General features: G+C 53.7%; 53 protein-coding genes and 1 pseudogene (1 of these 54 only partly in view). 26 read left to right on the plus strand and 28 right to left on the minus strand.

The genetic code is table 11. The features are described 5' to 3' along the window. Window positions 1-33: 33 nt before the first annotated feature. Window positions 34-585, minus strand: coding sequence for a ribosome biogenesis factor YjgA (yjgA, locus tag JTI98_RS07665; protein ID WP_044264681.1), 552 nt, complete (start codon window positions 583-585; stop codon window positions 34-36). A gap of 95 nt (window positions 586-680) precedes the next feature. Here yjgA and pmbA point away from each other — a divergent pair, with 95 nt between their 5' ends. Both pmbA and cybC read left to right on the plus strand, forming a co-directional pair. Then, window positions 681-2033 (plus strand): metalloprotease PmbA, encoded by a 1353-nt coding sequence (gene pmbA, locus JTI98_RS07670; protein ID WP_044264679.1) that lies wholly within the window; start codon window positions 681-683, stop codon window positions 2031-2033. 53 nt (window positions 2034-2086) lie between these two features. Then, a complete protein-coding gene (gene cybC / locus JTI98_RS07675) occupies window positions 2087-2473 on the plus strand; it encodes a cytochrome b562 (protein WP_044327508.1) in 387 nt (128 codons plus the stop codon). A 44-nt stretch (window positions 2474-2517) separates the two neighbouring features. Here cybC and JTI98_RS07680 read toward each other — a convergent pair whose 3' ends face one another. Both JTI98_RS07680 and JTI98_RS07685 read right to left on the minus strand, forming a co-directional pair. Continuing rightward, window positions 2518-2808, minus strand: a complete 291-nt coding sequence (locus tag JTI98_RS07680; protein ID WP_172961308.1) for a helix-turn-helix transcriptional regulator — start codon at window positions 2806-2808, stop codon at window positions 2518-2520. Beyond that, on the minus strand, window positions 2792-3118 hold the full coding sequence (locus tag JTI98_RS07685; RefSeq protein WP_044327507.1) for a type II toxin-antitoxin system RelE/ParE family toxin: 327 nt from the start codon (window positions 3116-3118) through the stop codon (window positions 2792-2794). The genes JTI98_RS07680 and JTI98_RS07685 overlap by 17 nt, the downstream gene beginning before the upstream one ends. 435 nt (window positions 3119-3553) lie before the next feature. Here JTI98_RS07685 and JTI98_RS07690 point away from each other — a divergent pair, with 435 nt between their 5' ends. From JTI98_RS07690 to JTI98_RS07730, 9 genes are all read left to right on the plus strand, one after another. Then, the gene (locus JTI98_RS07690) at window positions 3554-3892 is read left to right on the plus strand and encodes a glycine dehydrogenase (protein ID WP_061075410.1); all 339 of its coding nucleotides are present in this window, start codon (window positions 3554-3556) and stop codon (window positions 3890-3892) included. An 11-nt stretch (window positions 3893-3903) separates the two neighbouring features. Further along, window positions 3904-4266: an SFCGS family glycine-rich protein gene (locus tag JTI98_RS07695; protein ID WP_012134368.1), complete on the plus strand. Its 363-nt coding sequence runs from the start codon at window positions 3904-3906 to the stop codon at window positions 4264-4266. Between the two features lie 2 nt (window positions 4267-4268). Beyond that, window positions 4269-4568: a DUF4312 family protein gene (locus JTI98_RS07700; RefSeq protein ID WP_042321633.1), complete on the plus strand. Its 300-nt coding sequence runs from the start codon at window positions 4269-4271 to the stop codon at window positions 4566-4568. Window positions 4569-4590: 22 nt separating this feature from the next. Then, window positions 4591-5367 carry a DUF4311 domain-containing protein gene (locus tag JTI98_RS07705; protein WP_042999221.1) on the plus strand — a complete coding sequence of 259 codons (777 nt, stop codon included), beginning with the start codon at window positions 4591-4593 and terminating at the stop codon, window positions 5365-5367. An 11-nt stretch (window positions 5368-5378) separates the two neighbouring features. Further along, the gene (locus JTI98_RS07710) at window positions 5379-6023 is read left to right on the plus strand and encodes a DUF4310 family protein (RefSeq protein WP_042999222.1); all 645 of its coding nucleotides are present in this window, start codon (window positions 5379-5381) and stop codon (window positions 6021-6023) included. A 97-nt stretch (window positions 6024-6120) separates the two neighbouring features. Further along, window positions 6121-7254, plus strand: coding sequence for an amidohydrolase/deacetylase family metallohydrolase (locus tag JTI98_RS07715; protein WP_216082098.1), 1134 nt, complete (start codon window positions 6121-6123; stop codon window positions 7252-7254). After that, entirely contained in the window at window positions 7238-8356 is a 1119-nt protein-coding gene (locus JTI98_RS07720; RefSeq protein ID WP_216082099.1) for a DgaE family pyridoxal phosphate-dependent ammonia lyase, read from the plus strand. The genes JTI98_RS07715 and JTI98_RS07720 overlap by 17 nt, the downstream gene beginning before the upstream one ends. Continuing rightward, entirely contained in the window at window positions 8353-9093 is a 741-nt protein-coding gene (locus JTI98_RS07725) for a KDGP aldolase family protein (RefSeq protein WP_216082100.1), read from the plus strand. Before JTI98_RS07720 ends, JTI98_RS07725 begins: the two co-directional genes overlap by 4 nt. A gap of 16 nt (window positions 9094-9109) precedes the next feature. Continuing rightward, window positions 9110-11020 (plus strand): transcription antiterminator, encoded by a 1911-nt coding sequence (locus JTI98_RS07730; protein ID WP_216082101.1) that lies wholly within the window; start codon window positions 9110-9112, stop codon window positions 11018-11020. 47 nt (window positions 11021-11067) lie between these two features. Here the strand turns inward: JTI98_RS07730 and nrdG are convergent, their stop codons facing one another. The 5 genes from nrdG to treR form a co-directional block, all read right to left on the minus strand. Further along, complete coding sequence (nrdG, locus tag JTI98_RS07735) at window positions 11068-11532, minus strand: anaerobic ribonucleoside-triphosphate reductase-activating protein (RefSeq protein ID WP_042999227.1); 465 nt, start codon at window positions 11530-11532, stop codon at window positions 11068-11070. Window positions 11533-11791: 259 nt separating this feature from the next. Then, the gene (gene nrdD, locus JTI98_RS07740) at window positions 11792-13930 is read right to left on the minus strand and encodes an anaerobic ribonucleoside-triphosphate reductase (RefSeq protein WP_216082102.1); all 2139 of its coding nucleotides are present in this window, start codon (window positions 13928-13930) and stop codon (window positions 11792-11794) included. 404 nt (window positions 13931-14334) lie between these two features. After that, window positions 14335-15993 carry an alpha,alpha-phosphotrehalase gene (gene treC, locus JTI98_RS07745; protein ID WP_044253228.1) on the minus strand — a complete coding sequence of 553 codons (1659 nt, stop codon included), beginning with the start codon at window positions 15991-15993 and terminating at the stop codon, window positions 14335-14337. Between the two features lie 47 nt (window positions 15994-16040). Further along, a complete protein-coding gene (gene treB, locus JTI98_RS07750) occupies window positions 16041-17459 on the minus strand; it encodes a PTS trehalose transporter subunit IIBC (RefSeq protein WP_044264669.1) in 1419 nt (472 codons plus the stop codon). A gap of 144 nt (window positions 17460-17603) precedes the next feature. Then, window positions 17604-18551, minus strand: coding sequence for a trehalose operon repressor TreR (gene treR, locus JTI98_RS07755; RefSeq protein WP_044326639.1), 948 nt, complete (start codon window positions 18549-18551; stop codon window positions 17604-17606). Between the two features lie 466 nt (window positions 18552-19017). Here treR and mgtA point away from each other — a divergent pair, with 466 nt between their 5' ends. The 5 genes from mgtA to JTI98_RS07780 all read left to right on the plus strand — a co-directional run bounded on the left by mgtA (window position 19018) and on the right by JTI98_RS07780 (window position 25791). After that, window positions 19018-21726, plus strand: coding sequence for a magnesium-translocating P-type ATPase (mgtA, locus tag JTI98_RS07760; protein ID WP_044326640.1), 2709 nt, complete (start codon window positions 19018-19020; stop codon window positions 21724-21726). A gap of 356 nt (window positions 21727-22082) precedes the next feature. Beyond that, window positions 22083-23060, plus strand: a complete 978-nt coding sequence (locus tag JTI98_RS07765) for a TRAP transporter substrate-binding protein (RefSeq protein ID WP_042999234.1) — start codon at window positions 22083-22085, stop codon at window positions 23058-23060. A 61-nt stretch (window positions 23061-23121) separates the two neighbouring features. Next, on the plus strand, window positions 23122-23631 hold the full coding sequence (locus tag JTI98_RS07770; protein WP_042999235.1) for a TRAP transporter small permease: 510 nt from the start codon (window positions 23122-23124) through the stop codon (window positions 23629-23631). Between the two features lie 30 nt (window positions 23632-23661). Continuing rightward, window positions 23662-24948 carry a TRAP transporter large permease gene (locus tag JTI98_RS07775; protein ID WP_042999236.1) on the plus strand — a complete coding sequence of 429 codons (1287 nt, stop codon included), beginning with the start codon at window positions 23662-23664 and terminating at the stop codon, window positions 24946-24948. Window positions 24949-25077: 129 nt separating this feature from the next. Further along, window positions 25078-25791: a hypothetical protein gene (locus tag JTI98_RS07780; RefSeq protein ID WP_216082103.1), complete on the plus strand. Its 714-nt coding sequence runs from the start codon at window positions 25078-25080 to the stop codon at window positions 25789-25791. 826 nt (window positions 25792-26617) lie between these two features. Here the strand turns inward: JTI98_RS07780 and ridA are convergent. The 10 genes and pseudogenes from ridA to arcA all read right to left on the minus strand — a co-directional run bounded on the left by ridA (window position 26618) and on the right by arcA (window position 35405). Continuing rightward, the gene (ridA, locus tag JTI98_RS07785) at window positions 26618-27004 is read right to left on the minus strand and encodes a 2-iminobutanoate/2-iminopropanoate deaminase (RefSeq protein ID WP_042999238.1); all 387 of its coding nucleotides are present in this window, start codon (window positions 27002-27004) and stop codon (window positions 26618-26620) included. A gap of 76 nt (window positions 27005-27080) precedes the next feature. Then, complete coding sequence (gene pyrI, locus JTI98_RS07790; protein WP_042999239.1) at window positions 27081-27542, minus strand: aspartate carbamoyltransferase regulatory subunit; 462 nt, start codon at window positions 27540-27542, stop codon at window positions 27081-27083. 14 nt (window positions 27543-27556) lie between these two features. Further along, entirely contained in the window at window positions 27557-28492 is a 936-nt protein-coding gene (pyrB, locus tag JTI98_RS07795) for an aspartate carbamoyltransferase (protein ID WP_042999240.1), read from the minus strand. A 2-nt stretch (window positions 28493-28494) separates the two neighbouring features. Then, window positions 28495-28630, minus strand: a pseudogene (gene pyrL, locus JTI98_RS21395) (pyr operon leader peptide). Between the two features lie 98 nt (window positions 28631-28728). After that, complete coding sequence (locus JTI98_RS07810) at window positions 28729-29208, minus strand: arginine repressor (protein WP_043001817.1); 480 nt, start codon at window positions 29206-29208, stop codon at window positions 28729-28731. Window positions 29209-29459: 251 nt separating this feature from the next. After that, window positions 29460-30935, minus strand: coding sequence for an arginine-ornithine antiporter (gene arcD, locus JTI98_RS07815; protein ID WP_042999241.1), 1476 nt, complete (start codon window positions 30933-30935; stop codon window positions 29460-29462). A 34-nt stretch (window positions 30936-30969) separates the two neighbouring features. Then, window positions 30970-32049: an alanine/ornithine racemase family PLP-dependent enzyme gene (locus JTI98_RS07820; protein WP_042999242.1), complete on the minus strand. Its 1080-nt coding sequence runs from the start codon at window positions 32047-32049 to the stop codon at window positions 30970-30972. Between the two features lie 65 nt (window positions 32050-32114). Continuing rightward, on the minus strand, window positions 32115-33131 hold the full coding sequence (gene argF / locus JTI98_RS07825) for an ornithine carbamoyltransferase (protein ID WP_192502139.1): 1017 nt from the start codon (window positions 33129-33131) through the stop codon (window positions 32115-32117). A gap of 110 nt (window positions 33132-33241) precedes the next feature. Further along, window positions 33242-34174 (minus strand): carbamate kinase, encoded by a 933-nt coding sequence (gene arcC / locus JTI98_RS07830; RefSeq protein WP_216082104.1) that lies wholly within the window; start codon window positions 34172-34174, stop codon window positions 33242-33244. 10 nt (window positions 34175-34184) lie between these two features. Continuing rightward, on the minus strand, window positions 34185-35405 hold the full coding sequence (arcA, locus tag JTI98_RS07835) for an arginine deiminase (protein WP_044328867.1): 1221 nt from the start codon (window positions 35403-35405) through the stop codon (window positions 34185-34187). Between the two features lie 677 nt (window positions 35406-36082). Between arcA and JTI98_RS07840 the strand changes: the two genes are divergently transcribed. From JTI98_RS07840 to JTI98_RS07850, 3 genes are all read left to right on the plus strand, one after another. Next, window positions 36083-36535 (plus strand): YhcH/YjgK/YiaL family protein, encoded by a 453-nt coding sequence (locus JTI98_RS07840; RefSeq protein WP_042999246.1) that lies wholly within the window; start codon window positions 36083-36085, stop codon window positions 36533-36535. A 470-nt stretch (window positions 36536-37005) separates the two neighbouring features. Next, window positions 37006-38106, plus strand: a complete 1101-nt coding sequence (locus JTI98_RS07845) for a NapC/NirT family cytochrome c (protein ID WP_042999247.1) — start codon at window positions 37006-37008, stop codon at window positions 38104-38106. A gap of 27 nt (window positions 38107-38133) precedes the next feature. Next, window positions 38134-40581, plus strand: a complete 2448-nt coding sequence (locus tag JTI98_RS07850; protein ID WP_216082105.1) for a molybdopterin guanine dinucleotide-containing S/N-oxide reductase — start codon at window positions 38134-38136, stop codon at window positions 40579-40581. Window positions 40582-40676: 95 nt separating this feature from the next. Here JTI98_RS07850 and argF (JTI98_RS07855) read toward each other — a convergent pair whose 3' ends face one another. Together argF (JTI98_RS07855) and JTI98_RS21400 are read right to left on the minus strand one after the other, a co-directional pair. Further along, window positions 40677-41681: an ornithine carbamoyltransferase gene (argF, locus tag JTI98_RS07855; RefSeq protein WP_044253254.1), complete on the minus strand. Its 1005-nt coding sequence runs from the start codon at window positions 41679-41681 to the stop codon at window positions 40677-40679. Then, window positions 41651-41746: a hypothetical protein gene (locus JTI98_RS21400; RefSeq protein ID WP_371192323.1), complete on the minus strand. Its 96-nt coding sequence runs from the start codon at window positions 41744-41746 to the stop codon at window positions 41651-41653. Before JTI98_RS21400 ends, argF (JTI98_RS07855) begins: the two co-directional genes overlap by 31 nt. Window positions 41747-41844: 98 nt before the next feature. Between JTI98_RS21400 and rraB the strand changes: the two genes are divergently transcribed. From rraB to JTI98_RS07870, 3 genes are all read left to right on the plus strand, one after another. Then, window positions 41845-42270 (plus strand): ribonuclease E inhibitor RraB, encoded by a 426-nt coding sequence (gene rraB, locus JTI98_RS07860; protein ID WP_042999249.1) that lies wholly within the window; start codon window positions 41845-41847, stop codon window positions 42268-42270. Window positions 42271-42331: 61 nt separating this feature from the next. Further along, window positions 42332-43096, plus strand: coding sequence for a tRNA isopentenyl-2-thiomethyl-A-37 hydroxylase MiaE (gene miaE / locus JTI98_RS07865; protein WP_042999250.1), 765 nt, complete (start codon window positions 42332-42334; stop codon window positions 43094-43096). A gap of 87 nt (window positions 43097-43183) precedes the next feature. Then, window positions 43184-44014, plus strand: a complete 831-nt coding sequence (locus tag JTI98_RS07870) for a hypothetical protein (RefSeq protein WP_044253257.1) — start codon at window positions 43184-43186, stop codon at window positions 44012-44014. A gap of 6 nt (window positions 44015-44020) precedes the next feature. Here JTI98_RS07870 and JTI98_RS07875 read toward each other — a convergent pair whose 3' ends face one another. Continuing rightward, window positions 44021-44518: a GNAT family N-acetyltransferase gene (locus JTI98_RS07875; protein ID WP_044253259.1), complete on the minus strand. Its 498-nt coding sequence runs from the start codon at window positions 44516-44518 to the stop codon at window positions 44021-44023. A gap of 190 nt (window positions 44519-44708) precedes the next feature. Here JTI98_RS07875 and JTI98_RS07880 point away from each other — a divergent pair, with 190 nt between their 5' ends. Next, the gene (locus JTI98_RS07880) at window positions 44709-45908 is read left to right on the plus strand and encodes a YjgN family protein (RefSeq protein ID WP_044264655.1); all 1200 of its coding nucleotides are present in this window, start codon (window positions 44709-44711) and stop codon (window positions 45906-45908) included. A gap of 54 nt (window positions 45909-45962) precedes the next feature. On the opposite strand, the gene JTI98_RS07885 is transcribed toward JTI98_RS07880, so the two are convergent. The 3 genes from JTI98_RS07885 to pepA form a co-directional block, all read right to left on the minus strand. Continuing rightward, a complete protein-coding gene (locus JTI98_RS07885) occupies window positions 45963-48818 on the minus strand; it encodes a valine--tRNA ligase (protein WP_216082106.1) in 2856 nt (951 codons plus the stop codon). After that, complete coding sequence (holC, locus tag JTI98_RS07890; protein ID WP_042999255.1) at window positions 48818-49261, minus strand: DNA polymerase III subunit chi; 444 nt, start codon at window positions 49259-49261, stop codon at window positions 48818-48820. Before holC ends, JTI98_RS07885 begins: the two co-directional genes overlap by 1 nt. Window positions 49262-49361: 100 nt before the next feature. Further along, window positions 49362-50873 (minus strand): leucyl aminopeptidase, encoded by a 1512-nt coding sequence (gene pepA, locus JTI98_RS07895; protein ID WP_044253264.1) that lies wholly within the window; start codon window positions 50871-50873, stop codon window positions 49362-49364. Between the two features lie 153 nt (window positions 50874-51026). Between pepA and ytgA the strand changes: the two genes are divergently transcribed. From ytgA to lptG, 3 genes are all read left to right on the plus strand, one after another. Further along, window positions 51027-51077, plus strand: a complete 51-nt coding sequence (ytgA, locus tag JTI98_RS07900) for a protein YtgA (protein ID WP_211180521.1) — start codon at window positions 51027-51029, stop codon at window positions 51075-51077. Between the two features lie 62 nt (window positions 51078-51139). Next, entirely contained in the window at window positions 51140-52240 is a 1101-nt protein-coding gene (lptF, locus tag JTI98_RS07905; RefSeq protein ID WP_042999257.1) for an LPS export ABC transporter permease LptF, read from the plus strand. Next, window positions 52240-53322: an LPS export ABC transporter permease LptG gene (gene lptG / locus JTI98_RS07910; protein WP_044327132.1), complete on the plus strand. Its 1083-nt coding sequence runs from the start codon at window positions 52240-52242 to the stop codon at window positions 53320-53322. The genes lptF and lptG overlap by 1 nt, the downstream gene beginning before the upstream one ends. A 63-nt stretch (window positions 53323-53385) precedes the next feature. On the opposite strand, the gene JTI98_RS07915 is transcribed toward lptG, so the two are convergent. The 4 genes from JTI98_RS07915 to idnO form a co-directional block, all read right to left on the minus strand. Beyond that, on the minus strand, window positions 53386-54888 hold the full coding sequence (locus JTI98_RS07915) for a helicase HerA-like C-terminal domain-containing protein (protein WP_044327131.1): 1503 nt from the start codon (window positions 54886-54888) through the stop codon (window positions 53386-53388). A gap of 78 nt (window positions 54889-54966) precedes the next feature. Beyond that, a complete protein-coding gene (locus JTI98_RS07920; protein WP_216082107.1) occupies window positions 54967-55965 on the minus strand; it encodes a LacI family DNA-binding transcriptional regulator in 999 nt (332 codons plus the stop codon). 57 nt (window positions 55966-56022) lie between these two features. Then, window positions 56023-57342 carry a gnt-II system L-idonate transporter gene (idnT, locus tag JTI98_RS07925; protein WP_042999261.1) on the minus strand — a complete coding sequence of 440 codons (1320 nt, stop codon included), beginning with the start codon at window positions 57340-57342 and terminating at the stop codon, window positions 56023-56025. Between the two features lie 63 nt (window positions 57343-57405). Beyond that, window positions 57406-57476, minus strand: partial view of a gluconate 5-dehydrogenase gene (gene idnO / locus JTI98_RS07930; RefSeq protein ID WP_044327256.1) — the final stretch only. 694 nt of this gene lie beyond the right edge of the window; 71 of the gene's 765 nt are visible here — the last part of the coding sequence; its start codon lies beyond the right edge, outside the window — the gene reads right to left on this strand; its stop codon occupies window positions 57406-57408.

Genomic DNA, 57476 nt, shown 5'->3' on the forward strand with positions numbered 1-57476 from the left:
ATGACGCTTACCGGGCCTATTTAGCGTACGGGATTACTCTTCGTTTTCCGCCAGTTCGCGCAGATACTGGAAGATCTGACGTGCGGACTTCGGCGGTTTATTCCCTTCTTTCTCTTTCTTCGCATTGCGGATCAGCGAGCGTAACTGCTGACGATCGGCGTGCGGCCACAGATTCAGCACCTCTTCTACCGCGTCATCGCCTTCATCGATCAGACGATCGCGCAGATGCTCAAGCTTGTGAAACAACACCACCTGCTGGTTGTGGCGGTTTTTCAACTTATCCAGCGCCTGACGGATAGGATCCACCTCGCGTTGGCGCAGCATTTTACCAATCAACTGCAACTGGCGGCGGCGACCTTCCATCTTGATACGCTGGGCCAGCTCAATGGCGGCACGCAGGTCCGCATCAAGCGGGATTTTGTCCAGCGCGTTTTTCCCCAGATCCACCAGTTCCGCGCCCAGGCGTTTTAGCTCCTCGGCGTCGCGTTTAATTTCACTTTTGCTGACCCAGATAATTTCATCGTCTTCGTCTTCGATGTCATCACCGGGAACGTCGTCGAGCCAGTCTTCGGGCTGCTTTGTCATGTCAGGCTCCTTAAAAAAAGAGGCTAATGTTACCAGTTAAGATGCGCACTGAAAAACGGTTCTCTGTTAGACTTCAAAGAAACTCTCTCTACATTATGGCATTTGCGATGAAAGTAATCTCACAAGTTGAAGCGCAGCGTAAGATTCTGGAAGAAGCAGTTTCGACAGCGCTGGAGTTAGCCTCAGGCAAATCGGACGGGGCGGAAGTCGCCGTAAGCAAAACGACCGGCATCAGTGTCAGCACCCGTTATGGTGAAGTGGAGAATGTCGAATTCAATAGCGATGGTGCGCTGGGGATTACCGTCTACCATCAGAACCGTAAAGGCAGCGCCTCATCGACCGATTTAAGCCCACAGGCGATTGCCCGTACCGTCCAGGCGGCGCTGGATATCGCGCGCTACACCTCACCGGATCCGTGCGCCGGTGTAGCCGACAAAGAACTGCTGGCTTTTGACGCGCCGGATCTGGACTTGTTCCACCCGGCTGACATTTCTCCGGACGAAGCCATCGAACTGGCAGCGCGTGCCGAACAGGCCTCTTTGCAGGCCGACAAACGCATCACCAATACGGAAGGCGGCAGCTTTAACAGCCACTATGGCATTAAAGTGTTCGGCAACAGCCACGGTATGTTGCAGGGCTATTGCTCCACCCGCCATTCGCTGTCCAGTTGCGTAATTGCCGAAGAAAACGGCGATATGGAGCGCGATTACGCCTACACCATTGGTCGCGCGATGGGCGATCTGCAAACGCCGGAATGGGTAGGCGCAGACTGTGCTCGCCGCACGTTATCCCGCCTGTCTCCGCGCAAACTCTCGACCATGAAAGCGCCGGTGATTTTTGCTAACGAAGTGGCGACCGGGTTGATTGGACATCTGGTTGGCGCAATTGCGGGCGGTTCGGTGTACCGCAAATCCACGTTCTTGCTGGATTCGCTGGGCAAACAAATTCTGCCTGAATGGCTGACCATTGAGGAGCATCCGCACCTGCTGAAAGGACTGGCCTCCTCACCGTTTGACAGCGAAGGCGTGCGCACGGAACGTCGTGACATTGTGAAAGACGGCGTTCTGACCCAATGGCTGCTGACCAACTATTCCGCACGTAAGCTGGGGCTGAAAAGCACCGGTCATGCGGGCGGCATTCATAACTGGCGTATTGCCGGACAAGGGCTGAACTTTGAGCAGATGCTTAAAGAGATGGGCACCGGTCTGGTGGTCACTGAACTGATGGGCCAGGGCGTGAGCGGCATTACCGGGGATTACTCCCGCGGCGCAGCCGGTTTCTGGGTTGAAAACGGGGAAATTCAATACCCTGTGAGCGAAATTACCATCGCCGGAAATTTAAAAGAGATGTGGCGCAATATTGTGACGATTGGTAACGATATTGAAACACGTAGCAATATACAGTGTGGTTCAGTACTGTTGCCGGAGATGAAAATCGCCGGGCAGTAAACATCCATGGCGCGACCTGCCGCGCCATAACAATAAAAAAAAGGAAGTGAGCAATGCGTAAACATCTGTTAGCAATCATCGCAGCTTCAACGTTAGTTTTGGGCTCTTCCGTGTTCGCCGCTGATCTGGAAGATAATATGGAAACGCTTAACGATAACCTGAAGGTAATCGAAAAAGCGGATAACGCGACGCAAGTGACCGATGCGTTAACCAAAATGCGCGCCGCTGCGCTGGACGCGCAAAAAGCGACGCCGCCAAAACTGGAAAGCAAGGCCTCAGATAGCCCGGAAATGAAAGATTTCCGTCATGGTTTCGACGTTCTGGTCGGCCAGATCGACGGTGCGCTGAAGCTGGCAAACGAAGGGAAGGTCAAAGAAGCGCAGGCCGCGGCGGAAGAATTCAAAACCACCCGCAACGCGTATCACAAGAAGTATCGTTAATTGTCTTGCTCACCTGATGTCTCCAGAGGGACATCAGGTGACCGTCACAGGATGATTTGCGGATGTTTAATTCCGCAGGCTCTGGCGTAACGGACAATCGTTTCCAGACTGGCCTTGATAATATTCGCTTCCATCCTGGAGACTGTCGGCGGCGTAACCCCCATTCTTTCAGCAACTTGCGCGCGAGTTAATCCCGCGTGTTTACGCCATTGTGCGAGCATAGCTTGTAGACGTGCCTTCCGCTCTTCCACTTCCATTGCGGCTTGTACATCAGGATCGGACATCAGGTCTGCTCTGACGTCGTCCCAGGCGACGCTTTTAGTTTTTTTGCTCATTGAGCATCTCCTCCAGCCTTTCGAAGGCTAGCATCATTTCTTGTTTGGGCGTTTTCTGCGTTTTCTTAATGAACACGCGTAACAGATAGATGGTTTTGCCTTTCTGATAGACATACAGACCACGGCCTGGCTCGGTTCCCATTGTGCGAATCTCAAAAAGACCAGCACCGAGAGGTTTGCTGTCGGGTTCCCGTAATGCAGTCGCATTAATTTTTAACTTATCAATCAAGCGAATCATTTTTGCCCTGACGGTGGGCGGTAAACTTGCCAGCTCGCTGGCAACATCGACATGCAGCATGACGGTAAACACGGCATCTCTCCCTGATAAAATATTAGCATAAAAGCTAAATTAGCTTATAGGCTAATTTAGGTGTTTCCTCTTTATGATGGGGACGCATAGCCATCACCGTATTTTCTTGTAAACACAAATTCCGCGCCAGCGTGGGGTTTAGCCTATGCGTAGCGCCTCGCAGAGATTCGTCATAAGTCTTTTGGATACTATGGTTGAAAATCGCTCTTTGCTCACAGTTTCAGACTTTCTTCTCTGCTGGCGTCGCAACGAAACGCCGTTGATATCTGTGAATAAAATCACACTTTTCCAGCGATAAATCATCAAACCCCCCTTTTCTGTGGAACAGATCACTATTGCCACTCGCCTTTCCACTTCGAAGTGGAAAACAACTCGCTACAAACTTTTTACCCCCACCGCTAGTTTTAACTCAGAGCCATTAACGGGGTAAGACGAGTGAATAACGGAGCAGTAATGAACGACATGGGGGAACAGGTGGCGCAGATTGGTGAACTGGCCGATCGCATGCTGGCGCAAGTGTATGCCTTGCTGCGTGAACATCACATCATTCCCAACGCCGTACAGGAACAAATGCTGACGTCTCACGTGCGCGCCATGGCGCACCGGTCGGTGACCGGCGAGCCTTTGCCGGAAGTGGAAGCCAGTTTGTTTGATGAAATTTCAGCCGACTCAATGGCGCTTGCCCGCGACGTGGTCGCAGCGTTTGGCAACCTTCCCGAGGAAGAAGCCTGGCTGCTGTCCGTCCACTTTGAAGTCGCGAAAGACAACCTTTAAGGAGCAACAACATGGAACAGATTACAGTCGTGATTGGCGATCGTCTGGGTAAAGGCCAGAAAGTGGCGGCAGGCGTCGAGAAAGCCGGTGGTCGTGCGGTGGTAGTACCGGGCGTTGCCGCGGATATGAAACTGGGGGACGTGATGAAAGCGGAAAACGCCACGTTCGGCATCTCTTTTTGCGGCAGCGGCGGCGCGGGCGCCATCACTGCACAGAACAAATACGGTTACAAAGCCAAATACGGGATGCGCTCTGTGGATGAAGGCGTAACGGCGATTAACGAAGGCTGCAACGTGCTGGGGTTCGGCTTTATGGATAAAGAAGAGCTTGGCGAGCGCCTGGTCCAGGCGTGGCAGAAAAAATACGGCGCGTAAGTATGAAAGAACAATTCACCACAACGGTGAGAGTCACCGGTAAAGGCGAAGCCAAAGCGCGCGCCTTTGCCGATGCCCTGAACCACGTTCAGGCCGCGGTCATGAAGGCATCGCCGCACATTTTACTGCGTATTGAGCCACAGGATGTGCAGGTTGTTCAAGCGCGTGAAGCGGTGCGCAAAGAAGCGTTTTTGTTCTTCTTTCTGCGCCGGGAACGACGCACTTACAGCGTGGAGCTGGATGTGACCGTCAACGTGACAGCCATCAATCTGGACAAGGTGGATTTTGTCTCGCAACGCTGATTCTTGTTAAGAAGGCATAATTATGTTCCTGATAATTTTAATAAAATCGCTCATCATCGGTGCCCTCGTCGGCGTGGGTGTGGGGGCCGGGGCTGCACGCATGTTTCATGCGCCTACCACACAGGGAATGGGTGCGTTTCGAACTCTGGGGGAACTGAATTCCTGCGAAGGGGATCCGGCTTCTCACTTCTCGTTTGGTCTGGGCTTTTTCTTCAACGCTTGGGCCTCATCCGTTGCGGCGGGCTCGTTCACACAGGACGTGGATCACCGCATCATTCCTAACTGGGGCGCGGCAGCGCTGATGATCAAAAACCGTAACGTCGGTGAAACGCTGCATGACCCGAAAAAAATGGCGATTGCCTGCGGCGTCATTGGCATGATCGTCGTGACCTTCCTGAACCTCACGGCTTCTTCCGTACCGGAAGCGTTGCAGGTGACCGCCGTTAAGGTGCTGGTCCCTGCGGCAAACCTGCTGGTCAACACCGTGATGCCGGTGATCTTCTGGCTGGCGGCGATCGATGCCGGTAAGAAATCAGGCTTCTGGGCAACCGTTTTCGGCGGCGCGGCACAGTTGATCATGGGTAACGCCGTACCGGGTCTGGTCCTCGGCATCCTGATTGGTAAAGGCGTTGAAGAGAGCGGCTGGAACCATGTGACCAAAGTGATGATGGCGGCCATCGTCCTGCTGTTCGTCCTGAGCGGCTTCTTCCGTGGCTTCGACATGAAGATGATCGAATCCTTCCACATGACCGTGCCGAACTGGCTCGAACTGATCCACAACTCGCTTAGCGGCAAATAACGGAGGCCACAATGGAACAGAATAAAGGTTTTTGGTTTGCCGACTGGTCGTTCCCGATCTTCGTTGGCCTGCTCTCCTCCGGCGTGTTTGCCGGGACGCACATGTACTACCTGTACGGGATTGGCGCGTTTAACGAAGTGGCGTTCGTGGCGATGCTGAAAGCGGGGATTGATACCGGATCGTACGGCGCAGTGGCCGCGTTTGGTGCCAGCTTCCTGTTCGCCCGCATTATCGAAGGCTCCCTGGTGGGGATTCTGGATATCGGCGGTGCGATTCAGACCGGCGTTGGTCTGGGGGTTCCGGCGTTGTTGTTGGGCGCAGGCATTGTGTTCCCGGTTGAGAACTTTATCGCTTCTCTCGCTACGGGGCTGGCGATCGGCCTGGCGATTGGTTACGTCATTATCCTGGCGCGTAAGTTCACCATCAATCAGAGTGACTCGACCTACGGGGCGGACGTGATGATGGGTGCCGGTAACGCCTCGGGGCGTTTCCTCGGACCCTTGATCATCCTCAGCGCGATGACGGCGTCGATCCCTATCGGCGTGGGTTCTTTGGTCGGCGCACTGCTGTTTTACATCTGGCAGAAACCGATCACCGGGGGCGCTATCCTTGGCGCCATGATTTTAGGTTCAATCTTCCCGATTGCGATTAGCTAATTGCCTGATGGCAAAGCGCTTATCAGGCCTACGGATAAGCGCGTCTTTGTAGGCCGGATAGGGTGGTTACGCCGCTATCCGGCAAAAGGAGAGAGACATGTTTGATTTACTCCTGCGCCGTGCGCGTCTGGTTGACGATACGGTCTGTGATATCGCCCTGAAGGACGGCAAAATCGCCGCGTTAGGCGAGATAAATGACCCGGCGGTGAAAACCGTTGAGCTCAACGGCGAATACTACGTCAGCGCCGGATGGATTGATTCCCACGTTCACTGTTATCCAAATTCTCCGATTTATCACGACGAGCCGGACAGCGTAGGCATTGCCACCGGCGTGACGACCGTGGTGGATGCGGGCAGTACCGGTGCCGATGATATTGATGATTTCTATACCCTCACGCGCGACGCCGCGACGGAAGTCTATGCACTTCTGAATATCTCCCGCGTCGGGCTGATTGCACAAAACGAACTGGCGAATATGGCCAACATCGATGCCGACGCGGTGCAGCAGGCGGTGAAACGCTACCCTGATTTCATCGTCGGCCTGAAAGCGCGTATGAGCAGCAGCGTGGTGGGTGAAAATGGCATCACGCCGCTGGAACGCGCCAAAGCGATGCAGCAAGCGAACGGTGATTTGCCCCTGATGGTCCACATTGGCAATAACCCGCCGGATCTGGATGAGATCGCAGAGCGCCTGACGGCGGGCGATATCATCACCCACTGCTACAACGGAAAACCCAATCGCATTCTGACGCCGGAGGGCGAACTGCGCGCCTCGGTCACCCGGGCGATTCAGCGAGGCGTGCGTCTGGACGTCGGGCACGGCACGGCCAGCCTGAGTTTTGCGGTGGCGAAACGTGCCATCAGCTTAGGCATTCTGCCGCACACCATCAGTTCTGATATCTATTGCCGCAACCGTATCAGCGGCCCGGTGCATTCGCTGGCGAATGTGATGTCGAAATTCCTCGCCATCGGGATGTCGCTGCCGCAGGTCATCAACTGTGTGACGGCGAATGCCGCCGACGGCTTGCGTCTGAAATCCAAAGGTCGCCTCCAGCCAGGTCTGGACGCTGACTTAACCCTCTTTACTCTGAAGCGTCAGCCAACCGTGCTGATCGATGCCGAAAATGACAGCTTACAGGCTGAAAAACTGCTGGTGCCGCTTGCCGCAATACGTGCGGGCAAGGGCTATATGACCGAACAAGGGAGCGCGGAACATGCCTTCGATTTTTGAGAAATACCATTTAAAGCAGGTAATTAATACCTCCGGACGAATGACGGCGCTGGGCGTGTCCACGCCGCGCCCGGAAGTGGTGGACGCGGCGATGGCCGGTATGAACCAGTACTTTGAGATGAAAGATCTGGTGAATAAAACCGGGGAATACATTGCGAAGCTGCTGGATGTGGAAGGGGCGACGGTGGTTTCCTGTGCGTCTGCGGGCATTGCTCAGTCGGTGGCCGCCGTGCTGGTCCAGGACAGCGACTGGTTGCTGGAGAACCTGCACGTCACACCGATTGAGAATAACGAAATCGTGTTGCCGAAAGGGCACAACGTTAACTTTGGTGCGCCGGTTGGCACGATGGTGGCGCTGGGCGGTGGCAAGCTGGTGGAAGCCGGATATGCCAATGAATGCTCTGCCGTACAGCTGGCGGCGGCAATCACCCCACGCACGGCGGCGATTCTTTACATCAAATCCCACCACTGCGTACAAAAAAGCATGCTCAGCGTTGAGCAGGCCGTCGTCGTGGCGCGTAAACACAATCTGCCGCTGATTGTTGATGCGGCGGCGGAAGAAGATCTGCAGTGCTACTACCGTTCGGGGGCCGATCTGGTGATCTACAGCGGCGCGAAGGCGATCGAAGGCCCTACCAGCGGACTGGTCATCGGCAAAACCCAGTACGTCGAGTGGGTGAAACGCCAGACGGCGGGTATTGGCCGGGCGATGAAGGTCGGCAAAGAGGGGATTCTCGGCCTGACCTGTGCCATTGAACTCTATTTGAATGCGCAGAAAGAGAGCGGCGCGGAGATGTTGGAAAAAATGACACCGTTTATTGATGCGCTGAATGCGCTCAACGGTGTGACCGCTCGCGTGGTATGGGACAGCGCGGGACGGGATATCGCCCGCGCAGAAATTAAGTTTGATGAAGCTGTTACCGGCATCGCGACAGGCGAACTGGTGGAAGCGCTCAAGCAGGGTGAATACGCGATTTACTTCCGTGGTTACAAAGCCAACGAAGGAATTATTGAAGCAGATGTTCGCAGTGTTGATCGTGCACAGTTGGACATTGTGGCGCGCCGGATTGGCGACGTGATTAATCAGGAGAAACAAGCATGAAATTGACCCCGAACTTTTATCGCGATCGCGTCTGCCTGAATGTACTGGCCGGCTCGAAAGAGAACGCGCGTGACATTTACGACGCGGCGGAAGGTCATGTGCTGGTCGGTGTACTCTCCAAAAATTACCCGGATGTCGAAAGCGCGGTGGCGGATATGCGTGACTACGCGGCGCTTATCCACAATGCGCTCTCCGTAGGGCTGGGGGCGGGCGATCCGAACCAGTCGGCGATGGTCAGTGAAATCTCCCGCCATGTGCAGCCGCAGCACGTCAACCAGGTGTTCACCGGCGTGGCAACCAGCCGCGCCCTGCTCGGGCAGAGTGAGACGGTGGTTAATGGTCTGGTATCGCCGACTGGTACGCCAGGTCTGGTCAAAATTTCCACCGGGCCGCTGAGTAGCAAAGCGGCGGACGGCATTGTCCCGGTCGAAACGGCTATCGCGCTGCTGAAAGATATGGGCGGTAGCTCGATCAAATACTTCCCGATGGGCGGTCTGAAATGCCGTGACGAGTTTAACGCGGTGGCTGAAGCCTGTGCGCGTCATGATTTCTGGCTGGAGCCAACCGGCGGGATCGATCTGGAAAACTACGCTGAGATTCTGCAAATTGCCCTCGACGCGGGCGTCAGTAAAATCATTCCTCACATTTATAGTTCTATTATTGATAAGGTAAGCGGAAACACCCGTCCGGACGATGTGCGCCAGTTGCTGGCGCTGACCAGGGCGTGTGTAGGTTAAAAACGAGGAGAGTGATGTGCGATTCCCCAACCAACGTTTGGCGCAACTGTTTACGATGTTGCAAAACGAGACGCTGCCGCAGGATGAGCTGGCGCAGCGGTTGTCGGTTTCCACACGAACTGTTCGTGCTGATATTACAGCGCTCAACGCCCTGCTGACTCAGCACGGCGCGCAGTTTATCCTCAGCCGGGGCAACGGTTATCAGCTCAGGATCGATGACCCGGCAAGCTATCAGTCCCTGCAATCGCAGCAGCCCAGCGCGCTGCGAATTCCGCGCACCAGTCAGGAACGCGTACATTACCTGATGGTACGTTTTCTGACATCCGCCTTTTCTCTCAAACTCGAAGATTTAGCTGATGAATGGTTTGTCAGTCGGGCGACGCTACAAAACGACATGGCAGAAGTGCGTGAATGGCTGCAACGCTATCATTTGACGCTGGAAACGCGTCCGCGCCATGGCATGAAACTGTTCGGCAGCGAGATGGCGATCCGCGCCTGTCTGACTGACCTTCTCTGGACGCTGGCGCAGCAGGATCCCGCTAATCCGCTGGTGACCGAAGAGGCGCTGTATGCCGGGGTGCCATCGCAGCTTCAACCGCTGCTTGAGGAGATTTTCAATCGCTTCCATATTCGCCTTACTGACGAAGGCGAGCTGTTTTTACGTCTGTACTGCGCGGTCGCGGTACGCCGTATCAGCGAAGGGTATCCGTTGTCGGAATTCACCAACGAAGAGGTGGAAGAGAACGTGTGCCTGGCGGCGCGTGAGATTGCCGCTGTCGTGCAGCATCTGGCAAATCATCCGCTCTCGGTGTCGGAAGAGAACTGGCTGAAGGTACATATCGCGGCGCGGCAGGTGCAGGAGATTGCGCCCAGTGCGATCAATGCCGACGACGAGGAAGCGCTGGTCCATTACATCCTGCGGTTTATCAACAGCCAGTACAACTATAACCTGTTGAATGATAACCAGCTTCATGCGGATTTACTCACTCACATCAAAACGATGATCACCCGGGTGCGCTATCAGATCATGATCCCGAACCCGCTGCTGGAGAACATCAAGCAACACTATCCCATGGCATGGGATATGACCCTGGCGGCAGTCTCCAGTTGGGGTAAATACACCCCTTACGCCATCAGCGAAAACGAGATCGGCTTTCTGGTGTTACACATCGGCGTTGGGCTTGAACGTAGTTACAACATCGGTTACCAGCGGCAGCCAAAAGTTCTGCTGGTCTGCGACACGGGAAATGCGATGGTGCGGATGATTGAAGCGGTACTGGCGCGCAAATATCCGCAGATCGAGATTGTAAACACGCTGACGCTGCGTGATTACGAACAGCGCGAGAGTATCGCGGAGGACTTTGTGATCGCCACGGCGCGGATCGGTGAGAAAGACAAGCCGGTCGTGCAGATCGCCCCGTTTCCTACCGACTATCAACTGGAGCAGATCGGTAAGTTAGTGCTGGTGGACAGAACCCGTCCGTGGATGTTGAACAAATACTTCGATGCCGCGCATTTTCGTATTATCGAAGGCGAGATGGACCAGCAGACGCTGTTTAAAACCTTGTGCGATCAGTTGCAGCGTGAAGGGTTTGTCGACGCGGAATTCCTCGATTCGGTGGTGGAACGTGAGGCGATTGTCAGCACGATGCTCGGTGACAGCATTGCGCTGCCGCACGCCCTCGGACTGCTGGCGAAAAAAACGGTGGTCTACACGGTGCTCGCCCCGCAGGGTATCGCCTGGGGGGACGAAACCGCACATGTGATCTTTTTACTCGCTATCAGTAAAAGCGAGTACGAAGAGGCAATGGCCATCTACGATATCTTTGTCACTTTCCTGCGTGAACGCGCTATGACGCGACTGTGCGGCAGCCAAAACTTCGCCGAGTTTAAAGCGGTGGCAATGGAGTGTGTGAGTCGTTTTTGATGGGAGGGGCAGGAAAGACGGAAAGCAGATGCTGTCCGCCATAGTGTTTACCGTAAATGATGGACAACCTGGTTGCTGCTGCCGCGCCAGATCAGCGCCGGGTCTTTCAGATCCTGCACAAATTTGCCGTCCACCAGCACGTTAATGAGGTCCACAACCTGCATTTGCGCGGCGTTGAGTTCATCCAGCTTATAGCCGGTCCACACCCAGATATCTTTACCTGCACATTCAGCACGAATGCGCTGCACCAGCTTCAGGATATCCGGTACGTTCTGCGGATGAAGCGGATCGCCGCCGGAAAGGGAGATCCCCTGGCGGTGGATCCGCGTATCGTTTAGATCGCTAATGATCTGGTCTTCCATTGCTTTTGTGAATGGCTGACCGGAATTCAGCCGCCAGGTGCTTTTGTTGTAGCAGCCAGGGCATTCGTGCACGCACCCTGAAACAAACAGGGTGCAGCGAGTGCCGGGGCCGTTAACGATATCGACGGGATAATACTGGTGATAATTCATTTTTCCTCGTTGCATTTGGCGCTGTAGCTGTGTTGGCCGCTCTCACTCACCCGGGTCACTTACTGATGTAAGCTCCCCGGGATTCGTTCGTTTGCCGCCTTGCTACAACACCAACTGCTTAGAGGAAAACCACGACATTGGAACTGTAGTTAGCGGTAGTAGGCCGGATAAGGTGCTTGCACCGCCATCCGGCAACATTGTGATGCCTGATGGCGACGCGATGGCGTCTTATCAGGCCTACGGCCTTTGCAAACGGAAATTAACCGATCTGCCCATTCCCTAAATGTTTAACGCGACGCTTCACTTCTTCTTGTTTACCGGCGTTAAACGGACGTGCGTCCGGGCTGCCTAAATAACCGCAGACGCGGCGGGTTACCGACACGCGTGCAGCGTCGTGATTACCGCATTTCGGACAGGTGAAGCCTTTGCTGGTGCATTCGAATTCACCGGTAAAGCCGCACTCGTAGCATTCATCGATTGGCGTATTGGTGCCGTAATACGGCACATGCTGATAGCTGTAGTCCCAGACATCTTCCAGCGCTTTCAGGTTGTGCTGGATGTTCGGGTATTCGCCATAGCAAATGAAGCCACCGCTCGCCAACGGCGGGTAAGGCGCTTCAAAATCGATTTTGTCGTACGGGTTCACCTTCTTCTCCACATCAAGGTGGAAACTGTTGGTGTAGTAGCCTTTATCGGTGACGCCCGGCACGACGCCAAACTCGGCGGTATCCAGACGGCAGAAGCGGTCACACAGGTTTTCACTCGGCGTGCTGTACAGGCTAAAGCCGTAGCCGGTCTCTTCTTTCCATTTATCGACGGCCTGACGCAGATGCTCAACAATGGCAACCGCTTTCGCGCGCAGCGCTTCGCTGTCGTAGACATGCATATCACCAAACAGCGCGTTGATGGTTTCGTGGATACCAATGTAGCCCAGTGAAATCGATGCACGACCGTTTTTGAAGATTTCCGCGATATCATCATCGGCTTTCAGACGTACGCCGCAGGCGCCTTCCATATACAGGATCGGCGCGACGCGAGCCTTAACGCCTTCCAGACGAGCAATACGGGTCATTAGCGCTTTACGCGCCAGCGTCAGACGATCGTTCAGCAGTTTCCAGAACGTCGGCTCATCACCACCTGCTTCCAGCGCGATACGCGGCAGGTTAAGGCTGATCACGCCGAGGTTGTTACGCCCATCGTGAACCTGTTCGCCTTTCTCGTTTTCCCACACGCCGAGGAAGCTGCGGCAGCCCATCGGGGTTTTGAACGAACCGGTGACTTTCACGACCTGATCGTAGTTCAGGATGTCCGGATACATGCGCTTGCTGGCACACTCCAGCGCCAGTTGTTTGATGTCGTAGTTCGGATCGCCAAATTTGTGGTTCAGGCCGTCACGAATCGCAAACACCAGTTTCGGGAACACGGCGGTTTTGCGATTTTTGCCCAGACCGGCGATACGGTTACGCAGAATGGACTGCTGAATCAGGCGCGATTCCCAACTGGTGCCCAGGCCGAAACCAAAGGTCACAAATGGCGTCTGGCCGTTGGCGGTATGCAGCGTATTGACCTCATACTCCAGAGACTGGAAGGCGTCGTAGCACTCTTTCTCGGTACGGGAATGCGCGTAGCCGTCGGCATCCGGAATTTGCCACTCTTCCGCCGTCTTACGGTGCTTGTTAAAGCTGGCAGTCACGAATGGCGCCAGTACTTCATCAATACGGTTAATGGTGGTGCCGCCGTAAATATGGCTGGCGACCTGCGCGATGATTTGCGCGGTCACGGCGGTGGCGGTAGAGATGGATTTTGGCGGCTCGATCTCTGCGTTACCCATCTTAAAGCCCTGCGTCAGCATCCCTTTGAGATCGATAAGCATGCAGTTGAACATCGGGAAGAACGGGGAATAGTCGAGATCATGGTAGTGAATATCACCGCGCTCGTGCGCCTGTACCACATCACGCGGCAGCAGATGCTGACGGGCGTAGTGTTTGGCGACGATACCGGCCAGCAGGTCGCGCTGGGTCGGGATGACTTTACTGTCTTTATTGGCGTTTTCATTGAGCAACGCGGAATTGGTCTGTTCTACCAGGCCGCGAATTTCCTGGTTCAGACGACCGCGTTTCTCTCTCTGAATATCACGGTCATGGCGATATTCAATGTAGGCGCGCGCCAGCTGCTTGTAAGGGCCTGACATCAGTTGGTTTTCAACCGCCGTCTGGATCTCATTAATATCGACCTGGCTACGCGCGTCCATCTGACTGCTAACGACTTCTGCGACGGTGGCGCAGTAATCTGCGTCATCGACTCCCGCTGCTTTAGCTGCACGCAGAATGGCTTCTTTGATGCGCTCTGATTTAAACGGCACTTTACAGCCATCTCGTTTCATCACATGCGGTGTCATGATCACTCCATAATGTATAAGAACAGGTTATCCACAGAGGCTCGGGAGGCGTTGATATGGTTATTCATCTCTCTATCCAATCACTTCCCGCAATCCAGTCCCATGTTATCCACAAAGTCACCTTGACTGTGGACATCATTGTTGTTGTAAATGTAGTTGATTAATACAACATGTTGGGGCGGATTGCATTTTAAGTTCTATATATAGTGATTTGCATCAAAAGTGTTTGCGATTTTTTTGATATAGCGCAAGGTAAAAAGCAGAGCGTACAGTTGGCGGGCGTTATAGCGATTGTAAATTGTGATATAGAAAAATCTGATTATTTATTCAACAAAAACAGTAAGCTAACGCGGGGCGACCTTTTTGCCCGGCATCGAGAGTTTGCCGGGCAAAATGTGTTCAGTTTATGACTTCTGCAACCACCAGATCGCTTCGAAAGGACGCAGCGTCATCGCCGTTGGCAGTGGTGAAACTTCATCATAGTTGTGCATCAACACCTGCCAGTTACCCCGGTACGATTCCGGGAACCAGGCCTGACATTCACCGCTCAGATTGGCAATGACCAGCAGCCGCTGTCCTTGCCACTCGCGCTGATAACACCATACGTGTGGGCTGTCCGGCAACAGATCCTGATAGTCACCCCAGGTCAGCACAGGTTCGGATTTACGCAGCGCAATCAGTCGTTGATAGGTATAAAACACCGACGAATTATCGCCGAGCGCGTTCTCCACGTTGATGTCCGCGTAGTTATCGCACAGGGAGATCCACGGTTCACCCTGGCTGAAACCGGCGTTCTTGCGGTTATTCCACTGCATTGGCGTACGGCTGTTGTCACGGGATTTACTGGCCAGGATTGCCAGCAGTTCATTGGCATCGCGACCCTCCGCCCGCAGCCCGGCAAACATGTTATGGCTTTCCACATCGCGGTAGTCGGTGATCCGGGTGAAGTGAGGATTGGTCATGCCGATCTCTTCTCCTTGATAGATGTACGGTGTGCCCTGCATACCGTGCAGCACCATCGCCAGCATTTTCGCGGCTGGCACCCGATATTCCCCTTCGTCGCCAAAGCGCGAAACAATGCGCGGCTGATCGTGGTTACACCAGAACAGCGCATTCCACGCGACGTTGTGCATTCCTTGCTGCCAGTGGCGGAACAGGGTCTTCAGTGCGACAAAATCGGGCTTCGCCAGCGTCCATTTCTCTCCATTGGGATAATCGACCTTCAGGTGATGAAAATTGAAGGTCATCGACAGTTCGCTACCGTCCAGCGCGGCGTAGCGCTGGCAATGTTCCAGCGTGGTGGAGGACATTTCACCGACCGTCATCAACTTGCGCGGCGTAAAGACGTCGCGGTTCATCTCATGCAAAAATTCATGCGCTCGCGGCCCATCGGTATAAAAACGGCGACCGTCGCCGTCCAGGTCATTGGGGAAGCGCTGATCTTTGGAGATCAGGTTGACGACGTCCAGGCGCAGGCCATCCACGCCGCGATCGGCCCAGAATTCGCAGACTTTTTTCAGCTCGGCGCGGACGGCAGGGTTTTCCCAGTTCAGGTCCGCCTGTTCCGGGGCGAAGAGGTGCAGATAATACTGTTCGCTCTGGGCATGCCATTGCCAGGCGTTGCCGCCAAACTTGGAGCGCCAGTTATTGGGCAGCGCATCAGGCGTGCCGTCGCGCCAGATGTAAAACTCGCGATACGGGCTGTCTTTGTCGAGCGCTTCACGAAACCAGGCGTGCTGCGTGGAGGTGTGGTTAAACACCATGTCGAGAATAATGCGGATGCCGCGTGCTTTCGCCTGGGCGACCAGTTCATCGAAGTCATCCAGCGTACCGTAAGCGGGATCGATAGCGGTATAGTTAGCGACATCGTAGCCATTATCCACCTGCGGTGAGATATAGAACGGGGTCAGCCAGAGGGCATCTACGCCCAGTTTATGCAGGTAATCAAGGCGCTGCGTCACGCCGCGTAAATCGCCGGTGCCGCTGCCGGTCGTATCCTGAAAGCTTTTGGGATAGATCTGGTAGATGACGCCATTTTGCCACCAGTGGGGAAGGGTATTCATAGTCAATTCCTGGTTATGCGAGGGGCGCAAGTGCGCCCCGAATAAAATCAGACAATCTGTAACGTGCCCTGACGGAATTTGCGCTGGTAAACCATAGAAGTCAGCACGATCGGGATGACAATGGCGATGGCTATCGCGACGGCGTAGACCTGCCAGTAAGTCGGTTGAATAGAAAGGATGCCCGGCAGGCCGCCAACGCCGATACCGTTCGCCATCACCCCGTACAGGCCGCAGAGCAGACCGGCGAGACCGGAGCCGATCATTGCGCAGAGCATCGGGAAGCGGTATTTCAGGTTGATACCGTACATTGCTGGTTCAGTGACCCCGAGATAGGCGGAGATCGCGGCAGGAACGGAGATCTCGCGTTCGTTCTGTTTACGGCTGGCGATAATAATGCCGACCACCGCAGACGCCTGCGCGATGTTGGAAAGGGCAATCAGCGGCCATACCGGCGTTCCTCCCATGCTCTGGATCATCTGCATGTCGATGGCGAGCGTGGTCTGGTGCACGCCGGTAATCACCAGTGGGGCGTACAGGAAGCCAAACAGCGCGGCACCAATCGGCGCGAAGCTGCCGGTCATCAGATGGCGAACCGCAAAGGCCACACCGTCGCCAATCAAGCGGCCAAACGGACCGATCAGCGCATGAGCGAGGAAGACCGCGAGGATCAATGAACACACCGGCACCACCACGAGATACAGATAATCCGGCACGATGCGTTTCAGGCGCGTTTCAATCACGCCCAGCGCCAGGCCAGCCAGCAGCGCCGGAATGACCTGCGCCTGATAGCCTACTTTCGCGATGGTGAACAGGCCGAAGTTCCATACTTCCGGTACCTGCTGCCCCAGCAGATACGCGTTCATCAACTGTGGCGATACCAGCGTAACGCCAAGCACGATGCCGAGGATCGGCGTACCGCCCATTTTTTTCACCGCCGACCAGCAGATGCCCACCGGCAGATAGAAGAAGATGGCTTCGCCAATCAGCCACAGGAAGTCATAGATCGTTTTCAGCGCCGGATACATCTGCGCCAGCGTCTGGCCGTTGCTCATTGGCAGGTCGCCAATGACGTTGCGGAAACCTAAGATCAAGCCTCCGCTAATCAGCGCCGGCAGCAGCGGGAAGAAGATTTCAGCGAAATGGGAGATGAGTTGCTCATGCCATTTCATGTTCTGACGAGCCGCTTTTTTCGCCTGCTCTTTATCGGCGTGCGCCTGCCCGGTGGTGGCCAGCAGCGCCTTGTAATAATCGCCAACCTCGGTGCCAATCACCACCTGGAACTGACCGGCGTTGGTAAAGCAGCCTTTGACCATCGGTAAGGCTTCAATTTCTTTCGGTCTGGCGTTTGCTGGCTGATTCAGCACAAAGCGCAGGCGCGTAATACAGTGACTCACGGTGGCGATATTCTCTCGCCCGCCTACCAGCTCTATCAGCCGGTCAATATCCGCTTGTTTAACTTTGCTCATCATGAAGCCTCGTGGCGATGACAGTGAAAAGGGGGGTTATGCGATGGCCACAGAGTATATCCGGGATAAAAAATTAAAAATGGGAACGTTCCCGAAACGCAGCGAAGATCACAAATTATCGTTCAGAAAGCGATCAGCAATGCTTCAGGAAAGGGTGGAAGGAATGACGATCTGGCGCAGCTCGCTGCGTCCGTTGATCTGCTCGATCAACTGGGAAGCCGCCTGGCGTCCGGCTTCGGCATAGCCGGGATCGACCGTGACGATCTCCGGATGCAGGAATTTCATCAGCGGCGTATTACCGACGCTCGCCAGTTGCAGATTATCGACCCGCTGTTCTTGCAAATATTTACTGGCACCGAGCGCGAGAGTATCCGTGGCGCAGACCAGCGCGGTAGTGTCTGGTGTAATGACGCTCGCGGCATGCTCATAGCCTTGCTTCATCGCCAGACCCGGCAGGGCCGCGACAGAATGTAACTTATGCTGTTTGCAAAACGCGAGATAGGCGTCATGGCGGCGTTTCCCGGTGGTGACGTCACTGTGCGGCACACCGAGAAAGCTGATGTGGCGATGCCCCTGATCGTACAGACGTTGCATGAGGATTTTAATCGCCCCGTCGTCGTCGTAGCAGACGGAGGCAAAGCCTTTCGCATCACGAGCCAGCAGCACCAGCGATGCCTGCCACGGGGCGATCATCGTGTCCGTGATGCCGGTAAAACCGAACAGCACCACGCCGTCGATATTGCGGCGTTTCAGCATACCTAAGTGTTCTTCCACTTTTTCCGGGGAAAACTGACTTTCCATCATGATCGGATCGTAACCCTGCTCATAAAACACCGGCAGCATCGTCTGTACGGCAAGGTTTTCCGACAGGGAGTCGAGACGGGTCACAATGATGGCGACGACTTTATCGCTCTGGCCCCGCATGGCGCGGGCTGAACGGGAAGGAGAAAATCCGTGCTGATTCATCACGGCTTCGACACGCTCGCGAGTCCGTTCACTGACGCCGCTTTCGTTGTTCAGCACACGGGAAACGGTGGATTTCCCCACGCCGCTTAAGCGGGCGATGTCTTTGATAGTCAGCCGATTTTGCATCCTGTTTTCCCGTGGTACGCAACAAAAGATGATAAGAGGGTAACTTTACTTATAGAAACCACAATGGGCAAAGTCTGGTTTATACACGTCATCCTTCACGCTGCTTTTGCGTTGGCGTCGTTCATTTTCTGCCGGGATGCGAACCGAATGTTTTTGTGTATATGTTTTGTTTAATTGCCGGGGGTTATTATAACGCCATAAATGCCACAAATATTATGATCTACAACTTATTATCTGTGAGCTAACTCATTCAATTACCGGAGGCTTTATGGATCCCGATCCCACCCCTCTCCCGACCTGGAGAACACGCGCTTTCCGGTAAGCCTGCCTTTCGCTGTCTTACCGGTGATGTAAGACAGTGACGCATTAACGTCCCTGTTTAAAAATGATGTTACCTGTCAGGTAAGGTTTTGCCACGCCTGAAGGATATTTCTGCGCCTGTCTTATTGGCGCGGAGGGGCTGCCTATGTTTAAAAATATCACTCGCCAGCTGTTTGCCCGGCTTGGCCGCCATTTGCCCGATCGCCTGGTGCACCGCGATCCATTACCTAATGCACAGTCGATTGCCAGCACCCCGATACCTTCTTCACTGAGTGAACACTGCCTGAAAGTGGCCGTGATGGATGAAAAGACGCTATGGAAAACGTTTCATGCGCATCCGGAAGGACTCAATGTGGCAGAGGTGAACGCCGCCCGCGAACAACACGGTGAAAACCTTCTGCCGACCCAGAAACCGTCACCGTGGTGGAAGCATCTGTGGACCTGTTATCGCAACCCGTTCAATATGTTGCTGACTCTTCTGGGCGCGATCTCGTATGCCACGGAAGATCTGTTCGCCGCCGGGGTGATCGCTCTGATGGTGGTGATTTCCACGCTGCTTAACTTTGTCCAGGAAGCGCGCTCCACCAAAGCGGTAGACGCGCTGAAAGCGATGGTCAGCAACACCGCGACGGTGCTGCGGGTCATCAATGAGAAAGGGGAAAACGGCTGGGTGGAGCTGCCTGGCGATCAGCTGGTGCCTGGCGACATCATCAAGCTGTCGGCGGGGGACATGATCCCGGCCGATCTGCGGGTGATTCAGGCGCGAGACCTGTTTGTTGCTCAGGCGTCATTAACCGGCGAATCGCTGCCAGTGGAGAAAGTGGCGCACACCCGCGACGCCAGCCAAAGCAACCCGCTTGAGCGCGATACCCTGTGCTTTATGGGCACTAACGTGGTGAGCGGCACGGCGCAGTCGATGGTTATCGCCACCGGCGCCCATACCTGGTTTGGTCAACTGGCGGGGCGCGTCAGCGAACAGGAAAGCGAGCAAAACGCGTTCCAGAAGGGGATCAGTCGCGTCAGTATGCTGTTGATTCGCTTTATGCTGGTGATGGCGCCAGTGGTGCTGCTCATTAACGGTTATACCAAAGGTGACTGGTGGGAAGCGGCGCTGTTTGCGCTCTCCGTCGCCGTAGGCCTGACGCCGGAAATGCTGCCGATGATTGTTACTTCGACGCTGGCACGCGGCGCGGTGAAACTGTCGAAGCAAAAAGTGATCGTCAAACATCTGGATGCCATTCAGAACTTCGGCGCGATGGACGTTCTGTGCACCGATAAAACCGGCACGCTGACCCAGGATAAAATCGTGCTGGAGAATCATACGGATATCTCCGGTAAGCCCAGTGAACGCGTTCTGCACGCAGCATGGCTGAACAGCCATTACCAGACCGGACTGAAAAATCTGCTGGATACCGCCGTGCTGGAAGGTGTGGATGAAGGCGCTGCGCGCACGTTGTCTACCCGCTGGCAGAAAATTGATGAGATTCCGTTTGATTTTGAGCGCCGCCGGATGTCGGTGGTGGTGGCCGAAGAGACGGATGTGCATCAACTGGTGTGCAAAGGCGCGTTGCAGGAGATCGTCAGCGTCTGTACGCAGGTGCGGCATAACGGTGAAATTGTGCCGCTGGATGACAACATGCTGCGTCGGGTGAAGCGCGTGACCGATACGCTGAACCGTCAGGGGCTGCGCGTAGTCGCTGTGGCGACCAAATACCTGCCAGCGCGGGAAGGGGATTACCAGCGTATTGATGAATCCGATCTGATCCTTGAAGGTTACATCGCCTTCCTCGATCCGCCGAAGGAAACGACCGCACCGGCGCTGAAAGCGCTGAAAGCCAGTGGCATTACCGTGAAGATCCTGACCGGCGACAGCGAACTGGTCGCCGCGAAGGTGTGCCATGAGGTAGGTCTGGATGCCGGAGAGGTGATTGTCGGAAATGATATCGAAGACATGAGCGACGACGTGCTGGCCGCGTTGGCTCAGCATACTACGCTGTTCGCACGCCTGACGCCGATGCATAAAGAGCGGATCGTCCGCCTCCTCAGACGTGAAGGGCACGTGGTGGGCTTTATGGGCGATGGAATTAACGACGCGCCAGCGCTACGTGCGGCGGATATTGGTATTTCGGTGGATGGCGCGGTCGATATCGCCCGTGAAGCGGCCGATATTATTCTGCTGGAAAAGAACCTGATGGTGCTGGAAGAAGGCGTAATTGAAGGGCGTCGTACGTTCTCCAATATGCTGAAGTATATCAAAATGACCGCCAGTTCTAACTTTGGTAACGTCTTTAGCGTGCTGGTGGCGAGCGCCTTTTTACCGTTCCTGCCCATGCTGCCGCTGCACTTGTTGATTCAGAACCTGCTGTACGATGTATCTCAGGTGGCGATCCCGTTTGATAACGTTGATGATGAGCAGATCCAGAAACCGCAGCGCTGGAATCCGGCGGATCTGGGCCGTTTTATGCTCTTTTTTGGCCCGATCAGCTCCATCTTCGACATTCTGACATTCTGCCTGATGTGGTGGGTATTCCACGCCAATGTGCCGGAAGCGCAAACGCTGTTCCAGTCTGGCTGGTTTGTGGTGGGGCTGCTGTCGCAAACGCTGATTGTGCATATGATTCGTACGCGCCGCGTGCCGTTCATTCAGAGTCGCGCTGCCTGGCCGCTGATGCTGATGACGCTGGTGGTAATGATTGTGGGAATTGCGCTACCGTTCTCACCGCTGGCAGGTTATCTGCAATTGCAGGCGTTACCGCTGAGTTATTTCCCCTGGTTAGTGGCGATTCTGGTGGGATATATGACGTTAACGCAATGGGTTAAAGGCTTCTATAGCCGCCGCTACGGCTGGCAGTAAACAAAATAATGGCTGCTTCGGCAGCCATTCTCTTTTTTATCGCGCAAGAATATATTCTTTCCCTCCGTCGTGTTTTATTTTTTTTGAAAAACCAAAGAGGTGTGGTCGATCACAATTTAAGCCCACTTCAGGACATCTTTTTTCCAGGAAAAAGACCTTCATTGCAAAAATGAAACAGCGTGCTAAAAAAAATTCCATCCATCGTCATTTTATGAACATAATCATCGTAATACTTTGTTACACCGACGAGTCTGCCTGGGCAATGTCATTCCTTACTGTCCCTTTTAATTAAGGCGGCCCTCTAACCTGCAAGTCGTTTGTATTAATGAAAATTATAAACCTCTGGAGATGGAAAAATGAAACTGACCAAAACCTTGTTAAACCTGTGCGTGGGGACTGCTTTAGTACTGGCAGCGCAGGCGGCGTCTGCACAAACGCTGCGTGCGGCAGATGTCCATCCGGCGGATTATCCGAACGTAGTTGCTGTGAAGCATATGGGCGAAAAACTCAGCGCTGCGACCGACGGACGTCTGGATATTAAAACCTTCCCGGGCGGCGTACTGGGGGATGAAAAGCAGATGATTGAACAGGCACAACTGGGCGCGATTGATATTATTCGCGTGTCGATGTCTCCGGTTGCCGCAATATTGCCAGAGATTAACGTCTTTACGCTGCCCTATATCTTCCGCGATGAAGATCACCTGCATAAGGTTCTGGATGGGGCAATTGGTCAGGAAATTGGTGACCGGCTGACCGCCAACAGCCAGTCCCGACTGGTGTTTCTCGGCTGGATGGATGCCGGAACGCGTAACCTGATTACCAAGGCTCCGGTGGTGAAACCGGAAGACCTGAAAGGGATGAAAATCCGTGTTCAGACCAGCCCGGTCTCGCTCGATACCTTAAAAGCGATGGGCGCGAATGCGATCGCCATGGGAACCAGTGAGGTGTTCAGCGGGATGCAGACCGGGGTTATTGATGGCACAGAAAATAACCCGCCGACCTTTGTCGCGCATAACTATCTGCCGGTCGCCAAAAATTACACCTGGAGTAAGCATTTCATTATTCCTGAACTGTTCCTGTTTTCAAAAGCCAAGTGGGACAAGCTGAAAAAAGAAGATCAGGAATTAATTATTAAACTGGCAAAAGAAGCGCAAATAGAACAACGTCAACTCTGGGAAGCCTATAATGCGAAATCACTGGAAACCATGAAAGCAAATGGGGTGAATTTCCATGACATCGATACGGATTATTTTTATAAAGCCACACAGCCCGTCCGGGATCAATACGGTAAAGACCACCAGGATTTGATCAAGCGAATTCAGGATGTGAAGTAATTCATCAGGCGGATGACGGAGGTCATCTGCCTGAATCGGTTATTCGTTCGAGGTGATGATTATGGGTGAAGGTTATTCATCGGTAATGGATGTGCTGTATCGAATTTCAATGTGGATTGCCGGGCTGGCTTTATTGGTGATGGTGGCGGTTATTCCCGTGGGGATATTCGCGCGCTACGTGATGAACAGCGCGCTGTCCTGGCCAGAGCCGATCGCCATATTGTGCATGGTGACGTTCACTTTTATTGGCGCGGCGGTCAGCTATCGTGCGGGTTCGCATATTGCGGTCAGCATGGTAACCGATCGTCTTGGTGAAATGGGGCGCCGGATCTGTTTTATCGGTGCCGATTTGATGTTGCTGGCGATCAGTATTTTTATTCTTTGGTACGGTTCGACGCTCTGTTATGAGTTGTGGCAACAACCCGTGGCAGAATTCCCAATTTTGACTGCCGGGGAAAACTATCTTCCGCTCCCTATCGGTTCGGCGATCATGTTGCTTTTCATCATCGAGAAGATCTGCCGTGGCGCTCAGTATCAACGTCCTGTGGTCATGCTGGGTTCAACCAGTTGATGACCGAACCGACTTCATAGGGGAAAGCAAATGGATGCATTTATTCTCGTTTTTACGCTCGGCATCATGCTGGCGATTGGGGTGCCGGTGGCGTACGCGGTGGGGATCAGCGCGATCGTCGGGGCGTGGTATATCGACATCCCGCTGGAAGCGGTGATGATCCAGTTGACCAATGGTGTGAACAAATTCTCATTGTTGGCGATCCCGTTCTTTATTCTGGCCGGGGCCATTATGGCGGAAGGGGGCATTGCGCGCCGGTTAGTCAACTTTGCCTATATCTTTGTTGGCTTCATTCGCGGTGGTCTGTCGCTGGTGAACATTGTTGCATCAACCTTTTTTGGCGCGATCTCAGGATCGTCGGTGGCGGATACCGCATCGATCGGTTCAGTGATGATCCCTGAAATGGATAAGAAAGGTTATCCGCGAGACTTTGCCGCGGCGGTTACCGCCAGCGGCTCCGTGCAGGCAATCCTGACGCCGCCCAGCCATAACTCGGTGATCTACTCGCTGGCGACGGGCGGTACGGTGTCGATTGCCGCGCTGTTTATTGCCGGGATCCTGCCCGGACTATTGCTGAGTTTTACCCTGATGGTGATGTGCGTGGGCTTTGCGCATAAGCGTGGCTACCCGAAAGGGGAGCGCGTGCCGTTCCGACAGGCATTGAAGATCTTTCTCGATACGCTGTGGGGGCTGATGACGGTCGTCATCATTATGGGCGGGATCCTTTCCGGTATTTTTACCGCGACGGAATCGGCGGCGATCGCCTGCCTGTGGGCGTTTTTCGTCACCATGTTTATCTACCGCGACTATAAGTGGTCTGAACTGCCGAAACTGATGTATCGCACTGTGAAGACGGTGACCATCGTGATGATCCTGATCGGTTTCGCTGCGGCGTTTGGCGCCATCATGACCTATATGCAACTGCCGATGCGCATTACCGAAGCGTTTACCAGTATCTCGGATAACAAGTATGTCATCCTGATGTGCATTAACATCATGCTACTGCTGATTGGTACGTTGATGGACATGGCGCCGCTAATCCTGATCCTGACCCCTGTGCTGCTGCCGGTCACCAACGCCCTCGGCATTGATCCGGTACATTTCGGGATGATTATGCTGGTGAACCTGGGAATTGGCCTGATCACTCCGCCGGTAGGGTCGGTGCTGTTTGTTGCCAGTGCGGTGAGTAAACAGAAGATCGAGCAGGTGGTGAAGGCGATGCTACCGTTCTACGCGGTACTGTTCCTGGTGCTCTTGCTGGTGACCTATATTCCGGCGATTTCGCTGTTCCTGCCGAAATTCTTTGGCGTGATGTGATAGTGGTGCAGTAACGAAAATCCGGGCGGGTATGCCCGGATTTTTTTATCTTGTGTGGTCCATAACGACTAAATATTTTCCGAAAGAAAGAATTGCCGGTGTCATCTGACAAAATTGAGAACGCTGCAAATGTTACACTTTAAAAGTGTCTTTTTGTTCGAGATGATGATGTCAAATTATATATTAGGTCGTGAAGATCCGAAGCATACTGCTGATGTTGGCAGTGGGCCATGGTGCAGTGCGGGATATTGTTCAAATAAATTGTACTACTATAAATATTATATAGAAAAGATGATTGATGGAAATTTATTTTTAAAATATAAGTATCCCTTCGCACAACGTAATTTAAGACACTATCTTAGAAATACGGGAGAAGATTTACATGTTAACTTATCCGATATGATGAAAAAATCTGCGCAGTTAAAGAATAATTACATTAAGGAATTGAAAGCTGCAAAGCTATTCTGCCAGACCTTACCCGCTGGAGAACATTTTTTTACTTCTTCACATGTTAGCCGGGATGATTTTATTACCGATAATCCTGATTTATTTTATGCAATAGGTGGATATCAATACTGGGGAAAAGGGAAAGTAAATATCCAGGAGAATACGTATAGTAGTGTATTAACAAATAGCGACAGGCTATGTGATTACTTTATGCAGTTTCAGTTTGTGTTTTTTGATAGATACAACTGGAAAGTGGGAAACGAAAAAATTGGGGTGAGATTAGGTAATGCCGTTCCTGTAAGTGACCATTTTATGGGGCGATTTCATCAGGAGTGCCTGGCCAGGGAATATAATATATCTGGTGTCATTGAAACCGAGGAAAATTGGCATGACTGAGAGCCGGTTCCTTGTGTATCTCAGAAAAATAGTCCTTATCACTACAGTTGGCGCATTTTGTTATACAATTTTTGTAATTTCAGCGTGTTGGCCATCTCTGCATGAAAGCCATCAACTGTTGACTGTGCAATGGTGCCGTAATGATGATTCTGATGTTTACTATGCGGATAGTATATCCCGACATGGAATATATGTGTATCTGGAAAGAGCCTCCGGTAAAGTGATGGTAAGAGAGATGAATACTCCCCTGAATAGTCCATTTCAACCCTACAGATATATCTACACGCAAATTGCTCATGCAGATAACATTCGTTTGGCACTAACAAAGTGGGGGAGTATTGTCTGTCTGCAAGGGAATCAGGCTATTATTGGCTCATCTGGTTATGTTTTTTCATGGGGAGCATGATAAATGAGTTATTTTTTATGGCAGAATAAATTAAATTTATTATTACTGTTGTTCTTTTCAATTGTCTGCATTTTTGTTATCAATTCTACTAATCGATATAATAATCTGGTTAGTTATAACGTTTACGGACGAGTAATTGTTACGTTAGAGAAAGTTCATAGCGAAGATAACGATGTTCTCATGGCTGGCGTTTATAACTCACGAGTTAACTGGATTGTTGGTTGGCGTTGTTACTCCAGAAAGATAGAATCTCGTTCTAAAGACAAAATGGAAATGTACAACTGGACGGTTGAAAAATTCGCCAATAAAACGGTTACTTTATTGAAGAACACAAGACAGTTGATATTGTCAGTTCCAGAGTGCGGATAACCTCTTTAATAAAGAGAACCCCGCAAGGGCAGAGTTCTCTTCTGATCGAATTTAACGACGAACGGCGATCGCTTCGATCTCGATCTTCACGTCTTTTGGCAGACGCGCGACTTCCACGCAGGAACGTGCCGGGAAGGTGGCGTTGTGCTCGGTGAAGAACGCTTCGTAAGTGGCGTTGACGGTCGCGAAATCGTTCAGATCTTTGACAAATACGGTTGTTTTCACGATGTCGCCTACTTTCAGGCCAGCGGCTTCAACGATAGCTTTCACGTTTTCCAGCGACTGACGCGCCTGCGCGGAGACGTCGTCCGACACGCTGCCGGTTTTCGGGTCAACCGGGATCTGACCGGAAGTGATGATCATGCTGCCCAGATCTACGCCCTGAACATATGGACCGATTGCTGCGGGTGCATTTTCCGTCGCGATAGTTTTGCTCATGATTTCTCCTGAAGTACAGCGGTTAATGAAATTTCTCTGGCATTATAGGGAGCCACGAATTTTTAACCAACTGCAATTAGTTGGCCAGCACCACATAATGAGAAAACTCTTTTTCGCAGTATTTGCATTTAAGCGCGATGTCATCCGCGCGTTTTTTCACTGAAAAACTGGAAGAAACCGGTTCAGCGTGGCTGATGCAGTTACTGTTCGGGCAGACCAGCACGCTGTCGATGTGATCCGGCAGGCTTGGACGCGATTTACCCACCACGTCGTAGTTGTCGATACGGTTGACAGTGGCCTGTGGCGCATACAGTGACAGTTGATTAACCTGCTCGGCGGTCAGGAAGGTGTTCTCGATCTTAATCAAGTCTTTACGTCCCATTTCACCGGAAGGCAGATTAAGGCCGATAGTGATGCGCTGGTCGGTTTCGGTTAGCTTGAACAGAGTCAGCAATTTAAAGCCGATTTGCGCGGGAATATGGTCGATTACGGTGCCGCATTTGATCGCTTCAACCTGCAGTTTATTATCGTGTGTCATCTCGTTATCTCCCCTTACAGTGCCAAATCGCTAGTCAGAACCAGTGCCAGTAACGCCTGGCGCGCGAAAATCCCGTTGCCTGCCTGCTGGAAATACCAGGCGTGAGGCGTTTTATCCACGTCCGTGGCGATTTCATCTATACGCGGCAGCGGATGCAGTACCTTCATGTTTTCCCGTGCTCCCACCAGGTCGCTGGCGCGCAGGACAAACTGGGCCTTCACGTTGGCGTATTCTGAAGGGTCCAGACGCTCTTTCTGTACGCGGGTCATGTACAGAATATCTACCTCCGCCATCACCTCTTCGATAGAGGCGTGCAGGCTCCAGGCAATGCCTTTTTCGTCGAGCATATCAAGAATGTACTGCGGCATTGCCAGCGCATCCGGAGCGATGAAGTAGAAGCGGTTGCCGTCAAACTTCGCCAGCGCCTGCGTCAGGGAGTGCACGGTACGGCCATATTTCAGGTCGCCGACCATCGCCACATGCAGGTTGTTCAGACGCCCCTGCGTTTCCTGAATGGTGAACAGATCCAGCAGCGTCTGGGTCGGATGTTGATTTGAACCGTCACCCGCGTTCAGTACCGGCACCTTACCGGAGAATTCGGTCGCCAGACGCGCCGCGCCTTCCTGTGGGTGACGCATCACGATCGCGTCAACATAGGTGCTGATCACCGAGATGGTATCTGCCAGCGTCTCACCTTTCTTACCCAGCGACGTGTTGGCGCTGTCGGAAAAGCCGACCACGCTGGCGCCCAGGCGGTGCATGGAGGTTTCAAACGACAGGCGGGTACGGGTCGAGGCTTCAAAGAAGCAACTGGCGATGACCTTGTGTTTGAGCAGTTCTGGTTGAGGGTTCGCTTTTAATTTCGCCGCTGTCGCCAGCACCAGATTGAGGTCGTCGCGACTGAGGTCGTTTATGGAAATGATGTGTTTTTGATATAGCGGGTTAGCCATGTTTATCTCCTGACGCCAGGGCAAAAAAAAAGCCCCTCATTTGAGGGGCTGGGAATAGGTGATCAACGGAAAGAAAAACGGCAGGCCAGCGTCTGCTTTCAGACGCGGTAAGACAGAATGTCGTACACACTGGACCATACTTCCTCCCGGCAAATTGTCCGCGATTATACTCAGCTCCGTTTGCGGATCAAGCAAAAAATGCCGTTTTTATTCAACGCAAACGGTTTTAATGAATATTAATTCATTTTTAGTAAGTAGTTAATCTGTTTGTGGACAAGACCAGTGCGCTGCACAACCCGTGGCGCAACCCAGACAATACTGCTACCCGCTACCACACCCAGGATTTCCGGCAGGGCATGATAATCGAGGATCCGGGCGACGGCGCGGCCATAGCCTGCCGCCGTATGGATAAGGATAAATTCGCTGTTATGCTCCACGCTCACCACCATTTCAGAAATGGAACGGGCGGCGTCGGGGGCTGGACGCAATTGCGGATTGACGGAATAAATTTTTTGTCCTTTCGTATTTCTAATTTTTATGACGCCAAGAATTTTCAGCAGGCGGGAAACCGTTGACTGGCTGATGGTTTCAAAGCCGTAGTTTTGCAGATCGCGGCGGATCTCCTCCTGTGAGAGATAGCTTTTTTCGCCAATCAGGCGCTGACAAACAGAGAGTTGTAGTTCTTCTTTTTCTGAAGCGGGTTGGTAAAGTTTCATCATCAGTTAGTCCAGTGTAATCAGCCGAAGATAACAACCAGTAGATCTGCCCAATGTTTCTATTTTTATTTGATGACGCACTAAGCAAATGTTCTCCACTTCAACCGGGATGTATTTGATCGGCTTATTGAAATTTGACTGGAGCGCGCTTCAGCATCCTGACGGATGGCATCTGCATGAAAAAATATTCCACTTAGTCGTCTAAGGGAAGGCGGAGTTTTGCCGCTTCGTCTTCCCTGTGTTGACGTGCATCAACTGAGCGTGAGCACGCCTGTCGCCAACAGATAGACCGCGTAGATCCCTGCGACCACCACCATAATAGCCAGAACGATCTCTATTGGATTGAAAAGTCTTCCATTTTTCTCTTTCCGCGCCCAGACATAAAAAACGATACCGAGGGCGTAGAGGATCATCGACAGCAGCAGATATTCCATCCCGGCGGCATAGACCAGCCAGGCACCATAGAGTGTTGCCAGCGCGCCGATGATGATGTCGCGGGTGATGGAATGCTGTTCATCACGGTTATAACCGTCCTTCTGCCACGCCACTTTCAGGGCATACAAACCGCTGAGAAAATAGGGGATCAGGATCATTGAGGTGGCCAGCAGCAGCAGCGCAAGATACCCCGCCTGTTGGAAATGGGCGATGATCAGGAACAGTTGGGTCAGACCATTGGTCAGCAGCAGCGCATTGACCGGCGCTTTGTTGGCGTTTTCTTTGCCCAGGAATTTGGGCATGGTGCCGTCTTTACCGGCCATATACGCCGTTTCCGCAGACAATAACGTCCAGGCCAGCAGCGCGGCGCCGACGGAAACGATAAGACCGATATTCATCAGGGCTGCGCCCCACGGCCCGACCGCCGCTGCCAGTACGCCTGCAGTAGAAGGGTTCTTCAACTGTGCGAGTTCTGGCTGAGACAGAACGCCGAGCGACAGCACCGAGACGGCGACAAACAGCAGGATTGAGATGAAAAATCCAATCATGGTGGCTTTACCCACGTCTGATTTTTTCATCGCCCGGCCCGAGTACATGGCGGCGCCTTCAATACCGATGAAAACCCAGGTGGTGACCAGCATGATGTTTTTCACCTGGTCCATAACAGAGCCAAGCTGTTCATTGCCCCAGAATTCAATCTTAAAGGTGCGAACCTGAAAGGCGACGCTGACCAGCACAACAAACATGATCAGAGGAACCACTTTCGCGACCGTGCCGATCAGATTGAGCAGGGCGGCACCCTGTACGCCGCGACAGATCAGGAAATGCAGACTCCAGAGCAGAATTGATCCCACAATCAGCGCAGAAAGGGTGGTGCCATCGCCAAAGAAACCGAGCGCGCTGAAGGAGCCGAGTGCGGAACAGATCACCACATAGTATGAAACGTTGCCGATCCACGCCGAGATCCAGTAACCCCAGGCGGAGTTAAAACCGATGTACTCGCCAAAACCCGCGCGGGCATAACCATACACGCCGCCTTCCACTTCGCTTTTACGGTGCGCCAGGGTCTGGAAGACAAAGGCGAGGGTTAACATGCCGATAAAGGTAATTCCCCAGCCGATCAGAATCGCGCCAGCGCCTGCTTTGGCCGCCATGTTCTGCGGCAGAGAAAATACCCCGGCGGCGATCAGCGCGCTGACCACAAGCGCCGTTAGCGCCGGAAGTTTGAGCTTACCTTCGGACTGGGAGGTCGAAGCGTCCGCAGCCGGTTTGCTGGTATCAAGAGTAGTCATGAAGAGAGTCCTCAATCTGACAGAAAGTGATTTTTTAGAAGTAGCTGTATTGTTTGCCGACGTATTCGGAGGTCATGCACTGCAAGACGCCGCTGTATCCCAGGGAGAAATAGACGATGTCGCCCACCTGATATCCCGATGCGGCGTGGGTGACGTCGAGGATCAGGTGATCGGAACTGGCGCCGAGCACTTTGACGCCGGGATCAAATGGCCGGAGCTGGGAGAAGGAGACGTCCTGTTCGCCGAGCGCGGCCAGCGCCCGGTGATGTACGCCAAGATCTTCGAATACCGGCTTTCTCCCCATGGCATCCAGCGCCGTGGAGTGTTGCGGAACGGAGGGCTTGTCTTTCAGCTCGATGATCTCCACGCCGAGCTTGATAGCGTCCTGGCGGGTGTCGGGGATCGGCTCGTCATTCAGGCCGAACCCCATGATCAGCGACGCGCCAAGCCGCAACTGGTTGACGCCCGTCGGCAGCCCACCGTTGATCAGCAGGAACAGGGCGGCGGAGCTGGCGCCGGAAATCGTGCGCAGTGCAATACCCAACTCGTCTTCGATTTGATGGGCGAGATCGACCAGCGCCTGTTGGTTTTCGGTGGTGGGTTCCACTCCGCCGTAGCAGGCAAGATTGGCGCCCAGTCCTTCCAGCGTCAGCCCCGGCAGTTCTTTGTGTACCAGACGCGCAAGGCGTCGTGTCTCCAGCGGATCCACGCAGCCTTCGCGCAGATCGCCCAGGTCATGCATCAGAATGACCCGGTGCGTTTTGTTCTGCGCTATGGCTGCCGCAGAGAGCGCCTGCAACGTATGTTCTTCGGAGTTCAGCGAGATATCCGCATAGGCCACGATGTCGTGCGCAAGGCTTATCTGCGGCAGACGCAGCAGCAGTTTGTCGACGGGCAGATCGGCGATTTTTTTGAGATTCTGGATGCGGGAATCTGCAATCGTGCTGATTCCTGCATCAATCATGGCTCTGGCGACATTTGCCGCTTCGCAGCTCAGCTTATTGACGCCGACAGGCTCTACCCCGTGCTGGCGACATAGCGCAATCAGTGTCCGGGTGTTGTCACGAATGACCGAAAGATTAACGAAGAGGCAGGGAAAGTCCTGATTTCGCATAATGGGTCTCCTAACGTGGGCGCGGGTCAGGAAGGCACCCGCACCCGGTGCATTCGGTCCAGTCGCTATCGTGTGAGTGAGTCGCCGAGCGTCGCCACCATCACCGCTTTGATGGTGTGCATGCGGTTTTCCGCTTCGTCGAACACGATGGAGTGTGCGGATTCGAAAACGTCTTCCGTCACTTCCAGCCCTTTCAGGCCGTAGGCGGCTTCAATTTCACGACCCACTTTGGTGTGTTCGTTATGGAAGGCGGGCAGGCAGTGCATGAACTTCACGTTGGGGTTGCCGGTGGCGTCGATGACCTTCTGGTTGATCTGGTACGGCGTCATCAGGCTGACGCGCTCAGCCCAGGCCTCTTTCGGTTCACCCATGGAGACCCAGACGTCGGTGTACAGAAAATCAACGTCGTAGACGCCTTCTTCCACATCGTCCGTCAGCGTGATGCGTGCCCCGGTGGTGCTGGCGATGCTGCGGCATTGCGCAACCAGCGCTTCATCTGGCCAGAAGGATTTTGGCGCGACGAGGCGAATATCCATGCCCATCTTCGCGGCGCCGACCATCAGGGAATTGCCCATGTTGTTGCGCGCATCGCCAAGGTAGGCGAAGCTCAGTTCGGGCAGCGTTTTCCCCGGCGCGTGCTCCAGCATGGTCATCAGATCCGCGAGGATCTGCGTGGGATGGAATTCGTCGGTCAGACCGTTCCACACCGGTACCCCGGCGTATTGCCCCAGTTCCTCAACGATCTGCTGACCGAACCCGCGGTATTCGATGCCGTCGTACATCCGACCCAGTACACGAGCGGTATCTTTCATCGACTCTTTATGACCGATCTGCGAGCCGCTTGGGCCGAGGTAAGTGACCTGCGCGCCCTGGTCGAATGCCCCAACTTCAAAGGCACAGCGGGTGCGGGTGGAGGTTTTTTCGAATATCAGCGCAATGTTTTTCCCGATCAGCGTTTGCTGTTCGCGCCCGGCTTTTTTCGCCGCTTTCAGTTCAATCGCCAGATCGATAAGGAACTGGATCTCCGCTGGCGCAAAGTCGAGAAGTTTCAAAAAGTTTCTATTTTTCAGTGAAATAGCCATCAATGTATCCTTGTTAAAATGAACTACCTGATGACGCTGCGCTTATCAGGCCTACGGACGTGAATCGGTGTAGGCCGGATAAGGCGAGGCCGCCATCCGGCAAAAAAGCCTTAAGCGTCAACATCGGCGGTTTCGCGCCGAATCAGGGTGCCTTTATCGCCGGCGAGAATGGCCGGGCCATCGGCCAGCGAACCGATGCCCGCAATGCCGTGGCAGCAGCTGACAAAGTCGGCGCAGGCGCTGACTTTTGGCCCCATCGAACCGGCGTCAAATTGCATTTCGCTTAAGCGTTCCGGTGTCACCTGTGCCAGCGGACGCTGGGTCGGTTTGCCCCAGTCGAGGTACACCGCGTCGGCATCGGTCAGGATCAGCAGCGCGTCAGCGTGGATCTGGCTGGCGAGCAGCGCGGCGGAAAGGTCTTTGTCGATCACCGCTTCCAGGCCGTGGTAACCGTCTGCTTTCTCGACGACCGGCACACCGCCACCGCCGTTACAGATGACCAGATGATCGCGGGCGAGCAGCGCCTGGATGGCGTCGCTCTCTACGATGCGTTTTGGCTGTGGTGAAGGCACCACACGGCGGAACGCTTTGCCATCCGCTTTGAAGACCCAACCTTTTTCAGCCTGCAACGCGTCGGCCTGGGCAGGGTCATAAACCGGACCGATATACTTGGTCGGGTTATGAAAGGCCGGATCGTCAGGGGCCACTTCCACCTGCGTGAGCAGGACACTGATTTCGCGCTGCGGCAGTTGGTTCTTCAGCGCCTGTTGCAGCATGTAGCCGATCATTCCCTGGCTTTCTGCCCCGAGAATGTCCAGCGGGTAGGGGGTGACGCGGTCGTAGGCGCTGTTTTGCAATGCCAGCAGGCCCACCTGCGGCCCGTTGCCGTGAACCAGCACCACCCGCCATTGCTGTGTGAGTTGGGCGATGGTTTTCGCCGCCAGGACGATGTTCTTGCGCTGGATGTCGGCTTCCAGCGGTTCGCCGCGCTTGAGCAACGCATTGCCGCCGAGGGCAACAACCAGAGTCGGTTTGTTTTGCATGGTGGGTTCCTTAAATGCCATCGCGTTCCAGTGGGCAACTCATGCAGCGTGCGCCGCCGCGTCCGCGCCCCAGTTCATCGCCAGGGATTGGCAGCACGGTGATGCCGGCTTTGTCATATTTCTCGTTGGTCCAGATGTTGCGCTCGTAGCCCACGACGACGCCGGGGCGCAGCGTGAGAACGTTGTTGGCGTCGTTCCACTGTTCACGCTCGGCTTCAAAGGCGTCGCCGCCGGTGGTAATCAGACGCACCTGATCGATGCCGAGCGCTTTCTCAATGGCGTTAATCAACGTGCGTTCTTCGGTACGTTTCAGGCCGCCGCGCCCGTCTGGCGTTAAGGTCCAGCACTGCACGTCCTGGCGCACCACTTCCGGGTAGACGGAGAAGGTGTCGATATCGATGTGGGTCATGACGGTGTCGAGGTGCATACAGGAGCGGTGTTTGGGAAGCTCAACGGCAATCACCCGTTCGGCCTGACGATGGTTAAAAAGCGACTGGGCAAGGAACTCAATTCCCTGCGGCGTCGTGCGTTCAGACATGCCGATTAGCACCGCACCGCGCCCGATGACCAGCACATCGCCGCCTTCTAAGGTGGCATGGTCGTAATTGATATTCTCGTCGCCGAAATATTTAATAAAATCGCCGTCAGCAAATTGCGGATGCCAGCGATAGATGGCCCGCAGATTATTCGTTTCACGCTGGCGAGCCGGTTTGGCCATTGGGTTAATGGATACGCCGTTATATATCCAGCAGGAGGTATCGCGGGTAAATAAATGGTTTGGCAATGGCTTCATAATAAAGTCATTAATATCGTGGGTATCCACCACCATATTTTTAATTGAGGCGGGAATTTCACCGTAGGTGAGTCCGCCGCTTAAATGACGGGCCAGTTCCCGGTGCGGCATATCGGCCAGCCAGGCGCGGATGTCGGTGGCGAAAGTCGGGCCAAGTCGGTAATCCGAGATTTGCGTTTCCAGTAGCCAGCTTTTGGCATCCGCGATATCCAGAGTTTGTGTCAGTAAATCAGTCAGTAACAGAACTTCGATACCCTGCTCGCGTAACGTGTTGGCGAAAATATCATGCTCTTCACCTGCACGTTCGACGGACAGTACGTCATCAAACAGCAGCTCCTGGCAGTTAGACGGCGTGAGGCGTTTCAGGCTGAGATTAGGGCGATGCAACATCACACTGCGTAGTTGGCCGATTTCAGAACCGACATAATGTTTTTCCATTACGATACCTTTCACTCTATTTCAGGAATAAAAAGGGGGTGGCTGCGAATAATGAAAATGCTCGCAGTCATAACTGTTCCGATATTTTTCGAGAGGCATCATTGAATTATTTAGAAGTCAGGAATGTGATGAGTTTCACATCCATTCGGTTATTTGTTTTTTCTTAATTAATATATGACGGAGGTCTGAGAAATAACAAAAATAAAAAGTCTTTACCTGAATTACTACGCATTTATACGTCAGATTATTCTTTTGTGTTAATTGTTTGTTGGCTAAAGCAAAGAATGATGACAATGTAACATCATGATTTTTATAGACTAATAATAATTTACTGCATAGATATGCGTATTGTGAATTATATTATTTTCGCTATAAAGTAAATTGAGCAATAAATATGGCGATTGTCATTGATTAAGCAGTGGAAATGAATTGTGATCGACTAATGGTTTTTCTTGTAAACCATTATATTTCAATAGCTTGATAGCATTGTCTATTGGGTGTGTTTACATTTTATGCATTAAAGATGCATAGATCGCTGTTTAGCGTTAACAGACAGTCAACAACTTCAGCGATAAACATGCGCTGACGCAAAACTTTGCATGATAGCGATGGCACGCTCGGGTTTTTTTACGTATAACAACTAAAATTGAAACGATGTTTTGAATGAGGGGTATGAGATGATCGTTGGTAATATTCACCATCTGCAATCCTGGCTTCCTGAAGAACTCCGCCAGGCGATTGAGTACATTAAGGCAAACGTCACCGAGGCGACGGAGAAGGGGAAACATGAGATTGACGGTAGCCGTCTGTTCTACCTGATTTCTGAAGATATGACCGAACCGTTCGAGAAGCGTCGTGCGGAGTATCACGCGCGCTATCTGGATATTCAGATCGTGCTGAAAGGGCAGGAAGGAATGACCTTCAGCGTACTGCCTGCCGGTAAACCGGATACCGACTGGCTGGCTGATAAAGACATCGCCTTTTTAGCGGAAGGGGAGCAGGAGAAAACGTTGATCCTGAATGAAGGTGACTTTGTCGTCTTTTATCCGCAAGAAGTGCACAAACCGCTGTGCGCCGTCGGCACGCCTGCACCGGTGCGTAAAGCGGTGGTTAAACTGCTGGTGGCTTAAACAGAAAGGCAGGCATTGCGCAGCCGCTCCGTGAATCGGAGCGGCTGTCCTTTTTATGATTTATCCTGCATTCGTCCGTAACGATCCTTGCGTCTGCGCATACGGTAAAAATAATAAACTGCATTTATCTTCATTCAGATGTTAACCGAACGGTAAAAACGGTTTATTTCAGGCATTAATAGCGCACCGCGATCACATTATTTACTTATGTATTTAAATATATAACGGTGGCTTGATTTGAGTTAGTCGTTATATATTTAATTTTATATCGATATCGCCATAACTTCAGTCACAACATACCGTTAGCTGTAACCTTTCCTGTTAACTTTCAAAAACTCGATCAAAAGCACGTTTAACTCTTTCTGGTTAATAACACTTTTGTGTTACATCAATTCTTGTTGAAAAATCATCCAGCAAAATACATTACACAAAATTAAATATTAACTTTTGAATTAATTTCAGGGCAAGGTATGAATAAAAAATGGAAGTGGATAGCGGGTCTTGTATTCGTGGGCATTCTGCTGGGGGGAGCACTCGTGCTGTCATCTATGTGGATGATGCATAAAACGTCAGACACCTCGTTTTGTCTCTCCTGCCACACAATGCAAGCACCCTATGAAGAGTACCAGGGATCTGCGCACTTTATGAACCAAAAAGGTATCCGTGCGGAGTGCCGTGATTGCCACATTCCGCAATCGGGTATGGATTACCTGATCACCAAAGTTCGGGCCAGTAAGGATATCTGGCATGAGTTTGTCACCGGCAAAATTGATACACCGGAAAAATATGAGGCGCATCGCCTTGAGATGGCGGAGACCGTCTGGGAGCAGATGAAAGCCAACGATTCGGCGACCTGCCGCTCGTGCCATCAGTTTGACGCCATGGATCTTCAAAAGCAGAGTGCCGATGCACAGAAAATGCATGCGCTGGGTATTAAAGAAAAACAAACCTGTATTGATTGCCATAAAGGTATCGCGCACTTCCCGCCTGAAATCACCATTGACACCAAAGCGCATGATGCGCTGATGGAAAACGCACGCCAGACGCCGGTTGATGCGAAAGAAGTGTACCCCGTCGCGCCTGCCGCACTGGGTAACCTGGGCACAGTTTATCCGGCCACCAAACTGAACGTGGTGGGACATTCCGGCGATGCGCGGGAAGTGGAGATTATCGGTAGCCAAATGCAAGGCGCTGAACAGGTGATTTACTTCGCGGCGGGTCAGCGTTTGGTCCTTGCCACACTTACCGACGAAGGTCAAAAAGCGCTCAAAATCTCCAGCGACTGGGAAAAGGATCCCTACGGAAACGCATGGCGCAATGTGTCTCTACGCGCACCTCTGGCTGAACCCGCACTGAGTAAACCCGACGTGATCTGGGATTACGCCAAAACTCTCGACAAAACGTATTGTTCCGGATGTCATGCGCCGATTTCCTCCGAACATTACACCTTAAATGCCTGGCCTTCCGTAGCAAAAGGGATGGGCGCGAGAACGGATATTAGCGCCGAGGATTTAGACATCCTGACCCGCTGGTTCCAGTATCACGCCAAAGATTTTACCTCTAAGGAATAACTAACAATTACGATTAAAGGAAAACCTATGAACCTTACACGACGTAACTTTATTAAGTATGCTGGCGGTTCCGCTGGCGCGATGATGATTACCTCGGCAATCCCGATGCCAGCGTGGGCCGCAGACGCGCCGGGTAATGCCATCCTGACCGCAGGACGTTGGGGGGCGATGTACATCGACGTTAAAGACGGCAAAATTGTGTCGTCGCGCGGTGCGCTGGCGAAAACGATTCCCAACGATCTGCAAACTACCGCACCCGATCAGGCGCATACCCCGTGCCGTATTCAATCTCCGATGGTGCGTAAAGGTTTCCTCAATGCGCCGGGCAAACCGGATGGCAATCGTGGTAAAGACGAATTCGTCAAAGTGTCATGGGAAGACGCCCTGAAGCTCATCCACGAGCAGCACGCCCGTATCCGTGCCGAGCATGGCCCATCTTCCATTTTTGCGGGATCTTATGGCTGGCGCTCCAGTGGTGTGCTGCACAAAGCGCAGACGCTGCTGCAGCGTTACATGAGCATGGCGGGCGGCTATACCGGGCATACCGGCGACTACTCCACTGGCGCGGCGCAGGTGATCATGCCGCACGTCGTCGGCTCGGTAGAAGTTTACGAACAGCAAACGGCATGGCCGCTGATCCTCGAACATAGTCAGGTGGTAGTCCTGTGGGGTCTTAACCCACTGAACACCCTGAAAATTGCCTGGACCAGTACGGATGAGCAAGGCCTCGAGTACTTCAATAAACTGAAAGCGTCCGGCAAAACTGTTATCGCCATCGATCCGCAACGCTCAGAAACTATCGATTTCTTCGGTGATAAAGCACAGTGGATTGCGCCGAATATGGGTACCGACGTGGCGCTGATGTTAGGTATTGCGTCCGCGCTGGTAGAAAAAGGACTGCATGATAAAGCCTTCCTCGATAAATACACCACTGGCTATGGCGAATTCGAAGCGTATCTGACGGGTAAAAACGACAACACACCGAAAAATCCGGCCTGGGCCGAGAAAATTTGCGGCGTTCCGGCGAAGCAAATGGAAATTCTGGCGGAAATCTTTGCCAAGAATAAAACCATGCTGATGGCAGGCTGGGGCATTCAGCGTCAGCAGTATGGTGAACAGCGCCACTGGATGCTGGTTACCCTGGCGGCGATGCTCGGCCAGATTGGTACCGAGGGCGGCGGTTTTGGTTTCTCTTACCATTACTCTAACGGCGGCAACCCAACTCGCAGTGGCGGAGTGCTGTCGGCCATTTCAGCGACAATCGCAGGCAGCTCGTCTGCTGGCAACGACTGGGCAACCTCCGATGCGGTTGAAGCGTTCCCGGTTGCGCGTATCGTTGAAGCCCTGGAAAACCCCGGCGGCAAATATCAACATAACGGTAAGGAACAAACCTTCCCCGATCTGCGCATGATCTGGTGGGCCGGCGGTGGCAACTTCACTCATCATCAGGATACCAACCGCCTGGTAAAAGCCTGGCAAAAACCGGAACTGGTGGTGATCTCCGAGTGCTACTGGACGGCTGCCGCCAAGCACGCGGATATTGTTCTGCCAATCACCACATCGTTTGAACGTAACGATCTGACCATGACCGGCGACTACAGCAACCAGCATCTGGTGCCGATGAAACAAGCCATCCCGCCACAGTTCGAAGCACGCAATGATTTTGACGTGTTCGCGGATATGGCTGAGCTGCTGAAACCAGGCGGTAAAGCCGTTTATACCGAAGGCAAGAGCGAAATGGACTGGCTGCGCGAGTTCTACGACGTGGCACAGAAAGGCGCGCGTCAGCAGCGCGTCAATATGCCGCAGTTCACCGCCTTCTGGGAAGCGAACAAGCTGATCGAAATGCGTAAGAACCCGAAAGAAGAAGTTTTCGTGCGCTATGCCGATTTCCGCAAGGACCCGGTGATGAACCCGCTGGGTACGCCGAGCGGTAAAATCGAGATTTACTCGAAAACCATCGAAGGTTTCAACTATAAGGATTGCCCGGCGCATCCGACCTGGCTGGAACCAGACGAATGGGCTGGCAACGCTAAAGAGGGTGAACTGCAGCTGCTGACCGCGCACCCGGCGCACCGTTTACACAGTCAGCTTAACTATGCGTCGCTACGCAAACAGTATGCGGTGGCCAACCGCGAGCCGTTATACATCCATCCAGAAGATGCGAAAAAACGTGGCATTGCCGACGGCGATTTGGTGCGTGTCTGGAACACGCGTGGACAGGTGTTAACCGGCGCGAAGGTTACTGATGGCATCAAGCAAGGTGTGGTATGTATCCATGAAGGCGCATGGCCGGATCTGGATTACGCAGGTACCGGGATCTGTAAAAACGGTGGAGCTAACGTGCTTACCAAAGACATCCCGACCTCGCGTCTGGCGAATGGCTGCGCGGGCAACACTGCGCTGGTGATGGCGGAGAAATACACCGGACCGGAGCTGGAACTTACCGCATTTACGCCGCCAATGGGCGCATAATTCACGGTTGTAATACTGGGCGAAAACGGTGATTTTCGCCTCAGACAGGTGATGAACCCCACAGTGTTATGTGGGGTTTTTGTTTGCGAACAATATTACTGCGCCAGCGTCGCCACCATCACTGCTTTAATGGTGTGCATCCGGTTTTCAGCCTGGTCAAACACAATACTGGCCGGGGATTCAAACACCTCATCGGTGACTTCCATTCCGCCGTGCAGACCAAATTCCTCCGCCATTTTTTTACCGAGCGTGGTCTGATCGTCATGAAATGCGGGCAGGCAGTGCAGAAACTTCACCTGCGGATTCCCGGAAAGCGCCATCATTTGGCTGTTGACCTGATAGTCGCGCAGCATGGCGATACGTTCCGCCCACATCTCTTTCGGTTCGCCCATCGACACCCAGACATCGGTGTAGATAAAGTCCGCCCCTTTCACGCCCGCCGCGATATCTTCGGTAAGCGTAATGTTACCGCCATTTTTCTTCGCCATTGCGCTGCATTCTGCGACCAGCGACGCTTCCGGCCAGCAGCTTTTGGGGGCCACCAGACGCAGGTCCAGCCCGGTGAGCGCGGCGGCTTCCAGCATTGAGTTACCCATGTTATTGCGCGCATCGCCCGCGTAAACCAGCGTCATCTCGTTAAACGCCTTACCTGGTAGATGTTCCTGCATCGTCAGCAGGTCAGCCAGTAATTGCGTAGGATGGAACTCGTTGGTCAACCCATTCCATACCGGTACACCGGCATATTCGGCCAGCGTTTCGACTACTTCCTGACCGTAACCGCGATACTGAATGCCGTCATACATCCGGCCCAGCACGCGAGCGGTGTCTTTAATTGACTCTTTATGCCCAATCTGGCTGCCGCTGGAACCGAGATAAGTGACGCGAGCCCCCTGGTCGTAAGCGGCAACTTCGAAAGAGCATCGTGTACGGGTCGAGTCTTTTTCGAAGATGAGCGCGATGTTTTTGCCAGTAAGCTTTTGTTCTTCTTTGCCATTTTTCTTATCAGCTTTCAGTTTTGCGGCAAGTTGGACGAGTGCGGTGAGTTCAGCAGGGGTGAAATCGAGTAACTTTAAAAAATGCTTCTGATAAAAACCTGACATAGTTCCCTCCTATGGCGAATGCCATCTATTGAATTAAAATTCAATTTATATGGATGATTATGCATTTGCAACCCCGTTTCACAAATCTTTTCTGGAAAGGTGGAGGCAATGACGGCGGTATGTGACAATAAGAGTATCGGCAGGACATTATGAGGAACGAGCCATGGCAAACCCGGAACTACTGGAAGAGCAGCGTGAAGAGACGCGCCTGATTATTGAAGAATTACTGGATGATGGTAGCGACCCGGACGCGCTGTACACCATCGAACACCACCTTTCCGCAGACGATTTCGAAACCCTGGAAAAAGCGGCGGTAGAAGCGTTTAAACTCGGCTACGAAGTCACTGAGCCAGAAGAGCTGGAAGTCGAAGAAGGCGACACTGTGATTTGCTGCGATATCCTCAGTGAATGTGCGCTGAAAGCTGACCTTATCGACGCGCAGGTTGAACAGTTGATGAACCTGGCCGAGAAATATGACGTCGAATACGACGGCTGGGGCACCTACTTTGAAGATCCGAACGGTGAAGACGGTGAAGAGGGCGACGACGAAGACTACGTCGACGAAGATGACGACGGCGTGCGTCACTAAGATTACCAGGCGTTAAAAAGTACGGCAGCGCCTGCTGTCGTACTCTTCCAACAGGTTACTCATGAACTACCCGCAAATACTTTCTCCGGTGCTTAACTTTCTGCACTGTCCGACCCCGCAGGCATGGATTGACCAGGCGCGCGATCCGCAAAACCTCCCTCTGCTGCTCACCGATCATCTGATATGCGAACTCAAGGCGGCGCAAACGGCGATGCTATTGGTGCGTAAGTATGTAGCGGATAAACCGGGTGCGGATGCGCTGCTCGCCTGGCTACAGCCGTATGAAGCCTTTGCCTTCCGGGAAGGGCCGGAACCGGACTTTGTTGCGCTCCATAAACAGATTGGTAAAAGCGTGATGCCGGAAACAGACGATCCGTGGGGCCGCCAGCTTATCGACAGCATGGTGTTGTTGATAAAGGAAGAATTGCACCATTTCTGGCAGGTGCGCGAAGCGATGCAGGCCCGCAACATTCCTTACGTGAAGATCACAGCCAGTCGCTACGCGAAAGGGATGCTGAAAGCGGTACGCACGCACGAGCCGCTGACGCTGATTGATAAGCTGATTTGCGGTGCTTACATCGAAGCGCGCTCCTGTGAACGCTTCGCCGCGCTGGCTCCGTTTCTCGATGACGATCTGCAAAAGTTCTATCTGTCGCTGCTGCGATCCGAAGCGCGCCACTATCAGGACTATCTGGCGCTGGCGCAACAGGTTTCGCAGGAAGATATTTCTCCCCGCGTCCGCTATTTTGGCGACGTGGAAGCGGCGCTGATCGTCTCGCCGGACAACGAGTTTCGCTTTCACAGCGGTGTCCCCGTCGCCTCTTAATTTCGGTAGTTCTGCCCGCCGCAAGGTGACATCCCGACGTGGGCAGTGAAAAATGTCTCTTTTTCAGGGCAAGGAATACCAATACCGATGAACTGGACACATGTACTTCTCGCAGGCTACGTCGGCGCGGTCATCGCCGCGGTGATAGGGCTCATGCGTAAAAAAGGCTGGGTGGGGAAGGCTTCTGGCGCGGTGCTGATGATTGTGGCGATCGTCGCGTGGAACCTGTTTGACGTGCACTACCTGATCCCGCGAGAAAAAGCGGCGTCCGGTCAGACGGAAGAGCAGCAGTTTGATGCCGCGCTACTGCAAATGCCGACGTTTCAGGTACTGAAGGAACAGGAGCCGGCATTTTGGGTCCATCTTCGCACCCAGGCGCTGCAGCTGAAAAATGAAGGCAAAACCGAACAACAAATAATCGATACCATTCAACCGCAGGTGCTGCAAATTCAGATGTCGCGTTTACAGCAGGCGCCGGACAGTAATGTCATTGACTATATGAAGATCAATCTCGAACAGACTGCGGCGGTGCAGAAAAAAGGCGACGATGAGTGTTTCCGCTTTCTCTTCCCGCAGGTCAAAGGCGGCATTAACCCGACGCGTCTGATCTCACCGGATATTCTGAAACGGCGTATGGAAGGCGATGCGGCGATGATGCGAGCGGCATACGGTCCTAATAAACACACGGTAACCGACACCGAGAAGCAGCAGGCCATGCAGGATCTGCAAAGCGTCGTACCAGTACTGGTGCAGCGCTACGGGCAGGATGTTCAGCTTATGGCTGAGCCGGAGAAGGGGATCGGGAAAGAAAAGGTCGTCTGCAATCTGGTGCAGGATATGTGGACGGAAGTGCTGAAATTGCCAGCCGCGCAGGCCGCTGGCGTGATTCGACTTTCGGTATCGCCTGAGATGCAATAGTCGGTATTACAGGGGTTTGAGCATCCGCACTTCGCAATCGACGTGCCCGGTGCAGCCAAGCGGTTCGCTGATATGCTCAAACCCTAAATGTTCGTACAGACCAATCGCCTCGCGTAAAAAGGCGGTCGTTTCCAGATAGCAATGTTTAAATCCCAGCGCGCGGGCGTGATCCATCGCCATCAGCGCCAGCTTTTTCGCCATGCCTTGTCCGCGAGCCACGGGCAAAAAGTACATTTTTTGCAGTTCGCAAATATCGGGTTCGCTACAGGTTAACGGCGCAATTCCGCCGCCCCCCACCACTTCGCCATTACGCTCCACCACCCAATATGCATGTCCTGGTTGCGAGTAGAGCTGATACAGCTCATCAAGATTTGGATCGGCAACGGTATAGCCTTTATCAGCGGTAAGGCCATATTCGGCGGAAACCTGACGGATAACGGCAGCGATGACCTGGTTATCCCTGGCCGTCAGGCGACGTAACGTGAGCGCGTCAAAAACATTCATTTTACTACCCGGTTAAACAATACTAATAATTTGAACTAATAGCATCCCCGGCCAGGTGATGCAAGCACCTTATAACATAGCGGGTGGATGTTATTTATGCAGATAATAAGGTAATATCTCTATTGGCTGGTATTTCTATTGCCTGCTAATAATGTGTATTTTTAAGGATGATTAACGACAGGGATTTATTATGCAGGAATATCTTATAAAAGAAGAGGCGCCATCACACGCTTTTGAATTTCGTGGCGATGGCGGAAGTTATTTTCTTATTTGTCTGGTCAATTCGTTGCTGGTACTGGTGACATTAGGAATTTACCTGCCGTGGGCATTAATGAAATGCCGTCGCTATATTTATTCCAATATGACCTTAAATGGACAGCCGTTTAGCTGGAAGGTGACAGGTGGCGATGTGTTCCTGAGCTGGTTTATGCTGCTGGTGATTTATATTGCAGGCATGACATTGATAAGCATGGAATATTTTGTCATTGGCGCGGCCTTACTGGCAGCACTGATCTTAGCAATACCTGTCCTGGTGATGAAAAATCTGCAATATCAGGCAGTAAAGACCTCGTTAAATAGTATCCGTTTTGGTTTTCGTTTCTCTGCGCTTAAGGCATTCTGGAATATTCTGTGTCTGCCCATGCTGTTGCTTATGGCGCTGGGGGTGGTGATATTTTGCCTGCTACAGGTGTGTCCAACAGAAAGCCCGGGAGAAGTGATTTTCACGGTAATCGTGCTGGGGCTGACGGGCCTTGCCGGCGTGGGAATGGTCAGCGGGGTGACGTACAGTCGGTTGATGAGGATGGTGGGGGATGGCGGCCGCTTTGGTGTCCACGCATTCTCTGTGCAGATAAATGTCTGGCATTGTATTAAATCCGCGATTCTGGCCATGGCAGCGCTGCTGCCTTTTCTCGCCGTGGTCGGTTTTATCGCGATTGCGCTGTTTAAATCGATATACGAACTCGATGTGACGGGGATGGCGGAAGAGGAAATTGAAGCGTTAATCCTCATCGAATATCAACGACAGATTGTGATAAGCCAGATTATCTATTATCTGGGCATTGCCATTTCAATGAGTTATTTGATCGTGGCGTTTCGTAATCACTTTCTGAATAACCTGCAACTCGCCGACGGACACATTCGTTTTCGTTCCACGCTGACTTTCCATGGCATGGTTTATCGCCTGGGGGGGTTATATGTGATTTCTGCTATCACTGGAGGGCTGGCGTATCCGCTGCTGCGCATGTGGCTGATTACCTGGCTGGCGAAAAATACGTACGTGGTGGGCGATCTCGATACGTTACCACTTGCTGACAGCGATGAACGCGTGGACAACGGTCTGGTATCGCGACTCTCACGCGGCGTGATGCCGACGCTCAATTTTATGTAGTAATAAAAAAGGCCGGAGCAAGCTCCGGCCTTTATACATTATCGCTTTCCGCGATTACAGCGCGGCGATAACCGCCTGCTGCTCAATCAGTTTCGCTTTCGCCTCGGCATAACCTTCCAGCTTCTCACGCTCTTTGGCGATCACCGCTTCCGGCGCACGCGCCACAAAGCCTTCGTTAGCGAGTTTGTTTTCGATACGGCTAATTTCGCCTTCGATTTTCGCCACTTCTTTCGCCAGACGCGCCAGTTCATCGTCTTTATTGATGAGACCCGCCATCGGGATCAGCAGTTCGGCACCGTCGATGATTTTAGTCACGGAGACCGGACCCTTATCATCAGCAGGCAGTACGGTGATGCTTTCCAGACGCGCCAGGTTCAGCAGGAAGCTACGGTTGTCGTTTACGCGACGCATCGCGTCATCGCTGCAACCTCGCAGCAGCAGCTCAAGCGGTTTGCCCGGCGCAATGTTCATTTCCGCACGGATGTTACGTACGGCAACGATCGCCTGCTTCAGCCATTCGGTGTCCGCGAGTGCGGCTTCATCAACCTGTGCGGCGTTATATTCCGGGAACGGCTGCAGCATGATGGTGTCAGCGGTAATGCCGGCAATCACTTTCACACGCTGCCAGATGGTTTCGGTGATGAACGGGATGATCGGGTGCGCCAGGCGCAGCAGACCTTCCAGCACGGTCACCAGCGTATGGCGGGTGCCACGCAGTTCAGCTTCCGTTCCGCCGGTCATGACCGGTTTGGTCAGCTCCAGGTACCAGTCACAGAACTGGTTCCAGGTAAACTCATACAGAATGCCCGCGGCGATATCGAAGCGGAAGTTATCCAGTGCTTCACGGTACGCTTTGGTGGTCTGGTTGAATTCCGCGAGGATCCAGCGGTCCGCCAGCGACAGAGTCATCTCGCCGCCGTTGAATCCGCAATCCTGTTCTTCGGTGTTCATCAGCACAAAACGGCTGGCGTTCCACAGCTTGTTACAGAAGTTACGATAACCTTCCAGACGCTTCATGTCCCAGTTGATGTCGCGACCGGTCGAAGCCAGCGCGGCGAGGGTGAAACGCAGGGCATCGGTACCGTGCGGCTCGATACCTTCCGGGAACTGTTTTTCGGTACGTTTGGCAATTTTTTCAGCCAGTTGTGGCTGCATCATGTTGCCGGTACGTTTTTCCAGCAGCTCCGGTAACGAAATACCGTCGACCATATCCAGCGGGTCAATTACGTTACCCTTGGACTTGGACATCTTCTGGCCTTCGTCGTCGCGGATCAGACCGGTCATGTAGACGGTTTTGAACGGAACCTGCGGCTTGCCATTTTCATCTTTGATGAAGTGCATGGTCATCATGATCATGCGGGCAATCCAGAAGAAGATGATGTCGAAGCCGGAAACCATCACGCTTGTCGGGTGGAACTGACGCAGCGCGTCGGTGTTTTCCGGCCAGCCGAGGGTGGAGAAGGTCCACAACGCGGAGGAGAACCAGGTATCCAGCACGTCGTCGTCCTGACGCAGGGCAACGTCTGCGCTCAGGTTGTTTTCCTTACGCACTTCGTCTTCGTTGCGACCCACATAGACGTTACCGTCGTTGTCGTACCATGCCGGAATACGGTGACCCCACCACAGCTGACGGGAAATACACCAGTCCTGAATATCGCGCATCCAGGAGAAATACATGTTTTCGTACTGCTTCGGCACGAACTGAATGTCGCCGTTCTCAACGGCTTCTACCGCCGGTTTTGCCAGCACATCGGCACGGACGTACCACTGGTCGGTCAGCATCGGTTCGATGACCACGCCGCCACGGTCGCCGTAAGGGACGGTCAGGTCGTGCGGTTTAATTTCTTCCAGCAGGCCCTGCGCGTCGATCGCCGCAACCACCGCTTTACGTGCGGCAAAGCGCTCCAGTTTCTGGAATTCCGTCGGAATTTCGTTGGAGTAGACGTCGGACTCATTGCCTTTGGTGTCGTACACTTCCGCCGTTTCGCGGATATCGCCATCAAAGGTGAAGATGTTGATCATTGGCAGGGCATGACGACGACCGACTTCGTAGTCGTTAAAGTCGTGCGCCGGGGTGATTTTCACGCAGCCGGTGCCTTTTTCCATGTCGGCGTGTTCATCACCAACGATCGGAATACGGCGGTTCACCAGCGGCAACACCACGAATTTGCCAATCAGATCTTTATAACGCGGATCTTCCGGGTTAACGGCTACGCCGGTATCGCCCAGCAGGGTTTCCGGACGAGTGGTCGCCACCACCAGGTAATCTTTGCCGTCAGCCGTTTTTGCGCCATCTGCCAGCGGGTAGCGGATGTGCCACATCGAGCCTTTAGACTCGCGGTTTTCCACTTCCAGATCGGAAATGGCGGTGCGCAGTTTTGGATCCCAGTTCACCAGGCGTTTGCCACGGTAAATCAGATCTTCTTTGTACAGGCGGACAAAGACTTCTTTCACGGCATTGGAAAGACCTTCGTCCATGGTGAAGCGCTCGCGCTCCCAGTCCACGGAGTTGCCTAGACGACGCATCTGACGGGTGATGGTGCCGCCGGATTCCGCTTTCCACTGCCAGATTTTATCGATAAAGGCATCGCGACCGTAGTCGTGGCGGGTTTTTCCTTCTTCAGCAGCAATTTTACGCTCAACCACCATCTGGGTCGCGATACCGGCGTGATCGGTCCCGACCTGCCACAGGGTATTTTTCCCCTGCATGCGCTGATAGCGGATCAGCGTATCCATGATGGTTTGCTGGAAAGCATGACCCATATGCAAACTGCCGGTGACGTTCGGCGGCGGGATCATGATGCAGAAGGACTCTTTGCTTTCATCGCCGTTAGGCTTGAAATAGCCCTGCTTTTCCCAGTGCTCGTAAAGCGGCTGTTCGATATCTTGGGGGTTGTATGTCTTTTCCATTATTTCCAGGTTGCCGTATTCAGGTTAAAACCAGCCACGCGGTAGGCTTTGTAGCGTTCGCGTGCCGATTGTTTCAGAGAATCTTCGTAAGGGACGAAGTCTATCACTTCTGTGAAAGCGGTGGCAAAATCTGCAAAGCCAACGCGCAGGCTGATGAGCAGATCGCGCGGACTGCTGTTGCGTTTTTCCGGCCAGGCGATTTCTACCGGCGCACCGCCGCGCGGCCCTTCACCGGCCAGATTGTGCGGGACGAAACGGTCAGCCGGTCTGGCCCATAGCGCCTCATCCAGGCGAATCGCCTGTTTTTCGTCTTCGCAGGCAATCAACACGCGTTTGCCGCTGCGCCAACGTTCTGCGGCAATCTCACACACCAGTTGCTCGACGGCGCTAAGGCCATCGTGTTGTGTGTCGTTGTCCAGAAGATAGAACGTTGCGTTTCTCATGATATGGGGCTTCTTGTGGTGGATTTAAATGCGTTGTCTTCTTGCACACCGTAGGCCGGATAAGCGCTGCGCTTATCCGGCCTACGGGGCAATTTCAAACTTACTCTTCGCCAGAAAAACCGGCACGATTGAGCAGGAACTGCGACAACAGCGCCACCGGACGACCGGTTGCGCCTTTGGCTTTCCCGGAACGCCATGCGGTACCGGCGATGTCGAGGTGCGCCCAGTTGTACTTGCGGGTAAAGCGCGACAGGAAACAGCCTGCGGTGATTGCGCCGCCAGGACGGCCGCCGATATTCGCCATATCCGCGAAGTTGGATTCCAGCTGTTCCTGATACTCATCACCCAGCGGTAGACGCCATGCGCGGTCGCCCGCTTGTTCGGACGCGCCAATCAGCTCGTGCGCCAGCGGGTTATGGTTCGACATCAGACCGGTAATGTGGTGGCCCAGCGCAATCACACAGGCGCCCGTCAGGGTCGCCACGTCGATAACCGCTTCTGGCTCGAAACGCTCAACGTAGGTTAAGACGTCGCAGAGTACCAGACGGCCTTCGGCATCGGTGTTCAGCACTTCAACCGTCTGACCGGACATGGTCGTCAGCACGTCGCCAGGACGATAGGCGCGACCACCAGGCATGTTTTCACAGCCTGCCAGCACGCCGATGACGTTGATTGGCAACTGAAGCTCCGCCACCATGCGCATAACGCCATACACTGCCGCCGCACCGCACATGTCGTACTTCATCTCGTCCATGCCTTCAGCTGGCTTGATGGAGATACCGCCGGAGTCAAAGGTGAGCCCTTTACCGACTAACACAATCGGACGCACGTCTTCGGACGGACTGCCTTTGTACTCAATCACTGACATCAGCGATTCATTCTGCGAACCGTGACCGACGGCGAGGTAAGCGTGCATTCCCAGCTCTTTCATCTGCTGTTCGCCGATGACGCGGGTGACCACATTCTTGCTGTAGCTGTCAGCTAACTGGCGCGCCTGAGAGGCTAAATAGGCGGCGTTACAGATGTTCGGCGGCATGTTGCCGAGATCTTTCGCGGCCTTAATGCCGGCAGCAATGGCCAGACCGTGCTGAATCGCACGCTCGCCGCTGGTCAGCTCACGGCGGGTCGGCACATTGAAGACCATTTTACGCAGCGGGCGGCGCGGCTCGCTTTTGGTGGTTTTCAGTTGATCGAAGCTGTACAGCGTCTCTTTGGCCGTCTCGACAGCCTGACGCACTTTCCAGTAGTTGTTGCGGCCTTTGACGTGCAGTTCGGTCAGGAAGCAGACGGCTTCCATTGAGCCGGTATCATTCAGAGTGTTGATGGTTTTCTGAATCACCTGCTTATACTGACGTTCATCCAGCTCGCGTTCTTTGCCACAACCGATGAGGAGGATACGCTCGGACAGTACGTTGGGGACATGGTGTAACAACAGGGTCTGACCCGGTTTGCCTTCCAGTTCGCCACGACGCAACAGGGCACTGATGTACCCGTCGCTGATTTTATCGAGCTGTTCTGCAACCGGAGAAAGGCGGCGTGGTTCAAAGACGCCCACGACGATGCAGGCACTCCGCTGTTTCTCCGGGCTACCGCTTTTTACACTAAACTCCATGCACTACGCTCCTGAATCTTAAAGACAACGGCGGCGCCTGCGGTTAGAATTGCAAGCTTTCGTAACTCATATCCGCAGTTGCGGTGACTTCGTGTTAATCTTAACGTTATTACGGCATTGGCACATCAGAACGCGTTCTGAGTGGCGAATCCGCTGAGTATAATAATTTTAGCGACGATTTCGACGACTCAAGAGAATAAATGACGTTTAAGCCATGAAACAAGCTAAATTCCTGCAAAAGACGAGTTTTTACGGGCGTATTTAAAGTGATAATCATAAGATATCTGGTGCGGGAGACGCTCAAAAGCCAGCTTGCCATCCTCTTCATCCTGCTTTTGATCTTCTTTTGTCAAAAGTTAGTGAGGATCCTCGGCGCAGCGGTTGACGGTGACATTCCGGCAAATCTGGTGCTCTCGCTGCTGGGCCTCGGCGTGCCTGAAATGGCGCAGCTTATCCTGCCGCTCAGCCTGTTCCTCGGACTGTTGATGACGCTGGGTAAACTGTATACCGAAAGTGAAATTACGGTGATGCACGCCTGCGGTCTGAGCAAGGCCGTGCTGGTGAAAGCCGCCATGATCCTGGCGTTGTTCACCGGGATCATCGCCGCCGTTAACGTCATGTGGGCGGGGCCGTGGTCGTCAAAACATCAGGATGAAGTGCTGGCCGAAGCGAAAGCCAACCCCGGTATGGCCGCACTGGCGCAGGGGCAGTTCCAGCAGGCCACCAATGGCAGCTCGGTACTGTTTATTGAAAGCGTTGACGGTAGCGATTTCAAGGATGTGTTCCTCGCACAAATTCGCCCGAAAGGTAACGCCCGTCCTTCTGTGGTGGTCGCCGATTCCGGACATCTGTCGCAGATGCGCGACGGTTCGCAGGTGGTCACGCTGAACAAAGGCACCCGCTTTGAAGGCACCGCACTGCTGCGTGATTTCCGTATTACCGACTTCCAGGACTATCAGGCGATTATCGGTCACCAGGCGGTGGCGCTGGATCCGAACGACACTGACCAGATGGACATGCGCACGCTGTGGTCCACTGATACCGATCGCGCCCGTGCGGAACTGCACTGGCGTATCACGTTGGTATTCACCGTATTTATGATGGCGCTGATGGTCGTCCCATTGAGCGTGGTCAACCCGCGTCAGGGCCGCGTGCTGTCGATGCTGCCCGCGATGCTGCTCTATTTGATGTTCTTCCTGATCCAGACCTCCCTGAAATCCAACGGCGGGAAAGGCAAGCTGGACCCGGTTATCTGGATGTGGGTGGTCAACCTGCTGTATCTGGCGCTGGCGGTGGGTCTTAACCTGTGGGATACAGTGCCGGTGCGCCGTCTGCGCGCCCGTTTTTCGCGTAAAGGAGCGGTGTGATGCAGCCATTTGGTGTCCTTGACCGCTATATCGGTAAAACCATTTTCACCACCATCATGATGACGTTATTCATGCTGGTGTCGCTTTCCGGCATCATCAAGTTCGTCGACCAGCTGAAAAAAGCCGGGCAGGGGAGCTACGACGCGTTGGGCGCGGGGATGTACACCCTGCTCAGCGTGCCGAAAGATGTGCAGATTTTCTTCCCGATGGCGGCGTTGCTTGGTGCGCTATTGGGACTCGGGATGCTGGCGCAGCGCAGCGAGCTGGTCGTGATGCAGGCGTCGGGTTTTACCCGTATGCAGGTTGCGCTCTCGGTGATGAAAACCGCGATCCCACTGGTGCTGCTGACCATGGCCATCGGCGAGTGGGTTGCGCCGCAGGGCGAGCAGATGGCGCGTAATTACCGGGCGCAGGCGATGTACGGCGGTTCGCTGCTTTCCACCCAGCAGGGGCTGTGGGCGAAAGACGGCAATAACTTTGTTTACATCGAACGGGTGAAAGGTGACGAAGAGTTAGGCGGCATCAGCATTTATGGCTTCAACGATCAGCGTCGTCTGCAATCCGTGCGCTATGCTGCGTCGGCGAAGTTTGACCCGGAACAGAAGGTCTGGCGTCTGTCGCAGGTGGATGAGTCGAATCTGACCGATCCGAAGCAGATCACCGGTTCGCAAATGGTGAGCAGTACCTGGAAAACCAACCTCACGCCGGACAAACTGGGCGTGGTGGCGCTGGACCCGGATGCGCTCTCTATCAGCGGTCTGCACAACTATGTGAAATACCTGAAGTCGAGTGGCCAGGAGGCCGGGCGCTACCAGCTCAATATGTGGAGCAAAGTCTTCCAGCCGCTGTCCGTTGCGGTGATGATGCTGATGGCGCTGTCGTTCATCTTTGGTCCGCTGCGTAGCGTGCCAATGGGTGTGCGGGTGGTGACGGGGATAAGCTTTGGTTTTGTTTTCTACGTGCTGGACCAGATCTTTGGCCCGCTGACGCTGGTGTACGGTATTCCGCCGATTATCGGCGCCCTGCTGCCGAGCGCCTCGTTCTTCTTGATCAGTCTCTGGCTGATGATGCGTAAGTCATAATCGTTCGCCGCCATCCGGCAACGTAAAGCGCAGTGCCTGATGGCGCTGCGCTTATCCTCAGTACTAGCGTTTTCTGCCGCCCATCAGGCTGCCTAACATCCCGCGAATGAGCTGATTGGTGACCTGACGCGCTGCGCTTTTTGCCACGCTCTGCACTACGCCATCGCGCTTGCCACCGCGCGGTCCGGTACTGCCGAAGAGAATATCCTTCAGCCCGCCGAGGATCCCGTCGTCAACCGCCACCTCTTTGCCTTTCGCCGTCGGGTTACTTTGCGCTTCGGTCGTCGCCTGGACACTTTTTTGCAGCATTTCAAACGCGGATTCACGATCCAGGTCGTCTTCATATTTGCCATAAACCGGAGAGTGGTTGATAAGCCCGTTGCGCTCATCATCCGTCACCGGCCCCATCCGTGAGCACGGAGCGATCACCATCGCCCGCTCGACGACCGATGGACTGCCTTTGGCATCGAGGAATGAAACCAGTGCTTCACCGGTGCCCAGTTCCTGAATCGCTTTCTCTGTATCAAACGCCGGATTGGCGCGCATGGTCTGTGCGGCGGTTTTCACCGCCTTCTGATCTTTCGGCGTGAAGGCGCGCAGGGCATGCTGAACGCGGTTGCCCAACTGACCGAGGACGTTATCCGGAATATCCGCCGGGTTTTGCGAAACAAACCAGACGCCAACCCCTTTCGAGCGGATCAAACGGATCACCTGTTCAATTTTATCCAATAGCACCTGCGGGGCGTCGTTGAACAGCAGATGCGCTTCGTCGAAAAAGAAGACCAGCTTCGGTTTTTCCAGATCGCCGGTTTCCGGCAGTTGCTCGTAAAGCTCGGAGAGCATCCACAGCAGGCTGGCTGCGTAGAGTTTTGGCATCTGGTAGAGCTTCTCGGCGCTGAGAATATTGATGATCCCTTTGCCACTGGCATCGGTCCGCATCCAGTCTTTGATGTCGAGCATCGGCTCGCCAAAGAAGTGCGTTGCACCTTGCTGTTCAAGCGTCAGTAGCCCACGCTGGATCGCTCCGACCGAGGCGCTGCTGATGTTGCCATACTGATTCTGGAAGGATTTGGCGTTATCGCCGATGTATTGCGTGATGGCCCGCAGATCTTTGAAATCCAGCAGCAACAGACCCTGGTCATCGGCAATACGGAAGATAATGTTCAGCACGCCGGACTGCACCTCGTTGAGGTTCAGCAGACGCGCCAGCAGCAGCGGCCCGAGGTCTGAGACCGTGGCGCGAACCGGATGACCTTTTTCGCCGAAGATGTCCCACAGTACCACCGGATTACTGTGCGGTTGCCAGTCGGTAATGCCGATATTTTTCAGTCTGGTGAGTAGTTTTTCGGAAGCCTGGCCTTCGGCAGCGACGCCCGTTAAGTCACCTTTTACATCGGCCATAAAAACCGGTACGCCAATTTCCGACAGCGACTCGGCCAGTTTCTGTAGCGTGACGGTTTTCCCGGTCCCGGTCGCCCCGGTAATCAGCCCGTGGCGGTTCGCCATCCCGGGGAGTAAAAACAGTTCAGTGTCTGGCGTGCGGGCAATCAGCAGGGGTGAGCTCATGAGATTTCCTCCATTTATCCTGCGTCGAGTATAGGCAATGTGAGTGCAAGAGAATATGCGCCGGGGAGAGAAAATCACTTATAGCGTATTGCCGTGGTAAATCTGGTATCCCAAATCGATCGTATTGTGGTTGTGGTCGTTGTTCTTGATTTTGCTCAGCAACATCTGCGCCGCCATGCGGCCAATGTCAAAGCGGGGGGTGATGACGCTGGCAAGACTTGGGATCATCTGTCGGCCCATCTCCAGACCGTGGAAACCGGCAATGGAGACCTGTTCTGGCACGGACAGGTCGCGTTCCCGGCAGAACAGCAGCGCGCCCATCGCAATATCATCATTGGTGCAAAACACACCGTCTAAATCCGGGTGGGCAATCAGCGCGTCGCGCATCAGCTGCATGCCCAGACGAATCGACGAGATCGCCTTCGGGTTCACGCGCAGCGGCGTCAGGCCTCGCCGCGTCATCGCATCGCAGTAACCGCGATAACGCTGTTCATCACGGATATCGTCTTTCGAGCCGAGATAAAGAATTTTGCGCCGCTGGCGTTTATCCAGCATGGTGCTGACCATATCAAATGCCGCCTGGCGGTTATCAAACCCGACTTCCATATCCAGCCGATCGCCCTGAATATCCATTAGCTCGATAATGGGAATGGCCGCCGAGCGCAGGAATTTCACCGTACGCAGGGTGTGATACTTCTCGGAAAGAATGATGCCGTCGATATTGTAGGAGAGCAGATTGATCACCGACTCTTCTTCCGACTCACGATCGTAGTTGTAGTTGGCAATCAGCGTCTGGTAGTTATGGTCGGACGTCACCGATTCGATACCGGCAAGAATGTCGGCGAAGAGCTGGTTCTGAAAGGAGGGAATGAGCACGCCAAGCGTGTAGCTTTGCGCGTTCAGCAACATGGCTGGCGCACGGTTCGGGATGTAGTTGATCTCCTCCATGATCTGCGCGATACGCTCGCCAGTTTCCTTTGCGACCTTTTTCGGTGAGCGGATATAGCGGCTCACCGTCATTTTGGTCACGCCCGCGAGCGTGGCGATGTCCTGCAAAGAAATTCTGTGGTTCCTCATCTTCTCTCCGGTACCGGGGAGCGGCGGCGACATCGCCCCCCGGTGGTTAATCACGCCTTAATGCAGAACCGCATTCAGTGCCAGCACGCCCAGCAGTCCCATGATTGAAATCAGCGTTTCCATCACGGTCCACGTCCGCAGCGTTTCACCGACGCTGAGGTTAAAGTAGCCCTTGAACAGCCAGAATCCCGGATCGTTTACGTGCGAAGCGATTACGCTACCGGCCCCGGTCGCCAACACCATCAACGCCGGATCGGCATGGGTGACGTTAATGATCGGCAATACCACGCCAGCGGTCGTGATCGCGGCGACAGTCGCCGATCCCAGTGCAATACGCAGTAACGCGGCCACTGTCCAGCACATCAGCAGCGGCGACAACGAGGTGCCGGTCATCAGGTGAGAGATATACTGACCCACGCCGCTGTCCACCAGAACCTGTTTAAACGCGCCGCCACCGGCGATGATAAACACAATCATGGCGATGGCACCGATAGAGTCACCGACGATATCCATGATCTGTTCAATCGTCCTGCCATTGCGTCGGCCGAGAGTGAAAATCGCCAGCACGATGGCGATAAACAGCGCGACGGCAGGGTTCCCGATAAACTCAAAGAATACCCGTACCGAGTTGGTTTTGGGCAGTGTAATTTCACAGACGGCGGCAACGGCCATCAGTATGACGGGGATCACCGCCGCAAAGATACTGTTCCAGAAGGACGGCATCTCCTCTTCGGTGAACAGGTGCGGGTTAAACAACCCTTCCGGCGGCGCTTTTTCAAAGCGGGTCAGCAGTTTCGAAAACAGTGGGCCTGCGACAATCACCGTAGGAATGGTGATAATAAACCCGTACAGTAACGTGGTGCCGAGGCTGGCTTCAAAAATCGTCGCAATGGCTGTCGGTCCCGGATGCGGTGGCAGGAAGCAGTGGGTGACCGAAAGGGCAGCGACCATCGGCACGCCGACATACAGCAGCGGCAAACCGGATGAGGCCACCACCGTAAACACCAACGGCAGCAGCAGTACAAAGCCGACTTCGAAGAACATCGCCAGCCCAACGACCAGTCCGGTGACGACCAGCGCCCACTGCACGCGTTTTTTACCAAACGTTCCGATCAGGGTGGTCGCGATGCGTTGCGCGGCCCCCGTATCAGAAATCAATTTTCCCAACATTGCGCCAAAACCGAGGATCATCGCCAGCCCGCCGAGCGTGCCGCCGATCCCGTTTTGAATGGAATGTAAAACGGCCTGTGCGTCCATCCCTTCGGCGAATCCCACGACGGCTGCGACCAGGACCAGGGCGATGAAGCCATTGACTTTAAAGCCAATCATCAGGACCAGAAGCAGCGCGACGCCTGCCGCAATTATGATTAATGGCATAATCTTATCTCTTATGTGTGCCAAAAAGGCAGCGCTGGCGCGCTGCGTAGGGTTGTTCAGTGGTTACACTGCGACCAGCATGCCGCCGTCGACGAACAGCAGGTGTCCGTTGACGAAGTCCGAGGCTTTGGAGG

The sequence above is a fragment of the Citrobacter sp. MGH 55 genome (assembly GCF_016906145.1).
Lineage (GTDB): Bacteria > Pseudomonadota > Gammaproteobacteria > Enterobacterales > Enterobacteriaceae > Citrobacter_A > Citrobacter_A amalonaticus.

What these genes read in the sequence shown, in the direction of transcription:
- yjgA (WP_044264681.1), bottom strand. Translation starts at nt 585, where the DNA reads ATGACAAAGCAGCCCGAAGACTGGCTCGACGACGTTCCCGGTGATGAC.
- pmbA (WP_044264679.1), top strand. Translation starts at nt 681, where the DNA reads ATGGCATTTGCGATGAAAGTAATCTCACAAGTTGAAGCGCAGCGTAAG.
- cybC (WP_044327508.1), top strand. Translation starts at nt 2,087, where the DNA reads ATGCGTAAACATCTGTTAGCAATCATCGCAGCTTCAACGTTAGTTTTG.
- JTI98_RS07680 (WP_172961308.1), bottom strand. Translation starts at nt 2,808, where the DNA reads ATGAGCAAAAAAACTAAAAGCGTCGCCTGGGACGACGTCAGAGCAGAC.
- JTI98_RS07695 (WP_012134368.1), top strand. Translation starts at nt 3,904, where the DNA reads ATGGAACAGATTACAGTCGTGATTGGCGATCGTCTGGGTAAAGGCCAG.
- JTI98_RS07700 (WP_042321633.1), top strand. Translation starts at nt 4,269, where the DNA reads ATGAAAGAACAATTCACCACAACGGTGAGAGTCACCGGTAAAGGCGAA.
- JTI98_RS07705 (WP_042999221.1), top strand. Translation starts at nt 4,591, where the DNA reads ATGTTCCTGATAATTTTAATAAAATCGCTCATCATCGGTGCCCTCGTC.
- JTI98_RS07710 (WP_042999222.1), top strand. Translation starts at nt 5,379, where the DNA reads ATGGAACAGAATAAAGGTTTTTGGTTTGCCGACTGGTCGTTCCCGATC.
- JTI98_RS07715 (WP_216082098.1), top strand. Translation starts at nt 6,121, where the DNA reads ATGTTTGATTTACTCCTGCGCCGTGCGCGTCTGGTTGACGATACGGTC.
- JTI98_RS07720 (WP_216082099.1), top strand. Translation starts at nt 7,238, where the DNA reads ATGCCTTCGATTTTTGAGAAATACCATTTAAAGCAGGTAATTAATACC.
- JTI98_RS07725 (WP_216082100.1), top strand. Translation starts at nt 8,353, where the DNA reads ATGAAATTGACCCCGAACTTTTATCGCGATCGCGTCTGCCTGAATGTA.
- nrdG (WP_042999227.1), bottom strand. Translation starts at nt 11,532, where the DNA reads ATGAATTATCACCAGTATTATCCCGTCGATATCGTTAACGGCCCCGGC.
- nrdD (WP_216082102.1), bottom strand. Translation starts at nt 13,930, where the DNA reads ATGACACCGCATGTGATGAAACGAGATGGCTGTAAAGTGCCGTTTAAA.
- treC (WP_044253228.1), bottom strand. Translation starts at nt 15,993, where the DNA reads ATGAATACCCTTCCCCACTGGTGGCAAAATGGCGTCATCTACCAGATC.
- treB (WP_044264669.1), bottom strand. Translation starts at nt 17,459, where the DNA reads ATGAGCAAAGTTAAACAAGCGGATATTGACCGGCTGATAGAGCTGGTA.
- treR (WP_044326639.1), bottom strand. Translation starts at nt 18,551, where the DNA reads ATGCAAAATCGGCTGACTATCAAAGACATCGCCCGCTTAAGCGGCGTG.
- mgtA (WP_044326640.1), top strand. Translation starts at nt 19,018, where the DNA reads ATGTTTAAAAATATCACTCGCCAGCTGTTTGCCCGGCTTGGCCGCCAT.
- JTI98_RS07765 (WP_042999234.1), top strand. Translation starts at nt 22,083, where the DNA reads ATGAAACTGACCAAAACCTTGTTAAACCTGTGCGTGGGGACTGCTTTA.
- JTI98_RS07770 (WP_042999235.1), top strand. Translation starts at nt 23,122, where the DNA reads ATGGGTGAAGGTTATTCATCGGTAATGGATGTGCTGTATCGAATTTCA.
- JTI98_RS07775 (WP_042999236.1), top strand. Translation starts at nt 23,662, where the DNA reads ATGGATGCATTTATTCTCGTTTTTACGCTCGGCATCATGCTGGCGATT.
- JTI98_RS07780 (WP_216082103.1), top strand. Translation starts at nt 25,078, where the DNA reads ATGTTACACTTTAAAAGTGTCTTTTTGTTCGAGATGATGATGTCAAAT.
- ridA (WP_042999238.1), bottom strand. Translation starts at nt 27,004, where the DNA reads ATGAGCAAAACTATCGCGACGGAAAATGCACCCGCAGCAATCGGTCCA.
- pyrI (WP_042999239.1), bottom strand. Translation starts at nt 27,542, where the DNA reads ATGACACACGATAATAAACTGCAGGTTGAAGCGATCAAATGCGGCACC.
- pyrB (WP_042999240.1), bottom strand. Translation starts at nt 28,492, where the DNA reads ATGGCTAACCCGCTATATCAAAAACACATCATTTCCATAAACGACCTC.
- JTI98_RS07810 (WP_043001817.1), bottom strand. Translation starts at nt 29,208, where the DNA reads ATGAAACTTTACCAACCCGCTTCAGAAAAAGAAGAACTACAACTCTCT.
- arcD (WP_042999241.1), bottom strand. Translation starts at nt 30,935, where the DNA reads ATGACTACTCTTGATACCAGCAAACCGGCTGCGGACGCTTCGACCTCC.
- JTI98_RS07820 (WP_042999242.1), bottom strand. Translation starts at nt 32,049, where the DNA reads ATGCGAAATCAGGACTTTCCCTGCCTCTTCGTTAATCTTTCGGTCATT.
- argF (WP_192502139.1), bottom strand. Translation starts at nt 33,131, where the DNA reads ATGGCTATTTCACTGAAAAATAGAAACTTTTTGAAACTTCTCGACTTT.
- arcC (WP_216082104.1), bottom strand. Translation starts at nt 34,174, where the DNA reads ATGCAAAACAAACCGACTCTGGTTGTTGCCCTCGGCGGCAATGCGTTG.
- arcA (WP_044328867.1), bottom strand. Translation starts at nt 35,405, where the DNA reads ATGGAAAAACATTATGTCGGTTCTGAAATCGGCCAACTACGCAGTGTG.
- JTI98_RS07840 (WP_042999246.1), top strand. Translation starts at nt 36,083, where the DNA reads ATGATCGTTGGTAATATTCACCATCTGCAATCCTGGCTTCCTGAAGAA.
- JTI98_RS07845 (WP_042999247.1), top strand. Translation starts at nt 37,006, where the DNA reads ATGAATAAAAAATGGAAGTGGATAGCGGGTCTTGTATTCGTGGGCATT.
- JTI98_RS07850 (WP_216082105.1), top strand. Translation starts at nt 38,134, where the DNA reads ATGAACCTTACACGACGTAACTTTATTAAGTATGCTGGCGGTTCCGCT.
- argF (WP_044253254.1), bottom strand. Translation starts at nt 41,681, where the DNA reads ATGTCAGGTTTTTATCAGAAGCATTTTTTAAAGTTACTCGATTTCACC.
- JTI98_RS21400 (WP_371192323.1), bottom strand. Translation starts at nt 41,746, where the DNA reads ATGCATAATCATCCATATAAATTGAATTTTAATTCAATAGATGGCATT.
- rraB (WP_042999249.1), top strand. Translation starts at nt 41,845, where the DNA reads ATGGCAAACCCGGAACTACTGGAAGAGCAGCGTGAAGAGACGCGCCTG.
- miaE (WP_042999250.1), top strand. Translation starts at nt 42,332, where the DNA reads ATGAACTACCCGCAAATACTTTCTCCGGTGCTTAACTTTCTGCACTGT.
- JTI98_RS07870 (WP_044253257.1), top strand. Translation starts at nt 43,184, where the DNA reads ATGAACTGGACACATGTACTTCTCGCAGGCTACGTCGGCGCGGTCATC.
- JTI98_RS07875 (WP_044253259.1), bottom strand. Translation starts at nt 44,518, where the DNA reads ATGAATGTTTTTGACGCGCTCACGTTACGTCGCCTGACGGCCAGGGAT.
- JTI98_RS07880 (WP_044264655.1), top strand. Translation starts at nt 44,709, where the DNA reads ATGCAGGAATATCTTATAAAAGAAGAGGCGCCATCACACGCTTTTGAA.
- JTI98_RS07885 (WP_216082106.1), bottom strand. Translation starts at nt 48,818, where the DNA reads ATGGAAAAGACATACAACCCCCAAGATATCGAACAGCCGCTTTACGAG.
- holC (WP_042999255.1), bottom strand. Translation starts at nt 49,261, where the DNA reads ATGAGAAACGCAACGTTCTATCTTCTGGACAACGACACACAACACGAT.
- pepA (WP_044253264.1), bottom strand. Translation starts at nt 50,873, where the DNA reads ATGGAGTTTAGTGTAAAAAGCGGTAGCCCGGAGAAACAGCGGAGTGCC.
- lptG (WP_044327132.1), top strand. Translation starts at nt 52,240, where the DNA reads ATGCAGCCATTTGGTGTCCTTGACCGCTATATCGGTAAAACCATTTTC.
- JTI98_RS07915 (WP_044327131.1), bottom strand. Translation starts at nt 54,888, where the DNA reads ATGAGCTCACCCCTGCTGATTGCCCGCACGCCAGACACTGAACTGTTT.
- JTI98_RS07920 (WP_216082107.1), bottom strand. Translation starts at nt 55,965, where the DNA reads ATGAGGAACCACAGAATTTCTTTGCAGGACATCGCCACGCTCGCGGGC.
- idnT (WP_042999261.1), bottom strand. Translation starts at nt 57,342, where the DNA reads ATGCCATTAATCATAATTGCGGCAGGCGTCGCGCTGCTTCTGGTCCTG.